Annotated in this window: 58 protein-coding genes and 6 pseudogenes (1 of these 64 only partly in view); 36 read left to right on the forward strand and 28 right to left on the reverse strand. The window is 26.5% G+C overall.

Translation table 4 applies throughout. The features are described from left to right. Together AACK78_RS03300 and AACK78_RS03305 are read right to left on the reverse strand one after the other, a co-directional pair. On the reverse strand, positions 1-1,056 hold the 5' portion of the coding sequence (locus AACK78_RS03300) for a TrkH family potassium uptake protein (protein WP_338956400.1). 528 nt of this gene lie to the left of the window's left edge; only the first 1,056 of its 1,584 coding nucleotides appear in the window; the start codon lies at positions 1,054-1,056; the stop codon falls past the left edge of the window. A 643-nt stretch (positions 1,057-1,699) separates the two neighbouring features. Next, positions 1,700-1,900 (reverse strand): hypothetical protein, encoded by a 201-nt coding sequence (locus AACK78_RS03305; protein ID WP_338956401.1) that lies wholly within the window; start codon positions 1,898-1,900, stop codon positions 1,700-1,702. Positions 1,901-2,114: 214 nt separating this feature from the next. On the opposite strand from AACK78_RS03305, the gene tkt reads away from it, so the two are divergent. Further along, a complete protein-coding gene (gene tkt, locus AACK78_RS03310) occupies positions 2,115-4,088 on the forward strand; it encodes a transketolase (RefSeq protein WP_338956403.1) in 1,974 nt (657 codons plus the stop codon). A gap of 41 nt (positions 4,089-4,129) precedes the next feature. On the opposite strand, the pseudogene AACK78_RS07490 reads toward tkt, so the two are convergent. Together AACK78_RS07490 and AACK78_RS03315 are read right to left on the reverse strand one after the other, a co-directional pair. Then, a pseudogene (locus AACK78_RS07490) lies at positions 4,130-4,650 on the reverse strand (adenine phosphoribosyltransferase). A 15-nt stretch (positions 4,651-4,665) separates the two neighbouring features. Continuing rightward, the gene (locus tag AACK78_RS03315) at positions 4,666-7,854 is read right to left on the reverse strand and encodes a protein translocase SecDF, variant type (protein WP_338956405.1); all 3,189 of its coding nucleotides are present in this window, start codon (positions 7,852-7,854) and stop codon (positions 4,666-4,668) included. A 32-nt stretch (positions 7,855-7,886) separates the two neighbouring features. Here AACK78_RS03315 and AACK78_RS03320 point away from each other — a divergent pair, with 32 nt between their 5' ends. Further along, positions 7,887-8,045, forward strand: a complete 159-nt coding sequence (locus tag AACK78_RS03320; RefSeq protein WP_338956407.1) for a hypothetical protein — start codon at positions 7,887-7,889, stop codon at positions 8,043-8,045. A gap of 602 nt (positions 8,046-8,647) precedes the next feature. Here the strand turns inward: AACK78_RS03320 and rpsD are convergent. Beyond that, entirely contained in the window at positions 8,648-9,262 is a 615-nt protein-coding gene (rpsD, locus tag AACK78_RS03325; protein ID WP_338956409.1) for a 30S ribosomal protein S4, read from the reverse strand. A 291-nt stretch (positions 9,263-9,553) separates the two neighbouring features. Between rpsD and AACK78_RS03330 the strand changes: the two genes are divergently transcribed. The 14 genes and pseudogenes from AACK78_RS03330 to AACK78_RS03395 all read left to right on the forward strand — a co-directional run bounded on the left by AACK78_RS03330 (position 9,554) and on the right by AACK78_RS03395 (position 22,861). Then, entirely contained in the window at positions 9,554-11,269 is a 1,716-nt protein-coding gene (locus AACK78_RS03330) for a septation ring formation regulator EzrA (protein ID WP_338956411.1), read from the forward strand. A 15-nt stretch (positions 11,270-11,284) separates the two neighbouring features. Continuing rightward, positions 11,285-12,481, forward strand: a complete 1,197-nt coding sequence (thiI, locus tag AACK78_RS03335) for a tRNA uracil 4-sulfurtransferase ThiI (protein WP_338956413.1) — start codon at positions 11,285-11,287, stop codon at positions 12,479-12,481. Then, the gene (locus AACK78_RS03340; RefSeq protein WP_338956415.1) at positions 12,468-12,641 is read left to right on the forward strand and encodes a hypothetical protein; all 174 of its coding nucleotides are present in this window, start codon (positions 12,468-12,470) and stop codon (positions 12,639-12,641) included. Before thiI ends, AACK78_RS03340 begins: the two co-directional genes overlap by 14 nt. Before the next feature lie 110 nt (positions 12,642-12,751). After that, positions 12,752-15,022, forward strand: coding sequence for a RelA/SpoT family protein (locus AACK78_RS03345; RefSeq protein ID WP_338956417.1), 2,271 nt, complete (start codon positions 12,752-12,754; stop codon positions 15,020-15,022). A 61-nt stretch (positions 15,023-15,083) separates the two neighbouring features. After that, positions 15,084-15,399 (forward strand): annotated as a pseudogene (locus tag AACK78_RS07495) (IS30 family transposase); the annotation flags it as partial. Positions 15,400-15,595: 196 nt separating this feature from the next. Then, positions 15,596-16,831 carry a motility-associated protein Scm1 gene (gene scm1 / locus AACK78_RS03355; protein WP_338956421.1) on the forward strand — a complete coding sequence of 412 codons (1,236 nt, stop codon included), beginning with the start codon at positions 15,596-15,598 and terminating at the stop codon, positions 16,829-16,831. 97 nt (positions 16,832-16,928) lie between these two features. Then, entirely contained in the window at positions 16,929-18,431 is a 1,503-nt protein-coding gene (gene lysS, locus AACK78_RS03360; RefSeq protein ID WP_338956423.1) for a lysine--tRNA ligase, read from the forward strand. A gap of 51 nt (positions 18,432-18,482) precedes the next feature. Continuing rightward, on the forward strand, positions 18,483-18,698 hold the full coding sequence (locus AACK78_RS03365; protein WP_338956425.1) for a hypothetical protein: 216 nt from the start codon (positions 18,483-18,485) through the stop codon (positions 18,696-18,698). A gap of 137 nt (positions 18,699-18,835) precedes the next feature. Continuing rightward, positions 18,836-19,624 (forward strand): hypothetical protein, encoded by a 789-nt coding sequence (locus AACK78_RS03370; protein ID WP_338956426.1) that lies wholly within the window; start codon positions 18,836-18,838, stop codon positions 19,622-19,624. After that, positions 19,512-19,778, forward strand: coding sequence for a hypothetical protein (locus AACK78_RS03375; protein ID WP_338956428.1), 267 nt, complete (start codon positions 19,512-19,514; stop codon positions 19,776-19,778). The genes AACK78_RS03370 and AACK78_RS03375 overlap by 113 nt, the downstream gene beginning before the upstream one ends. Positions 19,779-19,893: 115 nt before the next feature. Continuing rightward, complete coding sequence (locus AACK78_RS03380; RefSeq protein ID WP_338956492.1) at positions 19,894-20,010, forward strand: hypothetical protein; 117 nt, start codon at positions 19,894-19,896, stop codon at positions 20,008-20,010. Positions 20,011-20,190: 180 nt separating this feature from the next. After that, a complete protein-coding gene (locus tag AACK78_RS03385; protein WP_338956430.1) occupies positions 20,191-20,730 on the forward strand; it encodes a hypothetical protein in 540 nt (179 codons plus the stop codon). A gap of 1 nt (position 20,731) precedes the next feature. Further along, positions 20,732-22,081 carry a tRNA uridine-5-carboxymethylaminomethyl(34) synthesis GTPase MnmE gene (gene mnmE, locus AACK78_RS03390; protein ID WP_338956431.1) on the forward strand — a complete coding sequence of 450 codons (1,350 nt, stop codon included), beginning with the start codon at positions 20,732-20,734 and terminating at the stop codon, positions 22,079-22,081. A 9-nt stretch (positions 22,082-22,090) separates the two neighbouring features. Next, positions 22,091-22,861, forward strand: coding sequence for a TatD family hydrolase (locus AACK78_RS03395; RefSeq protein WP_338956433.1), 771 nt, complete (start codon positions 22,091-22,093; stop codon positions 22,859-22,861). A gap of 45 nt (positions 22,862-22,906) precedes the next feature. Here the strand turns inward: AACK78_RS03395 and AACK78_RS03400 are convergent, their stop codons facing one another. The 10 genes and pseudogenes from AACK78_RS03400 to AACK78_RS03445 form a co-directional block, all read right to left on the reverse strand. Further along, complete coding sequence (locus tag AACK78_RS03400; RefSeq protein ID WP_338956435.1) at positions 22,907-23,989, reverse strand: rod shape-determining protein; 1,083 nt, start codon at positions 23,987-23,989, stop codon at positions 22,907-22,909. Positions 23,990-24,043: 54 nt separating this feature from the next. Beyond that, the gene (locus AACK78_RS03405; RefSeq protein WP_338956437.1) at positions 24,044-25,087 is read right to left on the reverse strand and encodes a rod shape-determining protein; all 1,044 of its coding nucleotides are present in this window, start codon (positions 25,085-25,087) and stop codon (positions 24,044-24,046) included. Positions 25,088-25,523: 436 nt separating this feature from the next. After that, entirely contained in the window at positions 25,524-25,928 is a 405-nt protein-coding gene (locus AACK78_RS03410) for a hypothetical protein (protein ID WP_338956439.1), read from the reverse strand. Beyond that, entirely contained in the window at positions 25,904-26,353 is a 450-nt protein-coding gene (locus tag AACK78_RS03415) for a hypothetical protein (RefSeq protein ID WP_338956440.1), read from the reverse strand. Before AACK78_RS03415 ends, AACK78_RS03410 begins: the two co-directional genes overlap by 25 nt. Positions 26,354-26,427: 74 nt before the next feature. After that, positions 26,428-26,733 (reverse strand): 50S ribosomal protein L31, encoded by a 306-nt coding sequence (gene rpmE, locus AACK78_RS07500; protein WP_422396871.1) that lies wholly within the window; start codon positions 26,731-26,733, stop codon positions 26,428-26,430. A gap of 172 nt (positions 26,734-26,905) precedes the next feature. Beyond that, a complete protein-coding gene (locus AACK78_RS03425) occupies positions 26,906-28,066 on the reverse strand; it encodes a hypothetical protein (RefSeq protein WP_338956441.1) in 1,161 nt (386 codons plus the stop codon). A gap of 128 nt (positions 28,067-28,194) precedes the next feature. Next, entirely contained in the window at positions 28,195-28,794 is a 600-nt protein-coding gene (gene yihA / locus AACK78_RS03430; RefSeq protein WP_338956443.1) for a ribosome biogenesis GTP-binding protein YihA/YsxC, read from the reverse strand. Next, complete coding sequence (locus tag AACK78_RS03435; protein ID WP_338956444.1) at positions 28,794-29,576, reverse strand: RNA methyltransferase; 783 nt, start codon at positions 29,574-29,576, stop codon at positions 28,794-28,796. The genes yihA and AACK78_RS03435 overlap by 1 nt, the downstream gene beginning before the upstream one ends. 19 nt (positions 29,577-29,595) lie before the next feature. Further along, the gene (locus tag AACK78_RS03440) at positions 29,596-30,297 is read right to left on the reverse strand and encodes a hypothetical protein (RefSeq protein ID WP_338956446.1); all 702 of its coding nucleotides are present in this window, start codon (positions 30,295-30,297) and stop codon (positions 29,596-29,598) included. Between the two features lie 386 nt (positions 30,298-30,683). Beyond that, positions 30,684-30,971 (reverse strand): annotated as a pseudogene (locus tag AACK78_RS03445) (IS30 family transposase); the annotation flags it as partial. A gap of 222 nt (positions 30,972-31,193) precedes the next feature. On the opposite strand from AACK78_RS03445, the gene AACK78_RS03450 reads away from it, so the two are divergent. After that, positions 31,194-31,457 carry a hypothetical protein gene (locus tag AACK78_RS03450; protein WP_338956310.1) on the forward strand — a complete coding sequence of 88 codons (264 nt, stop codon included), beginning with the start codon at positions 31,194-31,196 and terminating at the stop codon, positions 31,455-31,457. Between the two features lie 260 nt (positions 31,458-31,717). Next, a complete protein-coding gene (locus AACK78_RS03455; RefSeq protein ID WP_338956448.1) occupies positions 31,718-32,314 on the forward strand; it encodes a DDE-type integrase/transposase/recombinase in 597 nt (198 codons plus the stop codon). A gap of 38 nt (positions 32,315-32,352) precedes the next feature. Here AACK78_RS03455 and AACK78_RS07505 read toward each other — a convergent pair. After that, positions 32,353-33,011, reverse strand: a pseudogene (locus tag AACK78_RS07505) (IS30 family transposase); the annotation flags it as partial. Between the two features lie 66 nt (positions 33,012-33,077). Here AACK78_RS07505 and AACK78_RS03470 point away from each other — a divergent pair. The 10 genes from AACK78_RS03470 (at position 33,078) to AACK78_RS03515 (ending at position 40,311) form a co-directional block, all read left to right on the forward strand. Further along, entirely contained in the window at positions 33,078-33,488 is a 411-nt protein-coding gene (locus tag AACK78_RS03470; protein ID WP_338956454.1) for a hypothetical protein, read from the forward strand. A 473-nt stretch (positions 33,489-33,961) separates the two neighbouring features. Then, the gene (locus AACK78_RS03475) at positions 33,962-34,213 is read left to right on the forward strand and encodes a hypothetical protein (RefSeq protein ID WP_338956456.1); all 252 of its coding nucleotides are present in this window, start codon (positions 33,962-33,964) and stop codon (positions 34,211-34,213) included. A 520-nt stretch (positions 34,214-34,733) separates the two neighbouring features. Further along, the gene (locus tag AACK78_RS03480; RefSeq protein ID WP_338956457.1) at positions 34,734-35,018 is read left to right on the forward strand and encodes a hypothetical protein; all 285 of its coding nucleotides are present in this window, start codon (positions 34,734-34,736) and stop codon (positions 35,016-35,018) included. Between the two features lie 246 nt (positions 35,019-35,264). Beyond that, positions 35,265-35,852, forward strand: a complete 588-nt coding sequence (gene hpt / locus AACK78_RS03485) for a hypoxanthine phosphoribosyltransferase (RefSeq protein WP_422396872.1) — start codon at positions 35,265-35,267, stop codon at positions 35,850-35,852. Between the two features lie 44 nt (positions 35,853-35,896). Next, a complete protein-coding gene (locus tag AACK78_RS03490; protein ID WP_338956461.1) occupies positions 35,897-36,547 on the forward strand; it encodes an ECF transporter S component in 651 nt (216 codons plus the stop codon). Between the two features lie 1,173 nt (positions 36,548-37,720). After that, entirely contained in the window at positions 37,721-37,846 is a 126-nt protein-coding gene (locus AACK78_RS03495; RefSeq protein ID WP_338956463.1) for a hypothetical protein, read from the forward strand. 13 nt (positions 37,847-37,859) lie between these two features. After that, entirely contained in the window at positions 37,860-38,150 is a 291-nt protein-coding gene (locus tag AACK78_RS03500) for a hypothetical protein (protein ID WP_338956465.1), read from the forward strand. Further along, entirely contained in the window at positions 38,143-38,289 is a 147-nt protein-coding gene (locus AACK78_RS03505) for a hypothetical protein (protein WP_338955945.1), read from the forward strand. The genes AACK78_RS03500 and AACK78_RS03505 overlap by 8 nt, the downstream gene beginning before the upstream one ends. A 462-nt stretch (positions 38,290-38,751) precedes the next feature. Next, entirely contained in the window at positions 38,752-39,087 is a 336-nt protein-coding gene (locus AACK78_RS03510; RefSeq protein WP_338956467.1) for a hypothetical protein, read from the forward strand. 63 nt (positions 39,088-39,150) lie between these two features. Further along, on the forward strand, positions 39,151-40,311 hold the full coding sequence (locus AACK78_RS03515) for a hypothetical protein (RefSeq protein WP_338956468.1): 1,161 nt from the start codon (positions 39,151-39,153) through the stop codon (positions 40,309-40,311). Positions 40,312-40,339: 28 nt separating this feature from the next. Here the strand turns inward: AACK78_RS03515 and AACK78_RS03520 are convergent, their stop codons facing one another. Next, entirely contained in the window at positions 40,340-40,861 is a 522-nt protein-coding gene (locus AACK78_RS03520; RefSeq protein ID WP_338956470.1) for a lipoprotein, read from the reverse strand. A gap of 3 nt (positions 40,862-40,864) precedes the next feature. Then, a complete protein-coding gene (locus tag AACK78_RS03525) occupies positions 40,865-42,442 on the reverse strand; it encodes a ribosome-inactivating family protein (RefSeq protein WP_338956472.1) in 1,578 nt (525 codons plus the stop codon). A 412-nt stretch (positions 42,443-42,854) separates the two neighbouring features. Here AACK78_RS03525 and AACK78_RS03530 point away from each other — a divergent pair, with 412 nt between their 5' ends. Further along, complete coding sequence (locus AACK78_RS03530) at positions 42,855-43,799, forward strand: IS30 family transposase (RefSeq protein WP_338954336.1); 945 nt, start codon at positions 42,855-42,857, stop codon at positions 43,797-43,799. A gap of 194 nt (positions 43,800-43,993) precedes the next feature. Here AACK78_RS03530 and AACK78_RS03535 read toward each other — a convergent pair whose 3' ends face one another. Continuing rightward, complete coding sequence (locus tag AACK78_RS03535; protein ID WP_338954338.1) at positions 43,994-44,197, reverse strand: hypothetical protein; 204 nt, start codon at positions 44,195-44,197, stop codon at positions 43,994-43,996. A gap of 27 nt (positions 44,198-44,224) precedes the next feature. Beyond that, positions 44,225-44,665: a hypothetical protein gene (locus AACK78_RS03540; protein WP_338954339.1), complete on the reverse strand. Its 441-nt coding sequence runs from the start codon at positions 44,663-44,665 to the stop codon at positions 44,225-44,227. Positions 44,666-45,006: 341 nt separating this feature from the next. Between AACK78_RS03540 and AACK78_RS03545 the strand changes: the two genes are divergently transcribed. The 3 genes from AACK78_RS03545 to AACK78_RS03555 are packed head-to-tail and all read left to right on the forward strand — an operon-like array spanning position 45,007 to position 46,726. Beyond that, entirely contained in the window at positions 45,007-45,546 is a 540-nt protein-coding gene (locus tag AACK78_RS03545; protein ID WP_338954341.1) for a hypothetical protein, read from the forward strand. A gap of 27 nt (positions 45,547-45,573) precedes the next feature. Further along, the gene (locus AACK78_RS03550; RefSeq protein WP_338954343.1) at positions 45,574-46,230 is read left to right on the forward strand and encodes a hypothetical protein; all 657 of its coding nucleotides are present in this window, start codon (positions 45,574-45,576) and stop codon (positions 46,228-46,230) included. A 49-nt stretch (positions 46,231-46,279) separates the two neighbouring features. After that, positions 46,280-46,726 (forward strand): lipoprotein, encoded by a 447-nt coding sequence (locus tag AACK78_RS03555; protein ID WP_338954345.1) that lies wholly within the window; start codon positions 46,280-46,282, stop codon positions 46,724-46,726. A gap of 16 nt (positions 46,727-46,742) precedes the next feature. Here the strand turns inward: AACK78_RS03555 and AACK78_RS03560 are convergent, their stop codons facing one another. From AACK78_RS03560 to AACK78_RS03590, 7 genes are all read right to left on the reverse strand, one after another. Beyond that, positions 46,743-49,997: a hypothetical protein gene (locus AACK78_RS03560; RefSeq protein WP_338954347.1), complete on the reverse strand. Its 3,255-nt coding sequence runs from the start codon at positions 49,995-49,997 to the stop codon at positions 46,743-46,745. 3 nt (positions 49,998-50,000) lie between these two features. Next, positions 50,001-50,768, reverse strand: coding sequence for a hypothetical protein (locus tag AACK78_RS03565; RefSeq protein ID WP_338954349.1), 768 nt, complete (start codon positions 50,766-50,768; stop codon positions 50,001-50,003). A 46-nt stretch (positions 50,769-50,814) separates the two neighbouring features. Further along, positions 50,815-51,390, reverse strand: coding sequence for a hypothetical protein (locus AACK78_RS03570; RefSeq protein ID WP_338954351.1), 576 nt, complete (start codon positions 51,388-51,390; stop codon positions 50,815-50,817). Next, on the reverse strand, positions 51,383-51,661 hold the full coding sequence (locus AACK78_RS03575; RefSeq protein ID WP_338954353.1) for a hypothetical protein: 279 nt from the start codon (positions 51,659-51,661) through the stop codon (positions 51,383-51,385). The genes AACK78_RS03570 and AACK78_RS03575 overlap by 8 nt, the downstream gene beginning before the upstream one ends. Beyond that, entirely contained in the window at positions 51,661-52,254 is a 594-nt protein-coding gene (locus AACK78_RS03580) for a PBSX family phage terminase large subunit (RefSeq protein WP_338954355.1), read from the reverse strand. Before AACK78_RS03580 ends, AACK78_RS03575 begins: the two co-directional genes overlap by 1 nt. Positions 52,255-52,282: 28 nt before the next feature. Next, a complete protein-coding gene (locus AACK78_RS03585) occupies positions 52,283-52,963 on the reverse strand; it encodes a phage terminase large subunit (protein ID WP_338954357.1) in 681 nt (226 codons plus the stop codon). A gap of 153 nt (positions 52,964-53,116) precedes the next feature. Next, the gene (locus AACK78_RS03590; protein WP_338954359.1) at positions 53,117-53,293 is read right to left on the reverse strand and encodes a hypothetical protein; all 177 of its coding nucleotides are present in this window, start codon (positions 53,291-53,293) and stop codon (positions 53,117-53,119) included. A 517-nt stretch (positions 53,294-53,810) separates the two neighbouring features. On the opposite strand from AACK78_RS03590, the pseudogene AACK78_RS03595 reads away from it, so the two are divergent. The 4 genes and pseudogenes from AACK78_RS03595 to AACK78_RS03610 form a co-directional block, all read left to right on the forward strand. Beyond that, positions 53,811-54,629, forward strand: a pseudogene (locus AACK78_RS03595) (IS30 family transposase); the annotation flags it as partial. Positions 54,630-55,362: 733 nt separating this feature from the next. Then, positions 55,363-55,572 carry a hypothetical protein gene (locus AACK78_RS03600; protein ID WP_338954361.1) on the forward strand — a complete coding sequence of 70 codons (210 nt, stop codon included), beginning with the start codon at positions 55,363-55,365 and terminating at the stop codon, positions 55,570-55,572. 44 nt (positions 55,573-55,616) lie between these two features. Continuing rightward, positions 55,617-55,880 (forward strand): transposase family protein, encoded by a 264-nt coding sequence (locus tag AACK78_RS03605; protein ID WP_338954362.1) that lies wholly within the window; start codon positions 55,617-55,619, stop codon positions 55,878-55,880. Between the two features lie 260 nt (positions 55,881-56,140). After that, complete coding sequence (locus AACK78_RS03610; protein ID WP_338954364.1) at positions 56,141-56,314, forward strand: hypothetical protein; 174 nt, start codon at positions 56,141-56,143, stop codon at positions 56,312-56,314. Positions 56,315-56,459: 145 nt separating this feature from the next. Here AACK78_RS03610 and AACK78_RS03615 read toward each other — a convergent pair. Beyond that, positions 56,460-57,419: pseudogene (locus AACK78_RS03615) on the reverse strand (IS30 family transposase). Positions 57,420-57,671: the final 252 nt, after the last annotated feature.

Below are 57,671 nucleotides of genomic sequence, written 5' to 3' on the forward strand. Positions count from 1 at the left end.
TGACATTGTATTAAAGAAAATATTCATAAAACCATTCCAATTTGAAGTTGAATTTCGTAAAATACTTTCAATATAACCACCTTGGATATTTAACGTATTAATATTAGTAAATTCAATCAATCAAACACTAAAAACCCCAACAATTAATAAACCAACATAGGTAATTAAATTAATTTTTGTAAATAAAGTGAATTTAGCATGTTCTTTACGTCGTCATGCCACGAATTTACGTTTTAAGTCATAAAAATTTGGAAATCCTAAACCTCCAATAATAAATTGAAATAAAAAGATAAATTGAATAAAATAATTGCTATTATAAGGCATTAATGATGAATTACCAATAATATCAAATCCAGCATTATTAATTGAAGAAATTGAGTGGAAAACCCCACTTCATAAACTTCGTCAAAAATTATGGTAAGTAACATTATCAATCATATATTTTCCTTCAATTGATAATTCAGAAAAATAAAAATTAAAAAATAACAAAATTGCTCCAAAACACTCTAAAATAATTAAGAAAATAAAACTATTTTTAATTAAATCAATTATATGACCAAAATTATTACTTCCCCGTTCACCTTGTACTAACATTTTATCTTTAATTGAAATTCGCCGTCCTAATCAAACAAAAATCATAATTTTAAAAGTAGCGATCCCAAAACCACCTGTTTGAATCAAAATTAAGATTATTAACTGCCCTCAAAAACTATAATCAGCCGCTGGGTTACTAATCGTAATCCCCGTATCGGAAAAAGCACTTGAAGCAGTTAATAAACCAACTAAATAATTCCAACAAAAATCATAATGCCCTAGAATATCCCCTTTACGATCAAAAACAGTTCGACCACCATTAACAACCCCAGGAATAGATAATAATAGTCCACAAAATAAAACAATTAAAATATAAACTAAAAATAATCTTCCCGATATTTTTGAGAAGGGTAACCAATAGCGGCGTCGTGTCAATGGCGCACTGGGGTCATTATTTCGTTGTTGTTGACTATCGCTTTTTCTTTTAAAAATATTTTTAAAATATAATTGAAAAAAAACCATGTGCTTCCCTCTTTCATTAATATTATTATATACTACAAGTTACTAATTATTGCTAATATTATTGCTAATGTATAATGTAAAACTAAATCATAAAAAGTTAATAAAATTATAACAAATTAAATATTTATCTATTTATTTACTACGCCACCGCTAACCTTCAAAGTGAAGTGGTGGCGATTTATATTTACAATTAACTACAAAGTACTATAATGTTCTACATTTTGTAGTTGTTTGTATATTTGCGACGCCATCTATATACACCTCTTCATCCGCACCATTTCAATTCAAAATGTTCAGTTTTTAAAATAAATTCACTAGCACCTTGAAGAGCCCCCCCAGTGCTGGCTTTGTGGTTTTTTAAACTGCTGCCACTTCTAAGAAGTAATATCTATCGCAAATTTATTTATAAAGTGACCATCTCAATATTTATTGTCGTTTGATGTTGACCTTGCACTTAGCACCACTATCGCTTAGTTATATAACCAACGCCGATTTACATATTTCCTCATACACTATTTCAGTACTCTCCTAGGACGGCTCTGGAAAATGAATTATTTAATCCATTTAGTACTTAATTATTAATAAATAACCGTTCCACACTACATTAAGTTGTTTTATAAAATTTAAGTTTTAAAGAACCAGTTTATCAATCAAAGATAATTTTTTCATTTTCTAAGCGTTGATAATATTTCTTTTGTTTTCAATTTTTAGTTTGATTTAATAAATCTTTGTATTTTTCACAAGTTCATAAAACTCTATTTGATATAAATTCTTCGGTAATAAAGGATATTGTTTTATAGTAATCATTAACATCGCAAATTTGTTGTTGCATATTAATTCCCATTGCTTGCTCCTTTCATTGATATTATTTTTAGAGTTAATTTTTAAATAAAAAAATTGACTCTTATTAAGGAGTCAATTTTATCCTACTTCATTGTACATTATACAATTTAATATTTTTTGTAATTATTGTTTTTTATTTTTAATTTGTTATAATTTTATTAATTTTTTATGATTTAGTTTTACAGTATACACTGTATAAAAAGGAAACAAATAGAATGAAAAAATCGATTGATACAATTAAAATGTTGGGAGTTGAAGCAATTAATAAAGCAAATTCAGGTCATCCAGGAATTGTTCTTGGGGCGGCACCAATGGCCTATACTTTATTTACAAGACATTTAGTTGTTAATCCACAAGTAGATAAATGAACAAATCGTGATTGATTTGTTTTGGCAGCTGGGCATGGGAGTGTTTTATTATATAGTTTATTGCATTTATCAGGTTTTGATCTTAATATTGATGATTTACGCAATTTTCGCCAAGTTGTCTCAATTACTCCTGGCCATCCTGAATCACATTTAACTCCCGGAGTTGATGTTACAACTGGTCCGCTTGGACAAGGAATTGCAACGGCAGTAGGATTAGCCTTGGCAGAAACTCAATTAGCAGCAAAATACAATACAAAAAAATATCCGATTTATAATCATTATACTTATGTTATATGTGGTGATGGTGATTTACAAGAAGGTGTTACACAAGAAGCAATTTCTTTAGCGGGACATTGAAAATTAAATAAATTAATTGTTTTATTTGATTCAAATGATGTGCAATTAGATAATATGGTTAATGTTGCGCAAAGTGAAAATATTGGAAATCGTTTTAAAGCAGCGAATTGAAATTATCTTTTTGTTAAAGATGGTAATGATGTTGAAGAAATTGACCAAGCAATTATTAAAGCGAAAAAAAGTGATAAACCAACTTTAATTGAAGTAAAAACTATTATTGGTTATGGTGCAACTAAACAAGGAACACCGGCAGTTCATGGTGCCCCATTAGGAGCTGATATTGATACAATTCGCAAAATGCTAAAATGAAACTACAAACCATTTGAAGTTCCTAATGAAGTATATGATGATTTTGATGTTAATGTTAAACAACGGGGAATTAATAAGCATGATAAATGATTAAAAATGTATCAGGGATTTTGCAAAGAAAATCCAGCCTTAGGGAAAGAACTTGATGATGCAGTTTATGGTAATTTTAATTTTAATCCGCAAGATTTGCGTGATTTAAAACCAATTAAAGCCCAAGCAACACGGATTAGTAGTGGAGCAATTCTTGATCGTCTTTCAAATATGATTCCAAGTTTAATTGGAGGTAGTGCTGATTTAAGTGGCAGTACTAAAGCAAAAGGTGCTGATGGCGTTTATAGTGTTGAAAATCGTAAAGGGCGTAATTTAGCATATGGGGTCCGTGAATTTGCAATGGCCGCCATTAATAATGGAATTTGTCTTCATCGCGGATTAACACCTTTTGCAAGTGGATTCTTTGTTTTTGCGGATTATATGAAACCAGCAATTCGGTTAAGTTCATTAATGGAAATCCCCGTTATTTATGTGTTATCCCATGATTCAATTGCTGTTGGTGGAGATGGACCAACTCATCAACCAATTGAACAATTGGCAATGTTGCGTAGTCAACCAAATTTAAATGTTTTTCGTCCCGCTGATTTTAATGAAACATTAGGGGCTTATCATACAGCTTTACAAACAAAGCATACGCCAAGTGTTATTTTAATTACTCGGCAAGATTTACCAGAATTAGAACATTCAAATGTTGAAATGGTTAAAAAAGGAGCTTATCAAGTCTATGGTGAAGATAATAACAATGATGTTGTATTATTAGCAACAGGTAGTGAAGTAAGCATGGCTATTGCTGTGGCGCAAAAATTGGAGCATGATAAAAAAATTAAAGTAAAGGTCGTATCAATGCCATGTTGAGAATTATTAGAACAACAAGATGCTGAGTATAAAACAAAATTATTAGAACCAAACGCTCTAATTGCTTCAATTGAATTAGGAACAACTTTTGGATGAGAACGTTATACTTCAAATAAGGGGTTAAATTTTGGAATTAATACATTTGGCCAATCAGGCCCATTCCAAGATGTTTTAGAATATTTTGGCTTTAATGTTGAAAATATTGTTAATGCTATTGTAAATTTTAAATACCAAATCATAAAAAGTTAACTATTAATTTAGTTAACTTTTTATGATTTGGTATTTAAAATTTACAAGTATGAAACTAAACCTTTTTTCCATTTAAATATGTTAGTTAAATCAATCACAAATGTTAACCCAACGACGGTTGCTTTTTCTTGCGTTATAAGTTCGTACATTGCACGAGCTGTTCCCCCCCTGATGCCTAAAACATCATCGACAATTAACACGCCGGCATTGGGTTGTAAACCACCCGCATGAATTTCTAATTAATTAGCCGCCGCATATTCATAACTATATTTCACATTAATAACTTGTCGTGGTAACTTCTCGGCCTTTCGAACAGGAATAAAACGCAAGTTAATAGCGTATAGCTAATAGCGCCGCCGGGACCAAAGAGAAAGCCACGCGCCTCAGGGGCCAATAATAACAGTTGCTTTTTTTGGGCCAACGCATAGGCTGCTAATTGATCAATCACTGTTTTAAAAGCAGCCGCATTATTTAACAACGGCGTAATATCACGAAAAATAATACCTGGTTCGGGATAATTAGGAATATCAACAATAAATTTTTTAGATCCATTTTTAAAAATTCCTTTCTTGATTAATTAATCATTAATGCCAATGACAATTTGTTCATCAATTTCAACACGTTGTGAATCTAAGTAATTTTTAACACGGATTTTATTTAAAGCACGATATTTTTCTAATGCTACTCAAATTGGAATTGCAACAAATAATGTTGCGAACATTCCCACAATTAAGCCAATTAAAACAACAAGATTAAAACCAAATCATATTCCTGAAAAAGCCGCTAAGGTAATTAATAAGACTGCAAACATAATTCCTAAAGTTAGACAATGTTGTAACATTTGTTTAAATGTAACATTGGTAACTTTTTGTAAAAAGTTATGTTTATAATTATAAATTCGAAACTCTTTGCGAATTTCTCGAATTATTTTATGATTTTTACTTTTAATATCTTTTGCGACCATTTGAATACGGTGCAATTGATCATGATATTTTTTTTTCAATTCTTTTAATTTTAAATCAGGATGTTTTAATGCTAATTTTTTTAATTCCTCTTGATAATAAACTTTATGCGCACGATGTAAGCGCTTCATTTGGACACGATGCTCTGACATATAGGCAAAAAATGTTTCATACTCTTGAATATTAATTGCTTTTTTATTTTGTTTCGCGCGGACCATCACCATTGTCCCAAAGGTAATGGTAAAACCAAAGATTGTTAAGAAAGCAATTGACATTTCAAAGGTAATTAAAATATGCGTAATAATGGCAATAGAAATTGTAACAATTAAGGTAAAAACAGCAGCTAATACCATCCCAACAAATTGAGCTCAATCTAAACGGAATAAAGTATAAACAAAAATACATGCTAAGCCAATTCCCAAACTAATGGCCGCCACTTTTAAAATATAACCCTCCATAACTGGATTCGTTTGTTGTAAGGACACTGTCGGGTCCTCCGAGCTTGCGCTATAGAATGTTGCAATAATTGCTTTTAATTCTCGTTCATAAGTTCCTTTGGTAATATTTGTACTAACAACTAAAATACGACTACTTGCGCCACTTTCTTGTTTCTTAATAATATAAATATTAAAACTAAAACTATAATTTTTGGTTTGACGGAAATTATCTATATGAGTTTTTAACTTTTCAATAGCTACTTCATCAGGAACTCGCTCAGATCCACTAGTTCCTCATAATTCCTCACTAATCGTAATATTAATTCCTGGTTTAATTGAATTAGCAATATTAGCTTTTCCTGCAAAACCAATTGCCAAGGCAATGATTAATAAAATAATTCCAATAATTAGGGTTCATTTTGTAATATTATAAAATGTTGATTTACCATGCTTTACCTTTTTATTTTTTTTACCTTCTATTGTTAAGATTGGTTCTATTGTTTCAACAGTTAGTGTCGGCTCTCTTTCTGAACTAGGAGCCATTGTTGCATTTAAAGCCGTTGTTTTGGATGGCAAGGCGGCTGGGGGGGGGGTTACACGTTTTTTCAATAGGAATGTTCATAATGAAAAGCGTGAAACATCTAATCAACGATATTTCTCTTGTCAATGTAACTTAATTACAATTCAGTACATTAAACGGGCAACAGTAAAGACCATAATAATAGCAATAATTAAGCCCACTAATAAAATTATGGCAAAAGATTTAATATTATTAGTTCCTGCTCAAAATAGAGATAATCCTAAAATCATTAAAACAACTAAAGCATCAACAAACACTGCGATTGTTTGTTTATTGGCAATTTTCATCGCCGGTTCAAACGGAATATTATTTTCATAGCGTTCCCGTTTATAACGAGAGAAGAAGAGTAAGTTTCCTTCTAATGATAAACCAAAGGCAATAATTAAGGCTGCAATACTTTCTGGGGAAATTTCAACCTTTAATAACGATGAGAAATAAAAGGTTGCAATAATTGTAAATAATAACGTTAAAACAGCAATTAAACCAAATAAACGATAATAAATTAATAAAACAACAAAGATAGCTAAGACTAATATGCCTAAAATAATCATTGAAATTTTAAAGATATTACCTGAGACAACAGGTGGAACAAAACGGTATCCATGAATAATAAATTCTAAACCACTTAATCCACCATTAATTAAATTACTAATTTGGCGGACTTCTGTTTCACTTGATGTTAAAATTTGGTTTGAATTTTTAGCTGCCCCTGTGCCACTTTTAATTGAACTTCAATTAATAATGTGTTGTTTATATATTTCAGTTAAAGTCTTATCATACTCAATAATTTTTTGTAATTGTGGGCGTAACGGGTCAATGTACTCATTTGTTATTGCCACTTTATCATTTGGGTCAATTATTAATTGACTTTGGGGTACTGTGGTAAAACGAAAACGAACATCTTCCATTCATTCTCTAATTTGTAAAATTGGTACACCAAAATTATCTAATAAGTTTCCTGATTGCATTTGAGCAGAACTTTGATCATAATATTCCATATCAAAAATTTTATTAATTTTTGTTCAATCACTTGAAGAAACACTCCTTTTAATCTCACTATTAAATAAGGTTTGAATTGATGACATATTGTCAATATCATGGCGTAAATCATCAATCATTTGGTCAATATCAGTTCAAATATATAATGGCTGTGCTTGACCGCCTCGTTCTGACGGTTTTAAACCATTAATGATACTATCTCATTTTTGTTGATCTTTAATTTGTAAAGTAATAATTGGTCGACGGGTTTGGTCAACCCCTGTTATTGAACTAGAAATAACATCACTTAATGGTGTTCGTTCTTTTGTACCATTATTATCACTAACTAATAAATCATTTCCTTTACTATCAGTTAAATAAATTGCTCCTAAGCGTTGAATTGCTTTCCTCAAGTCACTGTAAGATTTAAACATATCTTTTCCAACAACAACTTCGACTGAATTACGGCCTAATGTTTGCAAATACAAGTTTTGGTTTGATAATGGATCTAATTTATTCCGTAATAATTCTAATCCCTTTTTACTGTCACCATTGGGCATATCAGAATCATGAACATAATTAGAAGCTCTTTTATCAAAAACATTAACTTGAACTTGATAACCTCCTGAATAAGCAATCCCTGCTCGATATGAATAACGAAAACCATCCGCTGAAAAAAAACCCCCAACAATCATTGCCACGACTAAAACAATTAATGTTCCAATCCGAATAATTAATCGAGAAATTGCTTTTCTATCTTTTGGTTTTCTAATTTTTTTAACTTGTTCTTTTTTTCCCACTTTTGACACCACTATTCTACTTTTCAATGTTCCTTTATATATTGTACACTATTTATTATAAAATTAAAATCTGTATTGGATGCAGTCTAATCCATAATAAAAATTATAAATCTCATAATGAATATATTAATGATGTTAAAAAATGAAATAAATGATATTCAAACCAAAAAGAAAAATATATAATAAATGAAAGTTTGTAAACCTTTTTATTAATACTTACTAAACAGGGTGCAGTCTATATTCCATTTTCCTTTTTAAATAATTCATTATCTTTTAATTTTTCCAAATTTACTCTTTCATTAAAATCTAATCTTTCATATTTTTTCATACTTTACCTCCTAAAATATTTAAAATGCTATAATTATTGCACATAAATTATAGCATTTTAAATATTTTAGGAGCAATCGGATTAAAAGCAACAAGTAGAACATCATTAATTAGTTGCGAAAAACCAAATAATAGTGAAAACGGCAAGTAATAAACCAGAACCCAAACAACAGCAATCACCAGTTGGAAGTAATTGAAAGTTAATTGAAAATTGTAAATTACACGGGATAATTTATTCTTTACTTTTTAATTTCAATATCATTTGCAATCTTATTGACAGTATTAATAACAATATCTTTACCATACTTTTTCACTAACGACCGCAAAATTAAATATTTCTTTATTTGCATAATTTCAACCTCCTATAATTAACTTAAAAAAAGTTAACTAAATTAATAGTTAACTTTTTATGATTTAGTTTTACAGTATACAGAATATTTTACGCGCTCAAAAAAAATTTCATTTGAGATGTTTTTTATACTAAACGATTGTATCATTCAACAATTAAAGCTTCATTAATATTACTATTTAGTTCTTCACGAAGAGGAAAACGAACATATGTTCCAGTCATTTTAGTTTTATTAAACTTAACAAATTCTAATGTGCTAACTTGACTATCTAAACTTTCTAAAATTTTAACATTTTTTTGTGAACTTTCTTTAACACTAATAACATCACCTGGTTTACAATTGTATGATGGAATATCAACTTTTTTACCATTAACAAGAATGTGAGCATGGTTCACTAATTGACGAGCTCCAGCTCTTGATTGTGATAGACCCATACGATGAACAATGTTATCTAAGCGTGATTCTAACATAATTAAGAAGTTTGTTCCGGTAATTCCTTTCATTTTTTTTGATTTACTGTAAGTATTACGGAATTGACGTTCTGTTAATCCATACATATAACAAACTTTTTGTTTTTCATGTAATTGTAACCCATAGTTTGATAATTTTGTACGACGTTGTCCATGTTGACCAGGAGCCGTTGTTCTTTTCTTCCCTTTTGAAAACTCTTTGTCGTTTTCTAAGATACTAAAACCATATCTTCTTGCTTTTTTAAATATACTTCCACGATAACGTGCCATTAAAAAACCTCCTATATATCATTATGACATACAAAAAGATTCATTGAATTGCTCTAATAAAGGAAGTTTTTTGATTCACCCTAACAGCTAGGGTTACTTTAACATTAAATAGTACTTAATAAAAAACTAAGAACATTACTATGCAATTCTGCTGCTTCTCTGTGTTGTCTACAAATTATTGTATAATAAAATCCAAGATAATTCAATATTTTTTGGTAATTTTTAATGTAATATCTTTTGCAAGTGCTATAATTCAATTGATATATAGTAGTGATTAGGGGGCAAAGTAAAATGGGTAATATTATTAATAATCCAGTTAAATTAACATTATTTATTCTGTTTTTTATCTGCCTTTTATTATTAATTATAACGCTAGTCTTGTGAGGGAAAAAGCGTCATTTAAAAACAATTAAAATTAAAGTTTTACAAAAGTTTGATATTTTAAAGCGGTTACCGTTAAAACATAAGCTTTTTCGGATTTCAGAAATTGCCCGTTATAATAATCGTTATGCAAAGAATCTTATTATATGACGAACAAAGTATGAAATTATTTATGAGAAAAAGTTAATAAGTTGTTTAGAAGTATTTCGAAAGTTAGATCAAACTAATAAAGCAGCAACAAAGAAATTGCCAAAGGTAACGACACAAAAAATTATTCCGTTATTGAGAGAATTAACGTTATTAGAAGCAGAAGCTCGTCGCTTATTAGATGAAATTAATAGTCAATTACAAATTGAATTATTACAACGAGATTATATTTTAGCGCATAAGAAAATGTTTAATTCATTATTAGAAGATGTGGTTAAATTGCAAATGAATGTTTCATTAGATACAAAAAAGATTAATGATTTTGAACAAAATATTGAAAGAATGTTTGATGAATTTGAGGATTATTTAACAGCGGGAGATTTTGCTAAAACAGAACAAATTTTATCAAATATTATTACTTCATTAACTATTTTTATTGAGATTTTAGATAACATTCCGCAAATTAAAACATTATTAACAAAAGTGGTTCCGAATAAACTTTCGTTATTAAAAGATAAATATGTTCTTTTTAATAAAGATGAAAGTAGTCGGGATTTGTTAAAGTATGGTTTTGATGAATTAGCACAGAATATCGATGTAACTAAAATTTTAATTTCAAAGTATATTGATAACTTGCAATATAAAAAAGCAACAAAAAAGACCATTGAGATTATTAATCAAATTAGTGATTTTGATCAAAATATTGAACAACAAAAAGCAATTATTTCGTGTTTTAAAACATACTACCAAGTTGTAATGGATTATATAAATAAAATTGAACGAAGTTTTAATGCAATTTCGCGTCAAATTGAAGCATTACGAAGTTCATCAACATTAACGGCACAAGAAGAAAGTATTTATCGTGAAGCAATGGGGAAAACAAAAGATTTAACCCATGATACTAACCGGTTAGTCTTAGAAATTAACCGAAATGGGCAGGATTATGTTACCTTTAACCAAGAATTAGTTCGCTTATTAGAAAATGCGGTTGTGACACAAGAAGCATTAGAAAATGTTGTTAAAATTATTGAAAAACGGAATTTTGCTGAAACAGAAATTCGTCGGACAATTCATTTACTAGAAGTAGTTTTATTACAAGCGGAAGTGCGGTTAAATCAATTACAATATAAAAAATTATTAGCAAAATATGAAAAACGAATTGCGGATTATCGAGAATCCCTGGAAAAAATTAAACGAATATCATTTGATGTTAATAATCCTAGTGAAGTGGATGAAGTAATGGGGAAACTAAGCCGTTTAAAAACCGAAGTTTTAAAATTATTTGAAAAAATCAAAAACAATATTTTATTAGATTTATTATCACAAGAAACATTAGTTTATACGCAGAAATTTATTTTAACAAATGAAGATGTTGATGATCATTTACGGAATGCGCAAATTGCTTATCGTGATGGTGATTATGATGGTTCATTATTTTTAGCATTAAAAATTATTAATGGTGAGCAAGCAAAAAAATAGGAAATGGAGTATAAAATGAATTTTGATGTAATATTAGTCCGTTACGGAGAGTTAACAACAAAAGGAAAAAAACGGAATGATTTTACTAAGGTTTTAGTTAATAATATTAAAACAAAATTAATTGGATATGAGAAACAATACCAAATTAAAAAAGAATTTGATCGCTTATTTATTGAGTTATTAGATCCAAATATTAGCGTGGAGATTGTTGAAATTGTGAAAAATATTTTTGGTTCATCGTCATTATCATTAGCCAAAAAAGTAAGTTGTGATTTACCAACAATTGCTAATTGTGCGATTGAATTAGTAAAGTATTATCAACCGACTACTTTTAAATTAGAAGTACGTCGAAATGATAAAACTTTCCCTCTTACTTCAACGGAAATTAAACAGCAATTAGCCCCAAAAATTTTGCAACAAACAAATGTTAAAGTTGATGTACATCAGCCAATGTTGCAAATTGATGTTGAAGTTCGCCGCCAATTTACTTATGTTTTTGTCAACAAAATTAAAACAATTGGGGGTTTACCAGTTGGAATATCTAGTCGTGGGGTTGTAATGTTATCAGGTGGAATTGATTCGCCAGTTGCGGCATTCTTAACAATGAAACGAGGAATGAATGTTGAATATTTACATTTTGCAACGCCACCTCATACGAGTGAACAAGCATTACAAAAAGTTAAAACTCTCGTGCAAAAGTTAAACTATTATGCTGGTCAACAGCAACAACGCTTGCATGTTGTTAATTTTTCAATGTTGCAACATGAACTAATGCATATTCCTGATGCTAGTTATCGAATTACAATTATGCGACGAATGTTCTATCGTATTGCTAATTTATTAGCAAAGGAATGAAAATGCCAAGCAATTATTACTGGTGAATCATTAGGACAAGTAGCTTCGCAAACAATTGAAAGTATTAATGTTATTAATAATGTTTCTACTTTACCAATTTTACGCCCAGTATTATGTTTTGATAAAAATGAAATTATTGATTTGGCAAAACAAATTGATACTTATCAAACATCAATTTTACCATTTGAAGACTGCTGTAGTTTATTTGTTCCGAAGAATCCGGCTACAAAACCAAAAATAAGTCAAGCAGAATTTCAGGAAAAAAATCTAATGTGAGCAGAAATAATTGATGTTATAATTAAGAAAAATATCAAGACATATTTGATTGGTAAGGACGAGATTTATGAAGAAAACTAGTTTTTTTCAAAAAAAGGAAGCAACAAAACAATTAGTTAATGAATGTGAATTGCAAAAAGCTGAACAATCAAGGACACATTTATTAGACGAAGAAATTTTAATTGATGAATTATTTTTGTATACTGTAAAACTAAATCATAAAAAGTTAATAAAATTATAACAAATTAAAAATATTGCTTTTTATTTTTAATTTGTTATAATTTTATTAACTTTTTATGATTTAGTTTTACAGTATACAAAAATAATTATAAGAAAAAGGGGTTGTTTCTAATGGATCAAAATATTAAATACGACGAAGTATTAGCCCAAATTAAGCTATACATTAAAGACGAGACAACGTTAAAGGAAATTCAGAAAGCATATGAATATGCCGAAGAAAAACACCATGGTCAAGTTCGTAATAGCGGGGCAGCGTATATTATTCATCCCTTATGAACAACCTTTTTTTTGGCACAATGACGAATGGGGCCAAAAACCTTAATTGCGGGTCTTCTGCATGATGTTTTAGAAGATACCCCAGCCACATTTGAAGAATTACAAAATTTGTTTGGGATTGAAATTGCTAATTTAGTTGAAGGAGTAACAAAAGTTAGTTATTTCGCGAAAGAAAATCGTACCCAAATTAAAGCTCAATATTTACGAAAATTATACTTATCAATGGCGAAAGATATTCGTGTTATTATTGTTAAGTTAGCCGATCGCTTACATAATTTAAAAACAATTGGTTATTTAAAACCAGAACGGCAACAAATTATTGCTCGTGAAAGTTTAGAAATTTATTCTGCCATTGCCCACCGGTTAGGGATGAAAGCGGTTAAACAAGAAATTGAAGATATTAGTTTTAAAATTATTAATCCAGTGCAATATAATAAGATTGTTTCATCATTAGAATCAAGTAATAAAGAGCTAGAAAATACTATTAATCAAAAGATTGAAGAGTTAAAACAAATTTTGATTACTGAAAAAAAGATGTCGGTCAAAGTTTATGGACGTAGTAAGTCAATTTATTCGATTTATCGGAAAATGAATCAATTTGGGAAAAACTTTGATGATATTCATGATATTTTAGCAGTCCGCATTATTACGAATAGTATTGATGATTGTTATAAGGTGTTAGGATTTGTGCATCAGCATTATACCCCCTTAAATAATCGTTTTAAGGATTATATTGCGACACCAAAACATAATTTATATCAATCATTACACACTACAATTGCGGCTGAAGATGGCCTTATTTTTGAAATTCAAATTCGAACTGAAGAAATGGATGAATTAGCAAAGCAAGGGGTTGCTGCCCACTGACGTTATAAAGAGGGCGAAAATTATGATATTGCGAAGAAACAAAAAGATATTGATGATCGCTTAGATATTTTTAAACGTATTTTAGATTTAGAAAATATCTCGGTCCAAGAACGCGATGAAATTCAACAAGAAGTTTATAAACCAGATCATTTAATGGAGCAAATAATTCAAAATGATATTTTTTCATCATTAATTTATGTGTTAACACCAAATGGGAAAGTTGTGACATTACCGTTTGGCTCAACTGTTCTTGATTTTTCTTATAAAATCCATTCCGAAATTGGCGAAAAAACAATTGGAGCGAAAATTAATGGGTTATTTTTACCAATTTCAACGGTCTTAAAATCGGGGGATGTTGTTGATATTAAAACAGCAGCGACCCAGAAACCAAATCATTCTTGATTAGTAGTTGCTAAAACATCATCAGCATTACAAAAAATTAAAAAATATTTGAAAAAAGAACTAGCGGAAGCAAGCAGCGATAGTAAGTCAATTAACTTAGAAAAAATTAAACAAACGAAAGTGAAAATTGAAGAGTATATTGCCAAAAAAGATTTAAAATGAAAACTAGTTGATACAAAAACCCAATTGGAACGGTTACATGCTATTAATTTTAATAATATTGAAGATTTCTTATTAGATGTTGCTAATGATGAATATACTTTAGAGGAAGCAATTAATTTAGTTTATCTTGATCATGAAACAAGTCAAAATGAAAAAATTCTTAAAAAATTACAGGATAAACAATATAAAAAAGCCCAATTAAAAGATGACATTATTGTGCAAGGACTTTCGAGCATTAAGGTTATTATTTCCCAATGCTGTTTACCAATCCCCTATGAAGATATTATAGGTTATGTTTCAAAAGCAGAAGGAATTAAGGTTCATTTAAAAACATGTCGTAATCTTCAAACCGGCGATAAACAAGATCGACAAGTTGAAGTTAGTTGAAATGAAGTTGTTTGTAAAAATAAACAATATGATTGTGCCATTCGAATTGAAGCGATTGAGCGATCAGCCTTATTAGTTAATGTGACAAAAGTGTTAAGTCATTTAAATGCTTCTGTGCAAATGATGACGGCTAATATTTCGACTGATTTAATGAATTTAATAATTAAAACAATTATTAAAATTAGTAATGCTGAGCGTTTACAACAAATTCGCTCATCATTATTAGCGATTCCTGATATTAAAGTTGTTAAACGCATTATGATGGAAAATATCCCAGAAAGAAAATAAAGTGCCATCTTCCTTATTTTCTTGGTATAATATATTTATGCTTTGGCATTTACAATTTACAAAAATGATTAAACAAATTGGTATTAGTAAATTTAGTTGTATTTTAACCGATAGAGGAAAATAATTTTATAGATGAAAAACAATAGAAAAACATTTTAAAATAAGAGTTTATTTTTGTGATCCTGGTAAAACCTCGCAAGAAAGCATTAGTAGAAAGAATAAATAGAGATATAAGGCGTTGATTGGGTCAAAATGAGCCATTAATTAATATTCGTAGTAGATTAAAATCTATTTTAGATATATTAAATACCAGAATTAGACCTTGCTTGAAAAACTTTACATCAAGACAATATTTTAAAAAAATTTTTTTAAGTTAAATTAGTGTTTGTTAAGATTAGTAAAATTTATTTTTTTGTGTTTAATTTTATAATTTTAAAAATAAATATTAAAAACAATATTTTTAATTTAATTTTTTTTGTGATTATTGTTTTTTATTTTTAATTTGTTATAATTTTATTAACTTTTTATGATTTAGTTTTACAGTATACAATTATTAGAAAAATGGAGGAAACTATGGCATTAAAATCTTGACTAAAATTTAGTATTATTTGATTTTTAGCAGGAATTGTAATTATTATTGTCGGGGCCGTTGTACCAACCTTAAATCAACAAGTACCGGCGCTAAAACAAGAAATTGTTAATTCATTAAGTGTTAAAGATTTTATTCCCAATCCGTTAGAATCTTTGAAGGGCGATAGTGCTTATAATATTTTAAATTTTTTATTATTATATGGATCGTTTAAAGCAATTTTTAGTTTAAATGGTTTTGCTCTTTTTAAATTTTGAGTAATTGATTTATATATTTTGGTCCCAATTTTTACCTTATTTGCTGTTGGAACAGCAGTTTTTGTTGCTGTGTTATTAACAAATGCGACAACTGCCCATTGAAAACGAAATATTCGTTTATTAGTTGGAAAATGAATGACAACAATTAGCAGTTTTATTTTATATATTTCTTTATTTTTAGGATTATTTTTAATTGCAATTGCAGATGGCTTTTCTTTTGTCCAAGAGCAAGAAAGTCGTTGATATAATTTACCAGAGGGAGAGGGGCAAGGGTTAGTAACATGAATGAACAATGTCCAATTTCAACCGAATGTTTTTTCTGTTTTAGGTTTAATGATTAATCAAGAAGGGTTAGGACAATTTTTTGCCCAAGCACCAGGCGTAATGCAAGCCGGGGCTGGATTAGTTATTTTTGTGATGCCACTTGCTGTTGCTAGTGTTGTGATTGGTTTATCAATTCGCATTGCAATTGAATTGTTATTACCATCATCATCTGGTCATCGCGGTGGCTTTGGTGCTAACTTTATCCAATGATTAGGCTATATTAATATTTCTTCGCGTCGTGAGTTACGCCAACGATTAGGAAGTAACATTGGCATGATTGTCTTAATGATTGGTTTTGTTATGATTATGATTTTTCCCGCTTTTACATCAACAACAAGATATGTAGCAGCAAATTGAATTATTTTAAGTGTTGCAATTGTGTTAATGGTCGTTAGTTTTATTCCGTTGTATTTTATGTTATTTTGTTTAGCACGTCTGCAAGAATTTTCATATAATTTATTAATTTTTGTTCAAATGCTAACATGATTAGTAATTGGTTTACTTTGACAAATTTTAATGTGAACAGTATTTAAACAATACTTTCAATATCCAGCGGTAGTCCCAGTCATTACCACGTTCTTTTTTGTTAATATTTTATTAGGTTCGTTTTATTTATTGGTGCGTGGATATCGAAAATAAGCTTTGAATAAGAACTTCTTTGAACTGTATACTGTAAAACTAAATCATAAAAAGTTAATAAAATTATAACAAATTAAAAATAAAAAGGAGAATTAAAATGGAGAAACGTAATTTTACAGAACAAGAGCAAATTAGACGTGATAAATTAGAAAAGCTAGTTAAGGATGGGCATAATCCCTTTATAATTGCAAAGTTTGAACGAACACACACTAGTAACGACCTTAATAAACAATTTAGTCATTTATCAAAAGAGGAATTATCTACAAATAACGGGAAGACAACAATTAAAATTGCTGGGCGCATTAAAACATTTCGTGAAGCAGGAAAAGCTAGTTTTGCAACATTACAAGATCAAAGTGGAATTTTTCAAATTTATGTGCGAAATGATGAAGTCGGTAATAAAAAATATCAAGAATTTATTAATTTTGATTTAGGAGACATTATCGGAGTTACTGGGATAATGATGAAAACAAATATGGCAGAATTAACAGTTCGAGTTAAAGAATTTGTTTTATTAGCAAAAGCATTACGACCATTACCAGATAAATATCATGGGATGACTGATATTGAAGAAAAATATCGACGTCGTTATGTTGATTTAATTACATCAACAGAAACAAAGAATATTTTTATTAAACGTAGTAAGATAATTGCTTTAATGAGATTTTTTTTTAATCAAAAAGGATATTTAGAAGTTGAAACACCAGTTTTACAACCAATTCATGGGGGAGCAGCAGCGAAACCATTTGTGGCTCATCATAATACTTTAGATATGAATTTTTATTTGCGTGTCGCAACAGAGTTACCACTAAAACGATTAATTGTTGGTGGATTTGAAGGGGTTTATGAAATAGGGCGTCTATTTAGAAACGAAGGAATGGATGCTCGTCATAATCCAGAATTTACAACTGTTGAAATTTATGTTGCGTATCAAGATATGAATTTTATGATGCAATTAACAGAAGATACTATTTGTCATATTGCAAAAAATATCTTAAATAAAGATGAAACAAAATACGATGGCGTAAAGATTTCATTTAAGCAACCATGAAAGCGTTGACATATGGTTGATGCAATTAAAGAATATACAGGAGTTGATTTTTGAAAACCAATGACTTTTGCAGAGGCAAAAAAAAATGCCAAAGATAAGAAAGTTCCAATTGAAAAATTTCATAATACTGTTGGTCATATTATTAATTTATTTTTTGAAGAATTTGTGGAAGATAAATTAATTCAACCAACCTTTATTTATGGTCATCCCGTTGAAGTTTCACCCTTAGCAAAAACAAATGCTGAAGATACAAGATTTACTGATCGATTTGAATTATTTATTAAGGGACGAGAATATGCAAATGCTTATTCCGAATTAAATAATCCTGTTGAGCAATATGATCGTTTTCTTAGTCAATTAGCAGAACGTGATAATGGTAATGATGAAGCACAAGAATTAGATATTGATTTTGTTGAAGCATTAGAATATGGAATGCCACCAACTGGGGGGTTAGGAATTGGAATTGATCGGTTAGTTATGTTATTAACAGGACAAGATTCTATTAAAGGTGTATTATTATTCTCTCATATGCGGCCAAGAGAAAAATAGATGATTCTATGGTATTAGGTATTGAAATTGGTTATAGCTCAAGTTCTTCTAATGTTACGAGAAACAGTCGAAGCGATTAGTTTAATTAAATGCGAATTAGTTCGTCGTTTTATTATTCAATTTAATTTATTAAAAGTTGATGCATCTTTAATTACTCGTGAAGAAAAAGGTTTGAATGATGATTTTCGGATGACAGAATGACCAATTGATTGTAATATTTCACCGATTAATTTAGTGGGCAAAATATTACAATCACATAATAAATAACGCCGAAATGCAATTAAACAATATGAATTGTTAGAAAACAAAGGAATTCTAACAACAGCAATGGTTTTACGCCGTGATATCAAACAATCAAATAACTTTTTATGATTTAGTTTTACAGTATACAGAAGAGGATGATTATGATGATATTAGGAAATAGTGAAATTGCCTTTATTTTAATTGAATTTTTTATTGCGATTAATATTATCATATTGATTTTTTTAGTTATGTCTTATCGAAATATTTTAGTGCCAATTCCAAATTTAAATAATACTCCTAGTGAAAGAATGATATCATTAGAAGTTATTGATCGCTATTTGACGAAAAAGAAAATTACTGGCTTAAAAGTTGTCCGTAAACCAGGACCAGTTTTAGTTACCCAGTCTTATAAAAAGAAAACATTTTATATTAATGATTTACAATTATTTAATCAGCCTTATTTTTTATCGGGAATAGGGTTAGATTATATTTTAGGACGAACATTTTTTGCAACGCAATTACATTTAAAAAATAAACATGTCCGAACAATGCATTTCTTATTATATCTTGCCCCACCATTATTACTACTTTTATTTCTGATTGTCACTTTATTTACAATTATTTTTGTTGCATTAGTCAAAACTAATCCTAGTTTATTAGATCTTAAATTCTTTGCTTTTATTGATCGCTATGGAATAATCAATTTATTATTAATTTTTATTATTGCTTCATATTTAATTTTATTAGGTTTTAATGGTTATTTTAAACAAAATTTAGAAAATTTATATGAAACAGAAATGCGACCATTTGTTAAAAAACAATTTCCGGAATTATATGATGATTGAATTATTGCTCATAGTTATTCTCGTAGTATTCAGTTTACATATTTATTTGGTTATAATTTTATTTTTAAAAAGATTTATAAATACACCGGACCATTTGGGCTGTAACAGAGTAGGGGAGTTAGAATGAAAGTTATTTTTCATATTGATATGAATAGTTTTTTTTGCTAGTTGTCATCAAGTTGCTAATCCACAGTTACAAGGTAAGCCACTGGTTGTTGCTAATTCATCACGTCGTGCAATTGTCACCACGGCCAATTAGGAATTAACAGTCCAATGCCACTATATCAAGCGAAAGAAATTTTCCATGACTTAGAGAAATTATTAAACAGGATTTTGGGTTATATGTTGACTTTGCCCAAAAGCTTTTTGACTTTATTAGTGTGCATTATACTGATCAAATTGAAGTTTCATCAATCGATGAATGTTATATTGATGTTACTGATATTTATTTAAAATATGGTTCAGCGCAACAATTAGCACTTGACTTATAATAAATCGTTAGCTAGAATTGCTAGTGATATGCAAAAACCACTGGGTATTATACTTTAATCCGTCCGGAAGATGTTCCTGATCTAGTACAACCATTACCAGTTAATAAATTATTTGGAATTGGCAAACAATAAACCCAATGCTTAAATGCGATTGGGATTCATACTATTAAGGGCTTAGCTGTGTTTGAAGATATCACCTTATTAGAAACAATTTTAGGGAAACCCGCTCAAGCTTTTGTGGAACGAGCTAATGTTGGTGGTAATAATCAATTAAAACAAATTGGAAATGAAACAACCTTTGAATATGATTTAATTGATTATGAAGATATTAAAAATAAAATTTATTTATTAGAGAAGCATGTTAGTCAACGAGCTCATAAATGAACAATGCTCGGCAATGTCGTTTATGTTACCCTAAAAAATAATAATTGTCAACGCTTTATAAAACAACAAACAATCCAAAAGTATACAAACCTAGTTGATGATATTTATTCAATCACCATTATGTTATTTGATCAATTTTGAACGGGTTATCCAATCCGGTTAATTGGCTTTGGCTTACGAGGAATCATTAATAAATATGATTTAAAAGAACAAGTCTCCTTTGATTCGTTAGGAACTTTCCCAATTGAAACAGCAGCAAGTAAACTAATTAAAGAAATTAATAAACAATATCGTCAGGATGTTTTACATTATACAGGTAAAAAAGGAGTTTTATAAAATGTTTGAAGATACAATAATTGCCCCAGCAACTGCAATGGTTAAACAAGCAATTGCCATTATTCGTATGTCGGGAAGTGATAGTTATAAAATTATTAATAAAATTTTTTCAAAAAAGGTTACTCCCCATGGTAATCAAGTTTGTTATGGTTATTTAAAAGATGGTAACGAAATTATTGACCAGGTTATTTTAGTTTGTTTTGAAAAGCCTAATTCTTTTACTGGGGAAGATATTATTGAAATAAACTGTCATGGGGGTGTATTAGTTACAAACAATATTATTAAGTTATTGTTAAAAAATGGTGCGCGCTTAGCAAACAGAGGTGAATTTTCTCAACGAGTATTTTTGAATGGTAAGCTTAATTTAATTCAAACGGATGCTATTAATAATTTAATCAATGCAACAAATGATGCTAGTGCAAAAATTGCTTTAAACAATTTACAAAATAAAAATACGCACTTAATCAGTACTTATCGTGATGAGTTATTAGATATTATTGCTAATATTGAAGTAAATATTGATTATCCTGAATATGATGGCATTGGTGATTTGACAACGCAAGAATTAAACCAACAGTTATTAGGGTTAAAACAAAAGATTAATGATTTAGTTAATATTAGTAAAGTTGGGAAAATGATTAATGATGGAATTAATGTTTTAATTTTAGGGAAACCAAATGTTGGAAAGTCATCATTATTAAATGCCTTAATGAACGAGGATAAAGCGATTGTTTCGGATTTACCAGGAACAACAAGAGATATTGTTGAGGGAAAAATTAATTTGGGGGCCTTAACATTAAATATTATTGATACTGCTGGGTTACGTGAAACAGTTGATAAAATTGAACAAATTGGAATTGATAAAGCCCGCCAACAAGCTATTAATGCGGATTTAATTTTAATTGTTGCGGATAATTATGCGGATTTAATTAATTTAAATCCAGATCTTAAAGAATTAATTAAAGATAAGGAGTACTTGTTAGTTTTAAATAAAAGTGATTTACTTGTTCCACAAGCTCAAACTGAGAAGTTAGAGCAAAATATTCTTCTTATTTCAGCGTTAAAGCGGGATATTAAAGCATTAATTGACAAAGTTTTAAATTTATATAATACAGCTCAGATTACAAAAGATGATCAACTAGTTTTATCAAATATAAAACAAATTTCTTTATTAGAGAAGGTAGCAAATTCAATAAAAAATGCATATAATAATAATACGAGTGGATTTCCGGTTGATATTATTAATGTCGACTTACATGAGGCTTGAGAAATATTGGGTGATATTCTAGGTGAAAACTATGAAGATGACTTATTAACAACAATTTTTAATAAGTATTGCCTAGGAAAATAGGAGGAAAATATGCAAGGAATCTTTGATACACATTGTCATTTAATGTCCCATGAATATGAAAATGAAGAAACATCAGCAATAATTGCTGACGCTAAAATTAGTGGCGTATATTGACTTAATAACGTTGGATATGATTTAGATTCTAGTCAAGCAGCAGTACGTCATGCCCTGCAGTATGACAATGTTTTTACAACAATTGGTTTTCATCCAACTGATGTTGCTAAATATGGTGTTTCAGATTTAGAAAAATTAGATCAGTTATTAAATAGTGATAAAGTAATTGCGGTTGGCGAAGTTGGTTTAGATTATTTTCATAAAACTGTTTCTTCAGATTTGCAAAAGCATTGATTTATTAAACAAATTGAATTAGCGAAAGAACATAAGCTTCCGCTTGCAATTCATTGCCGTGATGCATACGATGATTGTTATGAAATATTAAAAGAACAAAAAATAACACAAGGTTTAATGCATTGTTATAGTGGATCAATGGAAATGGCACAAAAATTTTTAGATTTAGGATTTTATCTTTCATTTGCTGGTAATATTACTTTTAAAAATGCCGAGCAATTACGGGAAGTTGTAAAAATGGTTCCATTAAATAAAATTTTAGTGGAAACTGATGCACCATATTTAACCCCCGATCCATACCGCGGGAAAAAGAATTATCCTAAATTTATTATGTATACAGTTAAAAAGTTGGCAGAATTAAAGAATATTCCAGTTGAGGAAATGATCCGTATTACTAATAAAAATGCTCGAAAACTATTTAAACTTGATTAATTTTTCAATTCAAAATATTAAAAATTGAAACAAAAAAATATTAGGTTAACCTAATATTTTTTTGTTTCAATTTATTTTCTTTTTACCTAATGATGATAATAATCCTTTTTCTTGGAAATTATATAAACCATTTTCGATGTTTTTCTTAATTGTTTTTTCGAAGATTTTTGTTCCTTCAATAACACAATTTAATGGATCTGAAGCTGTTTTAGTTGGTAATTGGAAGATATCAAAGAAATATTTATCAATATTTCTAATTAAAGCTCCTCCGCCACAAACTGTAATTCCATTTCTCATAATATCCCCAGCTAATTCTGGTGGTGTATTTTCTAATAATTCAATTAATAAGTCTGTAATTTTAGAAAATGCATTTAATAAAACATTTCTTATTTCTTCTGAAGAGATTTTTGCTTCTTTTGGTAATCCTGAAATAATATCACGTCCGTAGATTTGCATTGATCTTTCGTTATGGTATTTAACTAATGAACCAATTAATTTTTTAACATCTTCAGCTGTTTTTTGCCCAATAGCAATATTATATTCTGAGCGAATGTATTTACGAATATCATCATCAAAATAGTTTCCGGCAACTTTAATTGATTTTGAAACTACAATATCACCTGATGAAATAATAGCTAAATCACTTGTTCCTCCCCCAATATCAATGATTAAATGTCCTTGAGGTAATTCAATATTAATTCCTGCTCCTAAAGCGGCCATTTTAGCTTCTTCTTCGATGATAACTAATTCAGCTCCCATTTCTTTAGCAACATTTTTTAATGCTTCTCTTTCAAGTTCAGTAACTCCACTTGGACATGCTAATAATACAATAGCATTTTTTCAAATATTAATCATTTTCATTCTTGAAAAGATATGTTTTAATAAATCTTGTGCAGCTTCCATGTCTGCGATAACTCCATCTATTAATGGTGTTACCATTCTGATATCTCCGTGTGTTTTTCCTACCATATCATAGGCAGCTTTTCCTAAAGCAATTAAACTATTAGTTTTATTGTTATAAGCCATTAATGATGGTTCACTGTAGACTACACCTTGTCCTGAAACATATGCTAAGACATTAGCAGTTCCTAAGTCAAGAGAAATAAATGGTCTAGTTTCTGGTCTCACGTTTTTTCCTCCTTAACAAGTTAATAACTATATATAATCAAATGAATGATTCTTCTAGTAATTTAATTCTTTAACATGCATTGATTCTAATCTTAAGATATCAAAGATGTCTGATTCGAATTTTTTAGTTCCATTAATAACAGCTAATAATGGCTGTTCTCCAATTTTTGATGGTAATTGTAATGTATCTGTAAAGTAACGGTCAATTCCTTTAATTAAGGCTCCCCCACCACAGAATATAATTCCATTTCTGAAGATGTCACCAGCTAATTCTGGTGGTGTTTCTTCTAACACTTGAACTGTCAAGTCAATAATTCTTGACACTGGTACTTTTAATACTTCTCTAATTTCTTCAGGTGTTACTTCAATTTCTCTTGGTAATCCTGACACAACATCACGTCCGTAAACTTTCATTCTTCTTTCGTCAGGGTATTTTGATAATGACCCAATTTCGATTTTAATTTGTTCTGAAGTTTTTGATCCAATTTCTAGACCATATTGTGAACGAATGAATTTTTGTGCTTCATCATTTAAGTAGTTTCCAGCAACTTTAACTGATTTTGATAATACGATATCTCCTGAGGCCATAACAGCAATATCTGTTGTTCCTCCCCCCATATCGATAACTAGGTTTCCAGCAGGTTTGTAAATATCAATCCCACCACCTAAAGCAGCCATTTTAACTTCTTCTTCAACGAAAACTTTAGATGCTCCTAAGTTCATTGCAATTTTTTTCAAAGCAGCTTTTTCTAATTCAGTAATTACTGATGGACAAGCCAATAACATAATTGAATGTTTTAATTGTTTTGTAATACGTAGTTTTGTAAAGATATATCTTAATTGCGCTTCAGTAGCACGAATATCTGTAATAACTCCATCGACCATTGGTCTAACAATACGAATTGACTTATTTCCTTTTCCGATCATTTTGTAAGCTTCGGCTCCTACAGCAATAATTCTGTTTTCTTTAATTCTGTAAGCGACAATTGAGGGTTCATTGTAAACGATTCCTGAACCTGAAACATATACTAATGTATTAGCAGTTCCTAAATCCATTGAAACGAAAGCCGGTTTTTTTGCACTATTAAATAAAACCATGTAATTTTGTCCTCCTGTTTCTTGTTAAATTAATTAATTAGATTAATATAATTGATTAATCAGTAAAATGAATTGCAAGTCTCTATTTTAATTTCAGACAGAGAATACAATACCTATTAATTATAACATAAATCCTACATTTTCTGAAAAATTATTTCGTATCTTAGGTTAATACCTGTTTGTATTGATACTTAGCGGAATTACGAAAGTAGGTAACATAATTGTTAAAATTCTAATTAAACTATTAACTAATTTTTAAATTCGTTGCTTTGCTTCATCTGTATACTGTAAAACTAAATCATTTCCATAATCATTTAAAAATTGGTTATAATCTCTAATATTAAGTAATTTTCCATGATTATCATTTTGTTCCCCATTTTATGATTTGGTATTTACAATTTACATACTGGATTCTAACTTTAAAATAAAAATTGCATTATTCTTGTGAACAATGCAATACATAAGTGTTGAAAAATAAATCTTGTGCTTCAAAACCTATTTTTTGATATCAAGCAACTTGTTCTTGAGGGACAACAATCCCAACATTTTCATAATTCGCTTTTTGTGCTTCATTTAATAAATGAATTAAAATTTTTTCTTTTGCTTCAGAATTATCTTCACTGTCAACGACCCTAATTACACCAATTGTTGCTTCAAAAAAGAGAATCCCAGTTGCAATTGTTGCTTCATCTTTAGTTAATGTTACCGCGTAACAAAGATTGTTAACTTGATCTAATGTGGAATTAGGTTGCGAAGTAGGTAAATCCTTTAATGGTAATTCAGCATCAGTGATAATTTTAAGATTTAGTGTCGTTGTTAGTTTTTCATTTTTTTGTTGCAAAACACTGAAAGATCAGTTATTTCATTAAATTTTTCATTTGCTAATTGTTTATTTTTGGTAGTAAAAGTTTTCAAATTCATCATCATGGCAGTTCCTGTTTGCAAATGATTTAACCCATTTTTTTCAAAAAATGTTCGTTCCGCTTGATTATTGTCAATCGTAATTGTACATCAAATAAATGGTGTTTTTTCTGTATAATATTCATCAATAATTTCTCCAGCTCTAGAAAATTGTTCTGATGTTGCTAGATGCGAACTAATAACAGCATTAATACTATTTTTTAATTGACGAGTATCAATTTGATAAAATAAAATGCTACTGTCAAGTTTATTTTTTTGTTGCTCATCATCGTGTTTTAGGTCAACGGTATAGTTAATATAATTTACAACCAACTGGTTTAATTTTTCATTGTTAAAATTAAACATTTTGAATCCTCCTCTTATTAGTTATAATTTTATTAACTTTTTATGATTTAGTTTTACAGCATACAGTTCACTAATTATTCTGCTTTTTGATTATCAGATTTTGGTTTCACTGTTTTTTTGTTAAGTTCTTTTTGTACTCTTGATGCTTTTTCTGTTTGTTTTACTAACTCTTCTTTTTTATTAAATTTAGATTTAAATCTTTCAACACGGCCAGCTGCATTAGCAAACTGTTTACTACCGGTATAGAAGGGATGGCATGAAGAACACGTATCAACTTTTAATTCTTCTCCTTTAGTAGAACCACTTGTGTAATCTGTTCCACAAGTTGTACACATGATTTTAGTATCAAAATATTTTGTATGGATTCCTTCTCTTGCCATATAACTCACCTCACTTTTAATAATATGACTGCATATTATTTGCACATAAACAATGATAACACATATTTAAGTAAAAACAAAGATTATTAAATAATCTTTGCAAATTTGTATACTGTAAAACTAAATCATAAAAAGTTAACTAAATTAATAGTTAACTTTTTATGATTTAGTTTTACAGTATACAAAAAGTAATATTTAATTTGTAATTTGGAACGTATGTCATTTCAGATGCTAAAGCATCAGAGACAGCCAAAATTTTTGAACCTGGTTTAGCACTAACAATTGCTCCTGCTCCATTATTTGTAAAAGTTACTAAAATTTCATCATATCAAATTGCGTTATATTGATCAGCAAATTCTTTTCCTAATAATTTAGTAACAAGTTCATAACGAAGTTCATCTTCATTTTCTTTTGTATAAGTCTTATCTAATTTAACGACATTTTCTTTCGTTCCTGTTGGATCTGCATTATCTTGATTTAAAAACTTACGCGGTGTTGTATAAATTTTAAAATTAGCTGATAATGTCGATAAATTAATAATACCTTCAACTTCAGTCTTGATTTGTAATATTCCTTCTCCGTTTTCATTAATTTCTAACTTAATTCCGCCTTTCACAATTGCATTAAACATTGCATTAAACATTGCTGTTTTATATAAATTAGCAAAACGATTTCGATCCCCAACAAATTCCATAATAGCTGCTGTCATGGACGCTTTTCCATCTGTTGGTTTATTTTGATATTCTGCCCAAAGTTTCTCAGTAATATAAATATCCCCTACGTTACTCAAAGGGAATGCCTCTGGAAATGTAACTGGCTCATCAACAATTTCAACTGCTGATCCAGTAAAGTTACCATCAACTTTTGGGGTAATTATTCATTGTTGAGTATTATCTTGATCAAATTTTACATCAACATCGTCAAAAGTAAAATTTATTCCATTTAAATTATTAACAACCATTAATACTTCTGCTGCTTCTAATTTTACCTTAACGTTATTTTTTTGTTCACCATTCTCATATGGTAGTGAAGTAAAAGTAATAATTTTACTAATATCATTTGTGGATCATTTTAAATTGATTTCTTTTGTTAAAAAAGGACGGTTTGGTGCATCCGGCATAAAACGAATTGTTGCTTTTTTCATACCTGGTGCTAAGTCAACATCCAAGTTATCAACATTATAACCTTGTTTCTTTAAATTTGCTTTAATAGCTGCAATAGTTGGAACCCCAGTACCTTCATCTCCTTTATCAATGTTATGACACACTGTAATTGTGCTAGCAATTGGGGCTGTTAGTGCAAAAGATGTTAAAATTATCATTAATTTTTTCATTATTTTATTCTCCTTTAATTTTATTTTAATAAATTTTTGCTAAATAAGCAGTAGCAAAATTGGTAATTTAGTTTTACAGTATACATAGCAATAGTTTTAATAATTTTTCTAATCCCTTCCATTTTATATTATTCATTAAAATTTAATAATTTTGTAAATAATGTTCAACATTCATTGCGGGAAATTTTATTCCGACTTGATGTTTTAATAAAATAATCACTATCAGCAAAATTTAATTTCGCTTTAATAATTTTTTCTTGTTTTTGAATATCATTCTTTTTTACCTTATCAAGTTTTGTTCCAATTAAAACTGTTAAAATATTAAAATGTTTTAAATACTGATACATTTCATAATCATCTTGTGTTGGTGGGTGCCGTAAGTCAACTAATAGACAAACAAATTTTAAATTATTACGTTGTGTTAAATATTCCTCCATCATTTTGGCAAAACTAGTCTTATGTTGATCATTCACTCTTGCAAAACCATAGCCCGGAGCATCAACAATGCGAAATTGATTATTATTAATTGCAAAAAAATTTAACATTCTTGTCTTTCCAGGCGTTTGCGAAACTTTTGCTAATTGACGGTGATTTATTAACATATTTAAAAAACTTGATTTACCAACATTACTTTTCCCTAAAAAAGCAATTTCCAATAAATCATCATTAATTCAACCCGCCTTATTAACCGCTGAGGTAATATAATTTGCATTCTTAAACTTAAACATTATTTCTCCTCCATCTGACGATTAATTTCATACATTAAAATTGTTCCTGCTTGGGCAACATTTAATGATTCAAACTGAGGATTAATTTTAATTTGGACATTATAATCACTAATCGCTTGCAAAGTGGTTAAAAGACCATGCCCTTCATTTCCTAAGGCTAATATATAGTGTTCATTTGGATTAAACTGACAATCTTGCAACAAAATTCTTTCTTGTTTTAACCCCGTTGTAATTATTTTATACTGTTTTAATTGTAATGTTTTAATTTCATTTAAATTGACTTCTTTAATAGCCGTTTTAAAAATAGCGCCTTGACTAGCCCGTAAGACTTTGTCATTAAAAAGGTCAACAGAATGATTATATAAAATAATATTAGTAAAACCAAAACCAAGGCCAGTTCGGATTAATGTCCCTAAATTACCAGGATCTTGAATGTTTTCTAATAAAAGAATATTTTGACTAAAGTCAAAATTATTTTGTTGACTAAGTTTCTGTAAATCAATTACGCCAATAATATTTTGGCTGTTTTTACTTTGACTTAATTTCGCTAAAATCGGCTCGGAAGATATTGTTAATAAAACACCCTTCAGATTTTTTAATTTTAGGTGCTTTGTTTTTGTTGTTAAAATTTCAACCAAAAGACCACGCTGTAATGCTTCATCAATAATGTTTCAACCTTCAATTAAGGCTAAATTAAACTCTTTCCGATATTTTTTTTCTTTTAATTTCGCTAATAATTTAATATGTTCATTTTGGGTCGAATTAATTTCGCGATAATCCATAGGTCCTGTTCTTTCTCTTTTAATTAACATACATAAAACCAACTAAATATTTTTTCGTTTTGGGATCATCCCATTTTTGTTTTGTTTTCATTGTTTCCCGCATTACCACAGCCATTGCCCGGGGGCGTTTTGGTGGGTCTTGCATTTTCCCTAATAAAACTGCTAAAGCAGTTTTATTACTAGCTTCTTTATTATAATCTTCAGCATCCTTAATCCCAACTTGTTTCGCCATAATTTTAACCTTATTTTTTTCATATCATCGTTGAAACTTTTGATATTTTTCAAAAGGTCATTCTTTTTCTTCTCAAGTTAAAAAGATCCGTTCTTTTTTTTCATCTCAACTAGATAAATAATCGCGGAAATTGGTTTGGGAAGTTGGTCCTTGTTCCATCATTTTAAAAGTTTGGTCGATTGTTACTTCTAATGTATCATAGCCATAACCAATAAAAGCATTTCCAATTCAATGATGTTTATAAATTGGTTTTAATGGATTAAGAGGTTCAGTAAAAGTAACGGCATATGATCAATACTTATCATCCGCTTTGCTACGAAAAATTTCATAACCAAATTTGTGGTGTTTAATTACAACTGAATCTTTTTTAACTTTACAAACTAAATGCTTAAAAGCTTTTACAATAAGATTAATTTCTAACTCCGTTAAGGGTGCTTTTAATCTTGGCTGCTTTAATTTTAAAATTTGCTCTGTATAATATGACGGCATAAACGAAACCTCCTTTACAATTAAAATCAATTACTATCTATCATTTTATCTTGGATAATTTAGTAAGTAGCGGCATAATTCAAAAATGGTATACTGTGTATACTATAAAAATAAATCATAAAAAGCTAATAAAATTATAACAAATTAAAAATAAAAAACAATAATCACAAAAAATATTAAATTAAAAATATTTTTTTAATATTTATTTTTAAAATGGCGTTGTGTAGATACAAACGGCAAATTTATATCTTGTTAAATTAATAATAAAATATTTTTAATAAATTACAACCATTTTCTCAAAAAAAAATAAATTTTTGTTATTTTATTTTATTTTAAGTATATTTAAGCACACTGAAAAATAATTTATTAATTTTAAACTAATAAATTTATTTAATATTTTGTAAAAACATTGCTTTTGCACTTATTCAATTCAAACACGGTCGGAGTTTATCATTTATAACATTAACTACTCAATCTATCATTTTTTGACTAACATTATTAAAATCTGTTCCCTTGGGAAGTCAATATCTAAATTCGCCATTCATATGTTCAATTAATGGTTTTTGTTGTGGTTTACCAGGATCACAAAAATAAACTTGTGTTTCAGAAAATATTTCCATTTCTCTCCATTTACTAAATTCTTTCCCGCGGTCTGTTATTATTCCTTTCATTTTCCTGTAAATTGTAAATACCAAATTATAAAAAGTTAACTAAATTAATAGTTAACTTTTTAAGTTAATTATAGGAGGTTGAAATTATGCAAATAAAGCAATATTTAATTTTGCGGTCGTTAGTAAAAAAGTATGATAAAGATATTGTTATTAATAGACTGCACCCAAAAAAGTAAGTAAAGAAAAAAAGTCTTTGCTAAATTTTTATAGGGGGTGCATTTTTATGTGGCAATAAAAGGACAAAAATTTAATAAATATACAGCATATTTTCGAAAAATGATAGTACAAGAGGTTAAAAATAATAGTATAAGTTTTATTGCAAAAAAATATCAAATTAATAAAAAAACTGTTGCTTCATGGTATGAAAATTTTAAGAAAGGAATTTTAAACACCAATAAAGGTCCAAAAGAATCATTTGAAAAAAGAGATTTAAACTATTACAAAGTTAGGTATGAATTACTAAAAAAGCTTCATGACTTTTACAATTAAATAAAAGAAAAATTGTATCTTTTATCAAAGAAAACATTAATAAATATCCACTAAATTTATTACTTGATATAACAGATTTAAAGCGTAGTTATTGAGATAAATATAAAAATTATTCAAGTAATGGTAAGGATAGCAAATCATTAAAAAATATTGTAAAAGTCTATGAAGAAAATTTAAAACAATTTGGTTATCGTCGAATTACCAAATATTTAAAAGAAGATTATGGCATTGTTTATAATGCTAAGAAAGTATTGCGAATTATGAAAGAAAATAATATTCAAGCTGAATATGTAAAGCGTATGCGTAGAAAAATATTAATAAAACAAAATAGAAATAAAAATATAATTAAATATCCTGATTTAGTAAATCGTAATTTTAATGATATTAAAGAAAGATTTTCAATTTTATTTACTGATGTAACTTATTTAATTTGAAATGGTAAAAAACATTATCAATCAATAATACTTGATGGATATACTAAAGAAATTATTGATGTAAAATGATCAAAATTTAATAATAACAAACTTGTAATTGATAATTTAAATGATGCAATTAATAAAATTAAAAAAATAAAAAAAGATTTAAATAAAATAACAATTCATTCAGATCACAGACATCAATATACATCTAAAGATTACAATAGTAAATGTTTAGATAACAAAATTATAATTTCAATGGGTAAAAATTATCATTGTGCAGACAACATTATTATTGAAAGTTTTCATTCATTACTTAAAAAAGGAACAATCCATAATAAAAATTATAAATCTCATAATGAATATATTAATGATGTTAAAAAATGAAATAAATGATATTCAAACCAAAAAGAAAAATATATAATAAATGAAAGTTTGTAAACCTTTTTATTAATACTTACTAAACAGGGGGCAGTCTATTTAAATTTTGTTACAATTTCGCTAGCACTATGATTTTTTAATTTCACTGCAAAGTAATTGTTACTTGACTGTTCAACTAATACCAAACAACTAGATTGGTAGTGTTTTCCCACAACAGTATCCATTTCAAATCAACCAACATCAGTCTCTTTATTTTCAATATCTCATATTGATTTAAAATTAATTAATTTTCCACGATTATCATTTTGTTTTGTTTTATATTTTTTACCACGATGAGGAAAATTTTCTTTTCTTAACCCTAATTTTCCTAAACGAATTAATTTATATAAAGCTTTAACACAAATAGGAAATTTAACACCAAATTTTATAAAATAACGATAAATCAATTATTGGGGTGTATCGTGGTATTTATTAAATCTTGTTTTAATAAAATCTAACTGATCTTTTGTAAATTCAGGTATTTTTTTAATACATTTTTTACGCTTTTGTTTATAATCTTTGTGAGCATCTGATGGCTTATAATCTTGTATATTTTTAAATCGCTTAATTTCTCTTTTAACAGTATTAATCCCGCGACCCATTTGTCTTGCTATTTCAGATAAATTAATCGTGCCATTTTTCTTTTTACAAGTATCAGATAATAATAAATCCTTAAAAAATCTCGTTCATCAAATATTAAATGTTTAAATTTTTTTATTTTTATACAAATTACCTTCATTTTTTCTTATAATGTATTATATATAAAATAAAGAGGTTAATAAATATGCAAGAATTTAGTAAATTTAACAACAAAAAACGAATTATTAGTTATGAACATTTAAATAAAAAATATGATTTAAATTTTAGTGACTATAATTTTGGTTTTGATTGAGAAATATTTAAAAATTTTGTTGGTGATAGTTATGCTCGATATTTTACTTTGCCAAGTTTTTTTAAATTTGTTTCAGCCGGAAGAGGCACTAATAAAACATGAAATCACCTAGCAGAAAATTTATTTTATGCTTGCAATTTTACCGATGCTTCGTCAAACATTTTACGACGATACGCCAACACACACGAAGATACTACATTTGGTGATACAATTAATGTATGTAATTATTTATATGATAAATATGGGGTTGATATAGGGCCTGATAATGAAAATGGTGTTGTTTGACCTAAAAATATTAAATAAGGTGGCGAAATTTTTTTCCTAGTTGTATTCGCATATCTTTTGTTGGTTATGCGAATGGTAATAAAATTATGGGGAAAGTTAATAAAGGGAGTGGTATTATATCGGTATGAACAGACAAAATGATCCACACCAAAGAAAAAAATCTTAACTGATAAAGAATTAGATAAAAGATATAATAATTTAAGAATTTCAATGTTTCGTTCTAAAATTTTAAAGGTATCTTATCAAAAATAAACGGATGAAAATAATAATGAACAATATAATTTAGATAATCCTATTCTGTATACTGTAAAACTAAATCATAAAAAGTTATTATTAAAACGAATGGTTGAATTGCTTCTTCTGGTGTAGTTTTCAACAATAAATTATATTTTGGATCAGGAGATAATAATGTTTATGAATATGATCCAGTAACAAAACAACAAAAAGTTGTTATTAAAACAGAAAAAGCGGAATTTTTTTGATCTTCAGGGGTGGTTTTAAATAATAAAATATATTTTGGTTCAGATGATAAAAATTTTTATGAATATGATCCTAATTATTATAATTTAGGACAAATTAATAATAATTTTGATAGTGTAATTTTAAATGAATTAAATTATTTAAATCCTGAATTAGATATTTCACAATTAGAAATTATTAACAAAACAAATAATTCAGCTATAGTAAAAGAAAAAATAATAGTAATAAATATTTTTCTAAAAATAATAAAATATATTATATAATTAATCAACAAAATAAAATTGTTAATTTAAATGAATTAATTAAAAAAGCAGTATTTTTTAAATTTCGAGATGAGAATCCCAATTTAAAATTTAAAAAAATAAATTATATTAATACTAATAATTTAAATTTTGGAAATATTGAAGCAAAAAGAAACGAAGATTTAAATTGGGGTGTTAATTATAAAAGTGTTTGTTTTACTATAAAAGAACGGAAAAACAATTCTTCAATTATAAAAATACTTTTAATACCTAAATGTGAGTATAATCAGAAATTAAAATTTATGTTTCAAGTTACAAAAGGAATAAATAAAAATGGGCAAGATAATACAAAAATGGCTGAATTTTAAATATGGATAATGAAAATAAATTAGTAGACTTTGTAAATATTAATTATCGAGATGAAATAAAAACACATACTTTATCAAATAATTTTGATTTATCAAACACAAATAAACAAGAATAAGAAATAATTTTATATCCATTTAATGAGCCAGAAGTTGAAATAGAACTTGCCCCCCCCATGAAAAAATTAACAATTCTTTATTCAGTCAGAGAAAGAAAATATGAATCTATATTAAATTTAAAACAAAAAATTACCGGAACTATTACTGCCAAAATAATTAATGATAATAATGAAGAGCAAATAGTTACATTATCAATTAAAGAAGCACTGCAAATATTACAAAAATATAATTTATTGCCAAATAAAATTATTATCAATGAAGATAATAGCATAACTTTTAATGGAAAAGCATTTATTTCATTAATAAGAGATGATAAACCAAAGTTAATTTTAAACGTGTAAATTGTAAATACCAAATGTTTTTTATTTTATGTCTACTTTTTGGGCATCGTTCCATCACACAAGAATTGTTTTTTTGCCGGTTCATCGTACAGGACGTCATTTTAAAAATAAATATTAAAAACAATATTTTTAATTTAATATTTTTTGTAATTATTGTTTTTTATTTTTAATTTGTTATAATTTTATTAACTTTTTATGATTTAGTTTTACAGTATACACTGGATTATTAATAAGTGAGGCAGAAAAATGAAGATACATCCCCTTGTGAAAGAAGTTTTAATTACTACTGAAGAAATTTACCAAAAATGTTTTGAATTAGGTCAAAAAATTAGCCATTATTATTTTAATGAACATCCAGCTCAAGATAATACGATTTTATGTTTAGGTCTATTAAAAGGATGTATACCTTTTATGGCGAAACTTATTCCTCAATTAGTTGGCGTTGAATGTGAAACTGAATATATGGTTGTTTCATCTTATTTTGGCGGGGTTAAAAGCAATGACACACCACAAATTTTACTTGATTTACCAATGCCGATAACAAATCGTGATATTTTATTAGTCGAAGATATTATTGATAGTGGTAAAACAATTAAAATGATAAAAGACTACTTATATCTCAAAGGAGCACGAAGTGTTAAAGTTGTTACTTTATTAGATAAGAAAGCCGGTCGTAAAGTAGACTTAGTTGCTGATTGGTATGGGTTTGATGTTCCACCGGCTTTTTTAATTGGTTTTGGATTAGATTACCAAGAACGATTACGAAATTTACCATATATTGCGATTGCTAATCAGGATAAAATAAAAAACTGAAAATGAACAACAAAAAGATAACTTAAAAAATGTATGATAAAAAGAATCAATTATTGGAGGAATAAATGAAAAAACTAACGACAAGAATGATTACAATTAATAGTATTATTATTGCAATTTTTTTATTGTTTGTCCTAGTTTCTTATTTAGGCTATATTACTATTGGACCAGTTAGTTTAACATTAATGCATATTTTATTTTTAATTGGGATGTATGCCTTATATATTACAATGAATTTAAATTTAATTTGAGCAGGTTTAATTTATGGCCTTATTTTTGGGTTATCATCATTAATTCAAACACTTATTTCGCCAGGGATAACTAACTTTATTTTTCTTAATCCATTATTTTCCGTTGTTCCACGTGTTTTAATGGGACTTTGTATTGGGGTTTTAGCTTATTTATTAACAAAAGTTTCAGTTAAAATTGAAACAAAGATTTATTCTAACGAGATTACCGAGTTAACTTGATATCAGCGTCATTATTTAAAAATTTATAATATTATTATTGCTTTTACGGCGGCAACTTTAAATACTATTTTTGTGTTAGGATTTATGTATTTTATTGGTCCTTTAATTTATACTAAGCCAGATCAACAAGCTTTCTTTCAAGCTTTTACTTGAATTATTTTAGCAACTAATTACTTACCAGAAATGTTATTAGCTATGGCAATTTTCCCTCCGGTGGCATACGCTTTAAAGAACCTTTATATGTAATAAATTAATTGACTTTATTCAAAATATGATTAAGATTGCATTCTTTATTAGAAAATTAAAAAAGGCATCATGTACGATGAAGCTCCAAAAAACAACTCTTGTTAAATAAAAAGAGTTGTTTTTTATTTATAAAACAAAAATTATTAATTGATTCAGAGAAAGGACAGCATCTTAAATTTTAAAATAGAAACTTTTTATCACAATTTTTGTTACCGTATTTAATTTGTGTTAGACATTTATTAAAAATCTTAGAAATCTTTACAAAGTGTAACTGTTTTTCTTCTATTTTACGGTGTTGTCCTTTCTCTGTTTTAGTTAATTAATTTGCTAATAAATAAAAAAATTAATAAAGAAAGGAGTAAGTAATGGCAATTAATAAGCAACAATAAATTTGCGATATTGATAACTGCTATAAAACAATATCGTTCATTACCGAAGAATTTGTATCAAATAGAGTTTTATGAACTTGTGAAAAACATAAAGATTTATTAAATCGAACAAAAGATAAAAAACAAAAGCGGTTTTATAAATGCTTAGAAAATTCAAAAATTATCTTTGATGATAAAACTGGTTCTTTTAAACTTAAATTTTATAAAACAACTTAATGTAGTGTGGAACGGTTATTTATTAATAATTAAGTACTAAATGGATTAAATAATTCATTTTCCACAGCCAGCCGAGGCAAGTACTGAAATAGTGTATGAGGAAATATGTAAATCGGCGCTGGTTATATTTAACTAAGCGATAGTCGTGATAAGTGTATGGCCAACATCAAACGACAATAAATATTGAGATGATCACTTTATAAATAAATTTGCGATAGATATTACTTCTTAGAAGTGACAGCGGTTTAAAACAAACCACAAAGCCAGCACCAGACTTTTCAAGGTGCTAGTGAATTTATTTTAAAAAATGAACGTTTTGACCTGAAATGGCGCGGATGAAGAGAGAGAATTATCTGACGTAAACAATAAAAAACAACTGTCGATTATTGAATAATATACCGCAACCGCTCACCCTCAAAGTGAAGCGGGCGGCGAAGTAAGTAAATAGATAAATACCTTAATTATATAACTAATTCTCGCTTTGGTACTTTCACTTGGGAGTGGGTGCCAGCGAGTTAAAAAAAGAGAATTAAAACAATTAATAAAATAATTTAACGAAGGGATATATATGAAAAAGAAAAAGTTAAATAAATACATAATTAATAAATTAAATCAAATAATGCTTAGAAGTTACCCTGTATCACTTGATGATATTACTGATGAACATTGAGCATTAAACAATAAAAAGAATTAGGAGGAATAAGAAAATGTCATATTGTATTAGGGATTACTTAAATGAAAAATGAATTAATAATAAAGCATTAAAAATTAGTAATAAAGATATTATTTATGCACAAATTGATAGTGATTATGATATGAGTTGAGAATTAAATTTATATCTTAAATTTGGTAATGAAGAAAGATATATAGGTAATGTTTTATTGTCAACAGATTTTGACTTAAATTTAAAATGATATGAAATTGATGAAGTTAAAGGTTTAATAGATGATTATTTAGAAGATGAAGAAGCAGATTACGAGGTGATAAATTATGAATAATATGTGAAAAAATGAGGATGGTTATGTTTATACAGAAGAAGATTTATTTAATATAGCATTAGAAGAATGTCATTCAGAAGAGAGTGCTTATGAAGATATTGATAATTTAATTGAAGAAATGCAATTAGAGGAAATTTAATAATGGCAGATTTAATATTAAATAATCAAATTAAAAATATTACTTATCCATTTTATTTAAAGGTAATGATTTTAAAAAATTAAGTTTAAAAGCATTACCAATTAAAAATTGAATTGATAATCATGGTCAAGAATTAACAGAGTTTATCTATCGTCACCTTAATCATTATACATTAAATGGTTATCAAGATATACATTTAAAAGATATACCCAGTGCTATTAGTAAAATTGATTTTGTTTTTAGAGAACCATTAGAATTAATAAAAGATTTTAAAGATGAATTAAATCGAATTAGAGTTAATATTATTAATTTAGAAAAAATACTTCAAAATAATAAAATTTAAATTAAAAATAGCCTAATACAAGTTCAATATTTAAAACAACAACAGTTTATTCAAACGAAAGTTTTTTACCATGAAGTATTGCCAAAGATTATATAAAAGGAAAAGATATTTTAGGTTTATTGGGTGTTAAAGAATTAAATATTGTTTTATTAAATTATCTGACTTATCGTTATAATTATGATCGCAAATTTCAAGGTGCAAAATATGATGAAAAAGGTAATCCTACCAATAAAGCAGCAGAATTACGTCAAAAATTTGAAGGACAAAAATCCGAAGATGTTATTGATGGTTTATTTGAAAACTGAAAATTAGATAATTCAACATCTATTAACGAAAATGCTGTCAAAACATTTAAGCAAATTATCTATATGCTTTCAAATTATACATATAGTAAATACGCCATTAATAAAGGTTATAATGATGATGTTAAATTAATTGCTCCATATTATTTTTAATTAATTTCAACTCCCAATAAAATAGAAGAGGGTTATTGAGAATTTAAAGATTGCAATGTTAAATTGTTTTCATCTTATTTTGAATTTTATGGTGGTAACAATCCTATTATAAATTATTGAAAAGAAGTTTATGCAAATGATAAAGTATTTAATCAAGTAGATAATAAATGATATTTTGCTGTTTGACGCGGTATTTATAAGAATAATATAACTAATTGAAGAATTATTAAATTTAAACACAATGAATTAAAAAATAAAACTGTAGATAGTTATGATACGTATAAATTAAATTTAATTTGAATTTGATACCCTTTTTCTTGGTGATATGATATTGGAATAGAAACTAAACAAGGGGGATTTAGTGCGTGATGATTTGAAACATACCCAAATATTAAATCTGTTTATCGCTGAGATGGTGATGGCGAACCAAATACACCAGAAATTGATTTTAAAACAGTAAAAATTACAGATTGAAATTTAAAAAATCAAAATAATATAATTAACAATAATGATGAAATTAAAGTAACCGTTAAAAACAAAGATATTTCAGAAAATCCTATTTATCAATTAGAAAGCAATTATTTTAATTGATTATCAATGACAAATGAATTAGAAACAAATAATATATCTTCACTTATTCCGGCAGAAATTAAATTATCTGATGGTGAATATGGTAAATATTTAACTAATTTAATTGTTTCTAATTACAAAATAAAAAAATTATTAAATTTATTTTCTACAATAAAAAATAGTCTTTATTCTAAATTAAAATGAATAAATTTAATTAATCACGTAAATGAGAACTTTGTTAAATTATCTTTTTTACAAAGCATTAATATTTTAAATCAAATTGAAATATCAGCAATATGAGGTTATGGAAATTATGATATAAATATTTTTATTGAAAAACCAAATGAAAAAATTATTGCAGGAAAAGATATAAATTTAGAATTAATTAAAAGTTGTCCTATTGGAACCAAAGTTAGTGGAGTTAAGGATAGAAATACATATCTTATATTAATTGAAGATGATATATGATATTTATATAAAAATGGTATTGAAGATGAAAAATCTTATTCAAATAAAGCGGTTGCTGATTTTTTAAAACAATCAAATAGTGTAATATTTTCTTATTTGCCAAAAAAAGAACAAATTGAAATTAATAATTTAAAACTATTTAATAAGAATAACGAAAAATTATCATTGATTACATTAGAAATATAAAAAGAAGTTAATAAAATATTTAACTTCTTTAATTATTTTGATTTATAATTTTTCCTGTTTTAAAATCAATTTCTGGTGTATTTGGTTCGCCATCACCATCTCAGCGATAAACAGATTTAATATTTGGGTATGTTTCAAATCATCACGCACTAAATCCCCCTTGTTTAGTTTCTATTCCAATATCATATCACCAAGAAAAAGGGTATCAAATTCAAATTAAATTTAATTTATACGTATCATAACTATCTACAGTTTTATTTTTTAATTCATTGTGTTTAAATTTAATAATTCTTCAATCAGTTATATTATTCTTATAAATACCACGTCAAACAGCAAAATATCATTTATTATCAACCTTATTAAATTGTTTTTCTTGTGATGATATTCATTCTAAAGCACCATCTTTTGTTTTTATATTGTTTTTATCTTTTAGTTCTTTTAATTGTTCTTCGGTATAGGTATATTGTTGTGGTTTATTACAAGCAATTAAACTTGTTGTACTTGTTCCAATTAAAGTGATAGTTCCTAAAAAACTTAATATTTTTTTCATATTTTAATCATTATATAATCTAATACCATTGCCGATTTTCATTCAAAGTGCACCCCCAGAAAGAGAGGCGGCAGGATCTCCTTTTTGAGCACAAAGTATTTGAATATATCAATTATTATTTTCTAAAAAATAAGTTATTCCAATTCATTGTTTCATTTTTATCGAAGCAAAACCAGAAGAATCTTCTTTGTCTTCAAGATTATGATTTGCATATTGATACGCCTTTTCATTAGAAACAATTTTTTTATTTTTTAAAAAAATATTTTTTAATTCTTTATTTGAAAAATAATCATTGATATTTGTACCATAATAACGATCATTACCTCAAGAAGAATATACTGATGTTTCGCCTATAAAACTAATTTTTTTAAAATCATTAGGATTAACTTTTCCTAAATTAATTGTTATAAAATGACCTTGTTGAAAATCATTAATATTATCACTTTTTCAATTAGTATATTTTGTTTCAAATTCAATATATTTTTTATCATCATTAAAATAAATAATTTTTTCTAAAATAGGACAATATTCATTATTATTTAAATCTGTAAAAATAATATTACTACAAACTTTTTGTAAATTGTTAATATCTCTTTTCCCATATCTATTTTTACAAATGTTTCAATAATATAAAGCTGCTCCCAAAGAAATAATTGCAATATTTCTTGCTGGGTCAATATTAACGAACCTGTCTAATGTACTAAAATTAATAGAATTATGGTCTCAATTAGTTACTATACTATGAATATTAGTTTGATTATTATCATGATTTCAATAAATAATACCATTATTTTGAATTAAAGTATTTGAAATTAAATTAAAAATACTTCTAAATCTTAAAGTTTCCGATGTTGCTAAAATAACACGAGATAAAGCAGCTCTAATTATATTATCGTTTCTTCTGTATCTTTCATCTGATCCATAGTTTGTTAAATCATTAAAAGCTTGTACTATACTTGCCCAGCCAATTTGTGGATTTCCACTAATAAGAGAATTATAATTAGAATCAAAATTTAAGTTTCTAGAAGTTTGACCATTAATACTTGTTATTGTAGAATCAGAAAAATGATAAAAAGTTTCATTATATGTAAAACCTTGTAAATATAAGTCTCTTGCTCTAAAAATTAAATCAATGTTTTGATTATTATCATAATTAATATTTACAGGAATAACAAAATAAATAGAATTATTTCCTTCTAAATTTCTATTTATAGAATAAGGTTGCTCTGCAGAACCATCTGAATTATCAAAAACTCTTTCAATTATATTTTGTTGTAATAAAAAACCAATTATTGCTGAAATTCCAGATTGATAGGACATATTTTGATAATCATTATTATTAATGTGTAATCTTCCATCCCATCTTAATAAAGTATTTTCTATATTTTTATTACATACATTTTGTTTTTTCTTATTTGGAGCTTGTCTTTTATATCTATTTAAAGTTTCTAAATTATTTGTTTGTAAATTAGTATCATTATTTAATTTTTCTTCTTTTTGATAAGGACTAGCGGCAATTGTTGTTGGTACAGCATTTCCACTAATTGTTAATACACTTAATAAACTTAAAAGTTTCTTCATTTTATATAATTTCCTTTCTTATCTTGAATTTTTTATCAAGATCTATTTACATTATATATATATATATATACAAGCACTTTTGAGTATATTTTTAGAAAGGAAATTATTTAAATGATTATTATTGTGTGATTATATTGTACTAAACTGGGCTCGCGGTGATTTCCATAAGTTTTGCGAAAAATTACTTAAAGTTTAAAAAAACTTTTGCCGCGCTTTTCAAAATACTTGGGAAAAATTCTAAGCGTTAAGCGAAGAATTTTATAAAGGTTCCCAAATTTGTTTGAAAGAACCTCAAAATCTTTTTTAACTTATAAGTCATTTTATCACAAAAATTTAAGAAAATCAACCGCTCGCCCAAAACCTCAAAAAAATATATAATTAGCTTTATATATAAAAGAAAGGATTTTTTAAAATGGATAAAACAAAGCATCATTTTACTTTTAAAGAAAGAGTAATGTTAAAAGATTTATTAGAACTTGATTCTTTAAAAAGAAAAAATGGTAAACCCAATATATCTAAAATAGCAAAAATATTGCATAAAAATCGCAATACAATTAGACGAGAAATAAAAAGGTTAAAAGATAATGAATATGACGCTAAATTAGCATACGAAGATTATTTACAAAAACGACAAAAATGTTTTAAAAAATCATCATTATTGCTAAATATTTTAGAATGACTAGATGAAAAATATAACAAATTTCATGATTCACCAGAACAAATCTGTAAAAAATATGAAAAAGAGTTTGGTATTAAATTTCCGGTATGTTTTAAAACTTTATATAAATATATTCATTTGGGATTTTTAAATTTCAAGAAAGATAATTTGTATTTTCATGGTATAAAATATAAAACAAAAAATAGAATTGATAACCGTGGAAAAATAAGAAATTTTAGAACTATTGAAGAAGCAAAACATGATAAATATGAATTTGGTTGATTTCAAATGGATACTATGGTTGGTAAAAACAATAGTGTTTGTTTAGTTTTAATCGAAGAATTAACCCAATTTAAAATCATTGAACCATTAAAAGAAAAAACAACAAAAGAAGTTACAAACGCAGTAGAACGAATTTTTTCTAACAGATTTTTCAAAGATAGATGCAAAGGAATAATAACAGATCAAGGCAAAGAATTTGCTGATTGAGAAAAAATTGAAAAAATAACAAATGCTAAAGTATATTTTTGTGATGCTGGAACTCCAACACAAAAATCCAAAGTTGAAAGAGCAATCCGCGATTTTAGACATTGATTTTCCAAAGGAATTGATTTAAGTATTTATTCAAGAAATTATTATCAAGAAGTTGCCAATATAATAAACTCTAAACTTAAAAAATCTTTACATTGACTATCTTAAAAAGAAGTTTTTATACAAATGTTTAATTTTTAATATAATTACTTATAAAATTTTAATCATTTTATTTTTCGGTGTGTCAAAATTAATAAATTTAAGACAAAACTACTAAATTTTTTTAAAATAAATTATATTGAACATTTATTTTATTGATGTTATAATGATAACAAATAAACTGCTACACTTCATAGTACAATTTACATATTAAAATCTTTTAAAATATAAATATTATTAGTTCCACCAATATAAATAGAGTTATCTTTATTATTAAATCATATAAATCCTACATATTGTGCAGGAATATCAAGGGCCATAGGACTAATTTCTCCCTTTTTAAAAACATATATTTTTTCGTTAGCTCAAGAACCAAAATACAAATTATCATCTTTATCAATTGCCAACGCAACAATATTACCACTAATATTATTTTATTTTGTTAACTTATTATTTTCTCATTTAAATAATCCTTTTTGTCACATTGCAAAATGACATATATTATTACTATCAATAGTTATTCACCTAACATCTCCTTCGGTTCCATTTATTTTTGTTGCAACTTTTTCATTTGATTTTAATAAATAAACACCTTGTTGTGTGGCAAAATATGTGTCATTATTTTTATTAAAATTAATTGATCAAACTGTTACATCTGGTACTCCATCAATTTTAATAGACGGAACATCTTTAAAGGCTTTTAATTCATCTAATTCATTAGATAATTTAATAAAGTCTTCTTTTGATATAACATCTTCGCGTTTCTGCACACTTTCTCTAATTTTCTTTGCTTCATTATTAAACTGATTTAAGATATTTTCTGCAATTTCTTCACTTAAACCTTGTTCTATTAATTGTTCTTTTGTAAGTGCCATTTTTATAAACTCCTCTTTTTTTATTCTTGTAAGATTAACAAGTCAGCATAAACTCTTTTTTACGGAAAAAGATTAAACCTATAATTTCATTATATACTAATAATTTATAATTACAATATTTTTTATATACACAAATAATATAAATAATATAAAAAAAATAAAACTTAATATTTTTGAATGCTAATTTAGCTCTTAAAACTTGCAATAAGAGTGTTTTAAAAGATAAATTTATTAAAATAAGTGATAATTTTGCTTGTATATATATATATATATATATATATATATACAATAGGGGTAAATCTTGATAAAAAGTTTCAAGATAAAAAAGGAGAAAAACAAGGATGAAAAAATTACTTGGTTTATTAAGTGTATTAACTATTAGTGGAACTGCTGTACCAATAACAGTTGCCGTTAGTAGTTATGAAAAATTAGAAAATAATAAAGCTAATAATTTAGAAAAAATAATTAGAAACAAAAGAGAAAATGAAAGTTTTGATGATTATTATTATTTTGTTAAACAAATACAAGAAACAAATAATCACAGTGTTTTATTTGTAACTTTAAAAACAGAAAATGAAATTTATTTAGGAACTGCTTCCGGTGGCGCGTTTGTTTTTAATTTAAATGAAAATAAATTAATTAAAATTGATGGAGTACCAGATGTAACAGTTTGATCAATTAATTTTAATAAAAATAATGACACATATTTTGCCACACAACAAGGTGTTTATTTATTAAAATCAAATGAAAAAGTTGCAACAAAAATAAATGGAACCGAAGGAGATGTTAGGTGAATAACTATTGATAGTAATAATATATGTCATTTTGCAATGTGACAAAAAGGATTATTTAAATGAGAAAATAATAAGTTAAAAAAATAAAATAATATTAGTGGTAATATTGTTGCGTTGGCAATTGATAAAGATGATAATTTGTACTTTGGTTCTTGAGCTAACGAAAAAATATATGTTTTTAAAAAGGGAAAAATTAGTCCTATGGCCCTTGATATTCCTGCACAATATATAGGATTTATATGATTTAATAATAAAGATAACTCTATTTATATTGGTGGAACTAATAATATTTATATTTTAAAAGATTTTAATATTATTAATAATATTAATTTAGAAGGCCAAGTTTTATCACTTTCAGTTAATTTAGATAATAGTAAAATATATATTGTAACACTTAATAATGGTAATTTTTTATTTAATAAAAAACAAAATAAAATGATAAAAATAGAAGAATTAATTGGGTCACGATCAGTAACTTCAGATAAATATAATAATGTTTATTTTGGAACAAATGCTGCCAAAAAAGGAGTTTACATTTTTAAAAGCTTAAAAGATATAATTAACAAGGAAATAAACAAAAAAGTAAATGAAATTAATCAACTTAAAACAGAATTTAAAACTTATAAAGAAGAATTTAAAAAAATTCCTATGAAGTATGTTTCATTAGATCAAGATCAATTTTTAAAAAGTATAAATAAAACAATAGAAAATATTGATAAAACACAAAATTATTATATATCACAAATTAATATCGATATTAGAAATAATTAACTTGATAGTAATAATCGAATAAATAAAATTATATAAAAAAGAGGTTAATATGAAAAAAATATTAAGTTTTTTAGGAACAATCACTTTAATTGGAACAAGTACAACCAGTTTAGTTAGTTGTCAAAATGATAATAATAAATATAAATATTATTATGATGAGAAAGAACAACCAACACCAACATTAACAAAACCACTAGAAAATAGTAGATGATCCTTAGTTAATAAAAATGAATATAAAAATGAATTTAATAAAAAAATTAATAAATGATATGTTATTGTTTATTTTTCTAAATATAAGAATGAAAATATATTTGCTATTGATAAAGAAAAAATATCTTTTGCTGGTGTAACAGAAGATAATTTCATAGCAGTTGGTGGAGGTCTTTATGTAAATCAAGTAATTTATCGTTGAAATGGCGATAATGAACCTGAAAAACCAACAATAAACAAAAATACTGGTGAAATTATTGATTGAAAAGAACATATAGGAACTTAATGATTTCTATATTTTTTTATCTTGGATTAATTGTAATTTTAATAGCATAATTAGATGTGTTTCTAATATTGTGTATTTCTACGTTATTTGTATTAAATATTATGTTTCCACTTTCTGATTTAGGAAATGCTGATGTCCCCATATAATAAATATCTCCGTAACCCTCGACTCCCATAAATTTAGGAATAACAGTTTTTGAAAACCTAATTTTTAATTTTACATCATTAGTATAATATGCTTGCAAATAAGTTTCTTTAATCTTATCATTATCATTATTTGATATTTTTATTATTTGTAGAAAAAGATAAAAAAATACGTTCTCTCATTCATATGCGGTTCTAATTTTATCTCTATAATCTTTATCCGTTGGTAAACCATTTGTATGCCCAGTAGCAAATGTTTGAATATCGTTTACTTTTATATTATCTGTATATAAAGTTATTGTATTTTTAAAATTAATATTATCATTTTGTAGAGAACCCTTTATTTCTATCGTATAATCTTTTAATGTTCCAAATCAATCAGTACATCCTACTCTACCAATTTTAGGTCCAGAAGTAAGCGGAGATAAAACATCTTTAATTTCCATTCCTTTATACATAACTGTTAAATTACTACCTAAATTACTTATTTCTATTATTTTATAAGAACTAATAAATTTATCAATACTTTTAATTGTTGGGTCAATTTGTTTTAAATCAATCTCAAATTCACAATTTGAATAGTATGTATTATTTTCATCAAAATAATTATGAGTGGCTTTATCATAAGGTTTGGATATTTGAACACAGGTACTATGATAAAGTGCTGAAAATAACATCTCAACTTCTTGATTTCCACTTAAAATATCTTTTGTATAAACTTTATAATTATATGGTACTGGTGGTAATACATATTCAGGGTAATTAACTGTTGGTATTTCATAGTCGTGTGGTAATAAGAAACTGGTTTTATAATTAGTTGTCATATCGCGTAAATAATTATTTAATGTACTTTTTGTTTTACCCCTGAAACTTCATACTGATAATCTTAAATAATCTTCTTCATTATTTGTATACGGGTTATCTGCATAAAAGATAATTTCAAAATTACCTTTATATAATGCTTGTATTGAAAACATATCAATTATATAACTACAATTTACGCCATCTGGTATTTGTAAAAATTCACAATTATTATCTTTTTCACTATCACTAACTGGTGTTTGAGCGTAAATTGCCTTTGTTTGCTCATTAATTAAATAAACTCGGTTAGTTTTTTCATTTAATTGTTTTAAATTATAAGTTGAATAAACTAATTCACTTGTTGGTTTACCGTTCTTATTTAAAACAGTATCTTTTAATTTATCAGTTAATAAAGTTGTAAAACCTAAACTAGTGGAATTTGCCCCAAATATAGCACCGACTTTATCATTCCCTTGTTCTCTAAAAATTTCAAATGGTAAATAACCTTTACCTTTTGAGTTTTCAGATCAAAAAGCATCATTATAAAAACTATAAATATTAGCACTCATAAAACCATTTAATCATTGAAAATTAGGTCATGATTTTTCATTTTGATTAATTACTCAACCCCAGGGAATACCAAAAGAAATAAAGTTTAAAAATTTACCAACCCCACCAGGTATCGTAAAAGGATTAAAAACTAATTTTTGTGTATAGTTTAAAGGTAATATTGTAATTTGATGATTAATAAAATTATTCATATTTAAAATATCTCAAACATTACATGCACCCATTTTATTATATTCAATTTGAACACTACCAACAGTATTACCAAATTCATCTTTTCTTCTAAAATATGATGATGCTTGGGTACTAATTATATTATCAACTGTACCACTGTTTGTTTTTATTTTGTTTGGTGGTGTTATTTTTCAATATTTAGACCAGTAAAACTTAGAATCTTTATCTTCTTTATGAACATATCTACCAACAGTAGAATTAGATTCTGATGTAGTAAAAGGGTCCGTTATAACGATACCTTCACTATTTTTCTGTTTTCAAAAGCCATACCTACTTTCCATATCTTTTTTTCAACTTTCATAACCAGTTATCATTGTTGGTTGAATCCCTTGAATGTTATATCAACTTACTTCTGGTGATGCATAAGTATTGACTTTATCGGGTGGACAAGGAAACATATTATACATTAATAAATCTCGGGAATTCATTACTTTTTTATTAAACTGACCTTTAATAATTGGTCACCCAATAACAGGCATATCAAAAAAGATCGGATTACCATAAAATTTAACAGCCATCGCTCTAACACCGGGGTCTTTTAGTAAAACATTATCTAATTCAATGGTTGATGTATTTGTCTTTTCATTATAAATTATTTTAGGAAAACAATAACCTTCGCCAGGGGCACTTGTTTGAATAAATTGTCGTACTGATAAACCGCTATTACTAATTTTGTCATTAATACTTGAAAATGTAATTTCTTGTCATAAAAAACTACCATCATATGGTGAATAATAATTAATAACACTTGATGGATATAATCATTGTCTATCTTGCGGTGCAATATTTATATTACCATCACCAATATTTAAACCATGGTCATTAAAAACAGTATAAAAATTATAATAATCATTAATATTTAATTTATTGACGTCCTCATCTAAAATTAATAAAGTATATTGTCTTTCGGTTGATTGCTGTGTAAATACTTGCTCAAATTTGGCTTCACCAAATTGAATTGAACTTCTATCATCAATCATATAGGCATCTCAATATTTACCAACTTTAACTTCTTTTGTATAAAAGTTATCGGCTTTATTATCATTATTAATAAAATAACTTAATTTATATTGCTTTAAGTATTCTAACATTCTATTAATATCATAAATGTTTTCACCATCAATTAATTTTCAATAAACATTGCTATTTTCATCTTTTAATTTTATAGCGAGCGGTGTCTCATTATTTGCTCATATCGTTGAGTTAACTGGTTGATTTTTAAAATCACTAATCATTAAGATATTAATTTCTTCACCTTTGTGTTTTTGGACTATTTTTAAACTATCTTGTCATTGAGCAATCGCACTTTCCATGTTATCAAATATTCTTGAATAACTACCATAATCACTTGGCTTTGCATTATTAGGTTTTCAACCTGTTTCAGTATCCGGAATATATGAACTATAAACATTAAAAGGAAATACCGTTCAATGCCTGTTATCTTTTATGTTTTCTCTGATATCTATTAAAGTATCATGGGCTTGTCTTCTTAATTCTTCTATAACCCCGGGGTTAATTCTACTCATTTTTTAATTCTCCTTAATTTCTGTTCTACCTTGCAAGGCATTTTGATTATTACCAGTTTCATCATATTCTAGTAATTTATTATTATGTTCGATTTCTTTGGCTTGCATTTTATCTTGTCATTGTTCTACTTTTTCAAAATATTTAGTTGCTTCTAATTCATCAACATTATCATATTCCGTTATTGCTCTTATTGGCTCCATTGTACCATTCTCTAATCTGGCAGTAATTAATTCATTTTGTCGCATTTGGTCAACTAAACTAGCACTAATAAAATCAAATCCATAAGGGCGTTCATCATTTCCATCTCATAAATCATAATATTTTAAAACAGTATCAAACATCTTAGTATAATATTGCTTACGATATGCTTGTAAATAGGCTTGTTTTTCTAAGTCTTTTGTCTTAGTTAATAATGATTGTGTTTTATTTTGGTCATTATCTGATTTATCACCAAATGGGCTAGAAAAATGACATGCTAAATATACTTGTTCAATAATAGATTTTTGGTCTTCAGTATATGTTTCTAAGGTTGGTGTGCCTTGTACTACTTGTAAAGCTTGTGATAATTGACCATCTACAGCTGATTGACCTGATTGAATAAAAATATCATCAAAAGCATCTTGTAATACTTTTTTATTACCTTTGTTATAGGCAGTCATTAAATCATCATCTAATATTCCATATCAGTGCGTACGATTTGCTCATCTTTCTTTTGATTTAATATTAAAACTATCTTCTAAATCAAATTGTAATTTATAACAATTTGCCATCGTAGGTCATGGGTTTAATGTGGTTGATGTTGATAAGAATAATGGATTAGGTTCATTTATCATTTCTCAGAAAGGTACTATACCTAATTTTTTTAAATTCTTGTACTAAAACAGGTCTAACATCATCTTTAATTTGTGTTTTACTTTGCCCAACAACTACCTCGTTATTTTTAGGCCAACATTTAATAATTATTTTATCTTTAGTACAAATTAAATTTAAAATAAAACCACTGTCTGATTGGTGATAATTTAATCAAATATCAGCACCTTGTTCAATTTCATTTATTTTACTTACACGATATGTAAAGTTAAAAGGGTTAATTCATAAATCAATATTACCATCACTAGTTTCTAATAAACCAAAAATATTTTTACCCATTAAACTTGCTGTTAATTCATTTTTGTCTAATTTTTCTTTTATTTTATAAGTTTCATATCATCAATTTAATTTTTCTAAAATGTCTTTACGATGAGACTTAAATAAGATATCTTTACCATTTATTAATCGTATTTGATGGCGAGCAATAATATTTACTAAATTAATTGTTCAATCGTAATTATAAAATTTTAAAACACTATTAATATCATTTAAGTTTGGTAAACTAGGGAAAGTATTATTCACGGTTATTTTGCTCCTTTAATTTTAAGATAAGTGCATAATTAATTATATTTACTGTTAATAACTTTGGTTCATTTGCTAAAACCTGAACAGATACTTTAACTTTTTGATATTTTTTAATATATTCGTTATATAAATTTAATTTACATATTGCGATATTATCTTTTTTTAATTCTTGACAAAGTCTTTTTTTAACTTGTCCACAAACAGACATATATGGTCTTTTTGCGTTTATTACACGTTCATCATGTATTACATAAATATCTTTTTTCATTAAGTTATTCACTCCCTTTGTTGTCATAATTTATAATCTGCTGAACTATTATGTTTAACCATCAGTATTAATTCAAAATGTAAGGCATAAAAATCACTATCAAATGTATCGTCATATAAGTCTAACATTCGTTCTTCTCTGGCATCTGGTTTATCTTCTCATTGAATTAATTCATATTGAACTTTACTTACAGGACATTTTTCTCATAATCATTTTAATTGATTAGTATTTATTAACATTGTAAATGCTTCAATCCGATGTCTTATTTTAAATTTTTGTTTTTGTGCTGGTTTAAATGTCATATATTGCCCAAAAGTATAATTATATTTCTCTCGATTTAAACTTTGTAGTGTTGAATAAGCACTATCATCAACATTTATACTAATACCCTGCTGTATTAAATTAAAATATTGATTTAATTGATTGTTATAAAACTCTAAAATATCTTTTACTTGTTCTAATTCTGTTTTAAATTGCTGTGTAGCATTTGAATGCGTATACTCAGAAGCTTTATAAGCTTTTTTATCAAATGGAATTATATAGTCAAAAACTAGCGGCAGTAGTATGTCCCTTAGGACTGGTTGCGTTAGCAATATCAACACCACCTAATAATTTCGTTGGTTAAATAATATCTGTTGCTTGCATAATATCAATATATCTAGCAAAGATTGACCCACTAGTATTGCCTGGTAAACCTCAACTCCACACTCTTGCTCTTTCAATATCTAATTGTTCTAATCTTAATTGTTCATTAACTTTATCTTGTGGTAATTTATAATTAAGTCTTCAACTAGAATAATGAATAATAATTTTCATATTTCATTTTTCAATATATTTAATTTGCTCATATTTAATACGCATTATTTCTTCATTAAAAAGCATTAATTCATTACAATAACCAACAATATATCTTTTTAAACTTTCGGGATTACATGTATTAATTGTTATTTTATTTTGATAACCACGAATAGCAAACTCTAAATCACTTAAATCTTTTTGTTGAAATTGGTCACATTCTTCTCTTCAATCAATTACTAATTTATACTTATTCAAATCAGCAAATGCTTTTAATTTTTCTTTTCGACTTGGTGAGTGTAAACCTTTACAATATATTTTGCTACCATTTGATAAAGTAAAAGTAAAATTTGATAAATTAATACTATAAGGTATATTATTTTCATCTAACATATTTCATATATTTTGAAAGACACTATCTTTTAAATCTTTACTCCAATACATACTAGCAATTATACAAATCGGCTCTTTAATTAATAAACTAATTTTTAATAATTCACCAAACATTTTAATATTTGATATAGTCTTACCACTATATATCGTGTCCCAATTTGATTAATTTCATTTACTAATTCAAACTTTTTAGCAAAGGGATATTTATTACCAATATTACTATTTTGTAGTAACCAATAAGGTGTTTCTAGCAAATAAGTAAAATGATTAAGAATTATTATCACTTTCTTTTTTAATATCTCTGATATTCGTTTGTAAATTAACAATTATTGGTTGTTGATTATTTAAATTTAATTCTTTTTCAAGTTCTTTTTCTTGCAGTGAATACTTATGATTAAATGCACACTGTCAATATAACCTAGTACCTTCTGGCGTTTTAACCATTTGTTTAATAAGTTCACTTTCTATTTTATCAACTTGTTTTTCAAGTAAAGGAATTATCTTTTCGCTCTTGTAATTTTCATATCTTCATTTATTAGAACGGTTGAATTAATTGGTTAAATCATTCAAAGTATATGGTTTATTAGGTGATTTATTTTCTCAAAATTGCTCTATTTTACGATAAAAAGTTGCCAAACTTGCTTTTTTTGGATTAAATTCTTTCATTTTTACTCCTTTTTGCATATTAAAATTGCTATTATTTAATGAATATGATTAAATAAAAGAGTAAAATATAGAAATGTATAAAAGAACCACGATGGTTCTTTTTTTGTTACTTACATTTTACATCAAAATAAAAAAAGTAAATTACTTTACTTCTTTATTTTGTAATACAAGTAATAGAGATACAAATTTGTTACTTGTTACAATTTAATTATATAATTCTTAAACTTTTTGTCAATATCTTTTTAAAAAATAGTGTATAAATAAATTTAAATAAAAAGATTGGAGATACAAAGATATGAAAAAATATACACATGTAAAATTTGATGAGCAAGATTTGTTTAAGGATTTATTATTATCTGATAGTTGTAAAAAGAAAAACGGCATAATTAATTTATCTGAAATAGCAAGACAAACTGGAAGAGATATTAATACTATTAAAAGAGAGATTAAGCGATTTAAAAATATAGAAGATTATACCCCTTATAAAGCACAAAAAGATTATAAACAAAAGCGGAAAAAATGTATTAAAAAACTACCTGAATTTACAGAAGAACAGAAAGAATGATTAAATTTACGATTTAATATTCTTCATGATTCACCAACACAAATTATTCATCGTTATTTTATAAAATTTGGTGCTAAATTTCCTGCTTGTGTTAAAACTTTTTATAAATGAATTAATTTAAAATTATTAGGTTTAAATAAACAAAATTTACGACATCATGGTAAGAAATATAAAACGAAAGGAAAACCTGATAATCGTGGTAAATTAAATAATTTTAAATCAATATGAGATATTGAAAATAAAAAATATAATGTTGGTTTATTTGAAATGGATACTGTAGTTGGTAAAGATCATCAATCTAGTAATTTAGTTTTAGTAGAGCAATCAAGTAAAAATTACGTTGTAATCAAATTAAAAAATAATACTGCTAATGAAGTTGTAGAAAAATTTAAAGATATTGTTATAAACAATAATTTAATTGGTAAAATTAAAGGAATAATAACTGATAGAGGAAAAGAATTTAGTACGTGGAGAGAAATGGAAATATTTGCTGAAACACAAGTTTATTTTTGTGATCCTGGTAAACCACAACAAAACGGTCGCATGGAAAAAAGAAGGGTTTTGAAAAAAACTAAGAAATTGAATAAGAATAATAAACCATTTACTAAAATGGTTTATTTATTTATAAAACCATAATTATAGATTAATTTAATTGAAATAGAGAAAAGACAACATCTTATTTATAAAACAAAAAACTTTATAGCAACTTTTTGATGTTCTCTTTAAGTTGTTTGAACATTTATTAAATATCTTAGAAATCTTTATAAAAAATGTACCTGTTTTTTCTCCTAATTTAAGGTGTTGTTTTTTCTCTGTTCCATTTATATTAATTTCTATTGGCACACTTAATTATTTATTAAAAAATTAATATTTAATATACGATCTTTGAAAACTTAATAGTATTTTTCAGTGTGCCAATTTTTACTATTTTGCATATTTTAAATGTGCCAAAATTTATTTTTACTATATATTTAATATATTTATTTAAAAGACAGAGAGATAAAGAGATAAAAAAAGAAAATATTAATATTTCTCTTACTCTCTCATAAATAATTAGTTAATAACAAAATTAATATATTTGTTAATAAATAAATTAGAGTAAAAGTAAGTAAAAAAGTATTAATAATATATTTATTTCAATCTCTATCATAAACAAACAATATAGATATATTAAATTAAATATTTTTGATAAACACATCTTAAAAATATATATAAAAAATAATGCTAAAAAAATATTTAATAATTTTATTTTAATAAAATACAAAAATAGGATGATAATTTAATGAAAGAATTTAAGACTAATTTAGGTAAGTTAATAAATGATGATGCTTTATCTTTTGTCAAAACATTAGAAAATGATAGCGTTGATTTAATATTAACTGATCCACCTTATTTATATGATTTACCAACAAGGAAAAAAGAACAAATAAATTCCAGCGAAATATCAAAAAGTATAAATAAATATATAGACTGCACCCAAAAAAGTAAGTAAAGAAAAAAAGTCTTTGCTAAACTTTAAAGGAGGTGCATTTTTATATGGCAAGAAAAGGACAAAAATTTAATAAATATACAGCATATTTTCAAAAAATGATAGTACAAGAGGTTAAAAATAATAGTATAAGTTTTATTGCAAAAAAATATCAAATTAATAAAAAAACTGTTGCTTCATGGTATGAAAATTTTAAGAAAGGAATTTTAAACACCAATAAAGGTCCAAAAGAATCATTTGAAAAAAGAGATTTAAACTATTACAAAGTTAGGTATGAATTACTAAAAAAGCTTCATGACTTTTACAATTAAATAAAAGAAAAATTGTATCTTTTATCAAAGAAAACATTAATAAATATCCACTAAATTTATTACTTGATATAACAGATTTAAAGCGTAGTTATTGAGATAAATATAAAAATTATTCAAGTAATGGTACGGATAGCGAATCATTAAAAAATATTGTAAAAGTCTATGAAGAAAATTTAAAACAATTTGGTTATCGTCGAATTACCAAATATTTAAAAGAAGATTATGGCATTGTTTATAATGCTAAGAAAGTATTGCGAATTATGAAAGAAAATAATATTCAAGCTGAATATGTAAAGCGTATGCGTAGAAAAATATTAATAAAACAAAATAGAAATAAAAATATAATTAAATATCCTGATTTAGTAAATCGTAATTTTAATGATATGTATTATGTAAATTCAAGCAGCAAATTCTGTCTCTTGTTAGTATGATAATAACATCATTTAAAATAAATGCAACTATTTTTTTAAAAAAATTAAAATATTTGTAAATTTAGTCTATTTTAAGCATATTTAAGCACACTGAAAAATAATTTATTAAATTTTTAAAATAAAATTATCTAAAATTATTTAAAAATACTTATTTAGATGTTCTTCAATTTAAACAAAGCCTTAATTTTTCATTTATAACATTAATTACTCAATCTATTTCTTGTTGAGTAACATTATTAAAATCCGTTCCCTTAAGGTATCGTTTCCTAAATTCACGGTTCATTCTTTCAATTAAGGATTTTTGTTTTGGTGAACCTGGGTCACAATAATAAACATTAGAACCAGTAATCTTTTCCATTTCTTCAAACTTACTAAATTATTTTCCTCTATCAGTTATAATTCCTTTAATTTTTCCAACTAAACCATTAATTCTAACTAATTCTTCAAGTTTTTCTAAAACTTCATTAGCAGTATTTTCTTCTAATTTCATTGCAAAATAATTTTTACTATTTTGTTCAACTAATACTAAACAACTAGATTGATGGTCTTTACCAACTACCGTATCCATTTCAAATCAACCAACATCAGTCTCTTTATTTTCAATATCTCATATTGACCTAAATCTTTCATTTAATTTACCACGATTATCAGGTCTTTTCTTTGTTCTATTTCTTCTGCCACCATTTAATAAATTTTTCTTTAACAAACCCAAAAGACCTAAATAAATTCATTTATAAAATGTTTTAAGGCAGGAAGGAAATTTGACACTAAACTTTATTAAAAATCGCTGAATAATTTCTGCTGGTGAATCACAAAAAATATTAAATCGTAAATTTAAAAATTCTTGTTGTTCTTCTGTAAATGTAGGTAGTTTTTTAATAGATTTTTTACGCTTTTGTTTATAATCTTTTTGCGCTTCATATGGATTATAATCTTCTATATTTTTAAATCTATTAATTTCTCTTTTAACAGTATTAACTGCACGACCCGCTTGTCTTGATATTTCAGATAAATTAAGTGTGCCATTTTTCTTTTTATAAGTATCAGATAAAAATAAATCTTTAAACAAATATCGCTCATCAAATTTTACATGTGTATAGTATTGCATTTTTCTGTCTCCAATCTTTTAATTTATTTATAACATTAAATTAAAAAAATGAAATTATTATATTGACAAATATTTTTATAGGTATATAATTTAAACAATAAACAGTAAGTAAATTCTGTCTCTTAAAGCTGTTTATAAATAATAAAGTAATTAAGTTTACTTTTTTTTATTTTGATATAAAATATAAATAATAAAAAAGAACCAACTCGGTTCTTTTATACATTTCTATTTACTCTTTTATTTAATCATATT

The sequence above is a fragment of the Spiroplasma endosymbiont of Polydrusus cervinus genome (assembly GCF_964019755.1).
Taxonomy (GTDB): Bacteria; Bacillota_I; Bacilli_A; order Mycoplasmatales; family Mycoplasmataceae; genus Spiroplasma.